Raw genomic sequence first — 55,025 nt, forward strand, 5'->3', positions numbered from 1 at the left:
CACCCCCGACCTCGACTCCCAGCTCGCCCTCGACCTCGACAAGCTCGTCGTCATGGGGCGGATGGCCAAACGCCGGCTCATCGAGTCGAACCTGCGGCTCGTCGTCTCCGTCGCCAAGCGGTACGTGGGCCGCGGACTCACCATGCTCGACCTCGTGCAGGAGGGGAACCTCGGGCTGATCCGCGCCGTCGAGAAGTTCGACTACGCCCGCGGGTACAAGTTCTCCACCTACGCCACCTGGTGGATCCGCCAGGCGATGTCACGGGCCCTCGCCGACCAGGCCCGGACCATCCGGGTGCCCGTCCACGTCGTCGAACTGATCAACCGGGTCGTCCGCGTACAGCGCCGGATGCTCCAGGAACGCGGGTACGAGCCCACGGCCGAAGAGGTGGCCGCCCACCTGGAGTTGACCCCCGAGCGGGTCCTGGAGGTGCTCCGCCTCGCCCAGGAACCGGTCTCCCTGCACGCCCCGGTGGGCGAGGAGGACGACGTCGCGCTCGGCGACCTCATCGAGGACGGGGACGCCGCCTCGCCCGTGGAATCGGCCGCCTTCTTCCTGCTGCGCGAGCACCTGGAAGCCGTCCTGTCGACGCTCGGCGAGCGCGAGCGCAAGGTCGTCCAGCTGCGGTACGGCCTCGCCGACGGGCGGCCCCGCACCCTGGAGGAGATCGGACGGATCTTCGGCGTGACGCGCGAGCGGATCCGGCAGATCGAGTCCAAGACCCTCAACAAGCTGCGCGACCACGCCTTCGCCGACCAGCTCCGCGGCTACCTGGACTGACGGACCAACGGAAAGGGGGGCGCCCCGCCAGGCGCCCCCACCCGTTGCCCCGGCTACGGCCGCGGCGCCGGCTCCAACTACGGCTACGCCTGCGCGGGCTCGTGGAGGTCGGACAGGCTCCGGCTCATCCAGACGTCGTCGACATAGGCCCCGTCCAGCAGGAACTCCTCGGGCAGGACACCGACGACCGCGAAGCCGCACCGCCGGTAGAGCTGCTGCGCCGGCCCGTTGTGGCCGAGGACGCGCAGGTTCATCCGGCGGGCACCACCGGCCCGCGCGGCGGCGCAGGCGGCCTCGACGAGGGCCTGCCCGACGCCGCTGCCGCGGGCGGATTCGAGGACCGCCAGTCCCTGGATGTGACGGACGTGCCCATTGGTTTCGAGGGGGCTCGCCGGGGCCTGGGCGACGTACCCGACGAGCCGCTGTCCGCGTTCCGCGACGAGGAAGCCCTCCACGGGATGCCGCTCGTCGAAGAGGGCCGCGTCGGCCGCGCGCTCGGGGCCGGGTTCGCTCACGCGCGACCACACCGAGCGGAGCAGCTCCAGTATCTCGCGTTCATCCTCCGCCCGAGCAGGGCGTATCACCACGTCCGATGCCATGCCGTCATGCTAACGACGGCGGAGGGGCACCCGAGTACGGCCCGTACCCGAGTGCCCCTCCACGCCGTCCCGCTCCGGCGGGCGCCTAGTCGACCTCGGCCACCGCCTGCGCGAACTGCGCCGCGTACAGCCGCGCGTACGCGCCGCCCGAGGCCAGCAGCTCCTCGTGCGTGCCCTGCTCCACGATCGATCCGCTCTCCATCACCAGGATCACGTCCGCGTCGCGGATCGTGGAGAGCCGGTGCGCGATCACGAAGGACGTACGGCCGCGCGCGAGGCGCGCCATCGCCTTCTGGATCAGCACCTCGGTACGGGTGTCCACCGAGCTCGTCGCCTCGTCGAGCACCAGGATCACCGGCTCCGACAGGAACGCCCGGGCGATGGTGATCAGCTGCTTCTCGCCCGCGCTGACGCCCGCGCCCTCGTCGTCCAGCACGGTGTCGTAGCCGTCCGGCAGGGTGCGGATGAACCGGTCCGCGTGGGCGGCCCGAGCCGCCTCCTCGATCTCGGCGCGCGTGACCTCGCGCGAAGCACCGTAGGCGATGTTCTGCGCGATGGTGCCGCCGAACAGCCAGGTGTCCTGCAGCACCATGCCGATGCCGTCGCGCAGTTCCTCGCGGGTCATCTTCGCGATGTCCACCCCGTCGAGGGCGATCTCCCCGCCCGTGACCTCGTAGAACCGCATCAACAGATTGACCAGCGTGGTCTTGCCGGCGCCGGTCGGGCCGACGATCGCGACCGTGTGGCCCGGCTCGACCGTGAGCGAGAGGTTCTCGATCAGCGGCTTGTCCGGCTCGTAGCGGAAGGCCACCTTGTCGAAGGTGACCTGACCGCGCAGCTCCTCCGGACGCTCCGGCACCACCGCGTCCGGCTCCTGCTCCGGCGCGTCCAGCAGCTCGTACACCCGCTCCGCCGAGGCGACGCCGGACTGCACGAGGTTCGCCATCGAGGCGACCTGCGTCAGCGGCATCGAGAACTGCCGCGAGTACTGGATGAAGGCCTGCACGTCACCGATCGACAGGGTGCCGGAGGCGACCCGGAGCCCGCCGACGACGGCTATCAGCACGTAGTTGATGTTCGAGATGAAGAACATCACCGGCTGCATGATGCCGCTGACCAGCTGCGACTTGAAGGAGGACCGGTACAGCGCCTCGTTCTGCTCGGCGAAGACGGCCGCGGACTCCCTCTGCCGGCCGAAGACCTTGACCAGGCTGTGGCCCGAGTACATCTCCTCGATGTGGGCGTTGAGCGCGCCGGTCGCCTTCCACTGCGCCACGAACTGCGGCTGCGACTTCTTGCCGATCTTCGCGGCGACGAAGACCGACAGCGGTACGGTCACCAGCGCGACCAGCGCCAGCAGCGGCGAGATCCAGAACATCATCACCAGCACGCCGACGATGGTCAGCAGCGAGTTCAGCAACTGGCCCATCGTCTGCTGGAGCGTCTGGCCGATGTTGTCTATGTCGTTCGTGGCCCGGCTCAGCACCTCGCCGCGCTTCTGCTGGTCGAAGTACGACAGCGGCAGCCGCGACAGCTTCGCCTGGAGCTCCTCGCGCATCCGGTAGACGGTGCCGTTCATGACGTGGTTCGACAGCCGCGTCGCGACCAGCATCAGCAGGCCGGCCAGGGTGAAGACCACCAGCGCCCAGATCGCGACGACCCCGACGGCGCCGAAGTCGATGCCCTGCCCCGGGGTGAAGTCGGTACCGGCGAGCATGTCCGCCATGCCGTCCTGGCCCCGGGCGCGCAGCCCCTCCAACGCCTGCTGCTTGGTGGCCCCGGCCGGCATCTCCCGGCCGACGATCCCCGCGAACACCAGGTCGGTGGCCTCACCGAGGATCTTCGGACCCACCACCGCGCAGCCGACGCTGCCGACGACGGCCGCGACCATGCCCCAGATCTTGGCCCGGTCGTACGCGAGCTGGCGCAGCAGCCGCTTGCCCGAACCCTTGAAGTCCATGGACCGCTGGGCCGGCCCCATCATCATCCGTCCTCCGGGCCCGCTCATGCGGCCTCCGCCTCCGTCAGCTGGGAGAGCACGATCTCCCGGTAGGTCTCGTTGCCGGCCATCAGCTCGTGGTGGCGTCCCTCGCCCACGACCTGTCCCTCGTCCAGGACGATGATCCGGTCGGCGTCGCGGATCGTGGAGACCCGCTGGGCGACGATGACCACGGTCGCGTCTTCGGTCTCGCGGGCGAGCGCCGCGCGCAGCGCCGCGTCCGTCGCGTAGTCCAGGGCCGAGAAGGAGTCGTCGAAGAGGTAGATCTCCGGGCGCTGCACGAGCGTGCGGGCGATGGCCAGACGCTGGCGCTGGCCGCCGGAGACATTGGTTCCGCCCTGACTGACGGGGGCCTCCAGGCCACCCTCCAGCGCGGAGACGAACTCCTTGGCCTGGGCCACCTCCAGCGCCTGCCAGAGCTCTTCGTCGCTCGCGTCCGGTCGCCCGTAGCGCAGGTTGGAGGCGATGGTCCCGGAGAACAGGTACGGCTTCTGCGGCACCATGCCGACCGTCTTGGCCAGCAGGTCCGGGTCGAGCACGCGGACGTCCTCCCCGTCGACGAGGACCTTGCCGCCGGTCGCGTCGAACAGGCGCGGGACCAGGCCCAGCAGTGTGGACTTGCCGCTTCCGGTGGAGCCGATGACCGCCGTGGTCTCGCCGGGGCGGGCCACCAGGTCCACGCCGCGCAGGACCGGGGCCTCGGCGCCCGGGTAGCGGAAGTCGGCGCCGCGCAGCTCCAGGCGGCCGCGGCGGGCGAGTTCGCGCACCGGGTCCTTGGGCGGGACCACGCTGGACTCGGTGTCCAGGACCTCCTGGATGCGCTCCCCGCAGACCTCGGCGCGCGGCACCATCATGAACATGAAGGTGGCCATCATCACGGCCATGACGATCTGCATCAGGTAGGCGAGGAAGGCCGTCAGCTGGCCGATCTCCATGCCGCCGCTGTCGACGCGCATCGCACCGAACCAGATGACGGCGACGCTGGAGATGTTCACGACCACGATGACCGTGGGGAACATGTAGGCCAGGAGCTTGCCGGCGGACAGCGAGACGCCGGTCAGGTCGGCGTTGGCCTCGCGGAAGCGGTCCTTCTCGTAGTCGTCGCGGACGAAGGCGCGGATCACCCGGTTGCCGGTGATCTGCTCGCGCAGGACCCGGTTCACGGTGTCCAGGCGCACCTGCATCTGGCGGAACAGCGGCCGCGTCTTGAAGACGATCGCGCCGACCGAGATCCCGAGCACCGGGACGACGGCGAGCAGGACGCCCGACAGCTTCACGTCGAGCGAGAGCGCCATGGCGATGCCGCCGACGCACATGATCGGGGCCGAGACCATCAGGGTGAAGGTCATCAGCACCAGCATCTGGACCTGCTGGACGTCGTTCGTCGTACGGGTGATCAGCGACGGGGCGCCGAACTGGCCCAGCTCCCGTGCCGAGAAGCTCTGCACGCGGTCGAAGACCGCGGTGCGGACGTCCCGGCCGAAGGCCGCGGCCGTACGGGCGCCGTAGTAGACGGCTCCGACGTTGCAGACGAGCTGGACGAGGGAGACACCGAGCATCAGTGCGCCGAAGCGCAGGATGTAGCCGGTGTCACCGTTGACGACACCGTTGTCGATGATGTCGGCGTTGAGTGTGGGCAGGTAGAGGCTGGCGCTGGTCTGCAGCAGTTGCAGCAGGACCAGCACCGCGATGGGTTTCCGGTACGTACCCAGATGGGTCCGCAGAAGTCGTATGAGCACGCGCAGGCTCCGGTCGGCAAGATCGAGGGGTTCAACCCATCTTGGGCCAACCGGCCCTGTGATCCCCACCGGATTTCGCAAAGGCCGGTCAAAAGGACCGGCCCGCCCCGACCCGCGTACTAGGACACCTCTAGGACGCCGCTAGAACGCCCCGGGGAACGCCCCGGGGTGGATCTGCTCCCGCGTCGCGATGTACTGCTGGCGCACCCCCTGCCACGCCGGGAACTCCTCGCCCGGTTCGAAGACCTGGGCCGCGGGGGCCGGCCAGACCGGCGGGGTGTGCGGGGCCAGGGTGCCCTGCGCCACACCGAGCGCCCAGGCCGCCTGGCGCGCCGCGCCCAGCGCCGCGTAGTCGGCCGGCGCCGGTACGACGACCTGCGTACCGAACAGTCCGGGGGCCGCGGCCTGCACGGCGGGCAGCTCGGCCGTTGCACCCAGCAGGAACACCCGGCGGATCTCGACCCCGCGCGAGCGCAGCACGTCCAGTGCGTCCACCAGCCCGCACAGCATGCCCTCGAAGGCGGCCCGGGCCAGGTGCTCCGGCTTCATCGAGTCCCGGCGCAGCCCGGACAGGGTGCCGGCGGCGTGCGGCAGGTTCGGGGTCCGCTCACCCTCCAGGTACGGCAGGAGTACGAGGCCGTGCGCGCCCGGCGTCGACTTCAGCGCGAGCTCGGACAGTCCCTCCAGATCGGTGCCGAGCAGTTCGGCGGTGCCGCGCAGCGCCCGTACGGCATTGGAGGTGTTCACCACGGGCAGGTGCATGCCGCTGGCGTCGGCCAGCGAGGTGACCAGCCCGCCCGGCTCCGACACCGCCTCGTGGTGCACCGCCATCACCGAACCGGAGGCGCCGAGGGAGACCACCGCGTCGCCGGGGCCCAGCCCCAGCCCGAGCGCGGCGGCCATCGTCTCGCCGGTGCCGGCGGAGATCAGCAGCCCCTCGGGCGTGGTCCCGGCGGCATCGGCGGGGCCGAGCACCTCGGGCAGCAGGGCCCGGTGCCCGAGCGCCAGCTCGACCAGGTCGGGGCGCCAGGTCCCGGTGGCCGCAGACCAGTACCCGGTACCGGAGGCGCCGCCGCGGTCGGTGGTCCGCCGGGCCGGGCGGCCCAGCAGCTGCCAGACGAGCCAGTCGTGCGGGGACATGAGCACGGCGATCCGGCGGGCGGCCTCGGGCTCGTTGCGGGCCAGCCAGGCCAGCTTCGCGACCGGCTGGGCGGAGTGCGGCACCGAGCCCACCGCCTCGACCCAGCCGTGCCGGCCGCCGTAGGCGTCGATGAGGTCGGCGGCGGCGACCTGGCCGCGCTTGTCGTTGCCGACGAGCGCGGGACGCACCAGAGCGCCCTGCGGGTCCAGCGGCAGCAGGCCGTGCTGCTGTGCGGAGACCCCTATGGCCTGGACCCCTTCGAGGAGCCCGCCGCCGGCGGCCTCGCCGAGCGAGAGCAGCCAGGCCTGCGGGTCGGTCTCGTGGGGATTCGCGCCGTCCGGTTCACCCGTGGGCTGTGGATGGGGTGCGTACCCCTGGCGCAGCACGGCGCCGGTCTCGGTGTCACAGACGACGATGCGTGTGAACGCGGAAGAGCTGTCCAGCCCGGCGACTATCCCCATGCGGTGAATTCTGCCGCACGCGGGGCCGGACTCGACCGGTCCGGAGCCCCCGGAACCTCATGGATCCCGTGGGCCCCAGCGTGCGGAACCGTGGTGCTCAGGTGTTGCTGGTGCCCCAGTCGTCCTCGCCGGCGCCGCCGGCCCGGCCGCGCAGCCCGCGCACCCGCCCGGAGAGCGAGTCCGGGACGGCGTCGCCGACCTTCTGGCTCACCGCGGTGAAGGCCTTCCCGGCGAACTCGCGCCCGGTCTGACCCGCGGTCTCGGCGGCGTTGCGCACCGCGGGGTTCTGCGCGAGCTGCCGCGCGGACTTGCGCAGCTGCTCGTAGCGCTCGCGTCCGGCCCGGGTTCCGAGCACGTACCCGAGGGCCAGTCCGACCACGAACGTGACCTTGTACCGCATGCCTGTCACCCTTCGTCGTGTGGTGCCCGGCCCGCTGTCGATACCGATTGGCGGAGCACCCCCCTGCTTGCGCTAATCTATGACTCGCAACGGGCACTCGCCCCCCGGCAACGCCGGAGGTGGGCTGTTCGATGCACCGCAGCAATCCCCTGTAGCTCAATTGGCAGAGCAGCCGGCTGTTAACCGGCAGGTTACTGGTTCGAGTCCAGTCGGGGGAGCGCGGTCCCCTGTAGCTCAATTGGCAGAGCATTCGGCTGTTAACCGGAGGGTTGCTGGTTCGAGTCCAGCCGGGGGAGCAAGGAAGAAGAAGAGGACCCCGAGGGGTCCTCTTCTTTTCTTTGTCGCCGCGTTCGGGAACCGGACAGCCCTCAGAGCGGTCTCCCTGAGCAGGCGAAGCCGATCATGCGAGGCATCCGAGGCAGGAGATCGTATGAGCGGCTATGCTGCGGCAGACGGCGCGCACACGTGTACGCGCCACGCCGTGAAGGGGCGGTAGCTCAGCCGGTTAGAGCAGCGGACTCATAATCCGTCGGCCGTGGGTTCGAGTCCCACCCGCCCCACCGCACACCAGGTGTGCAGAAACGATCTGACCAGCATCTTCGCTGGCGGAGCGAGTCACTACGGTGATCCTGGCGGCCCTCCGGGGCCGCCTTTCGCGTTCCCAAGCCGCTGCGGGGCCACAGCGGGGCCGCAGCGGGGCCCCGCGCGTGTCTGCCGTGTCGCATGTCGTGGGAGCGCCGTCTTGGCGGGAACGGCCCCGGCACGGCCGCCGGCAATGACGCAGGGCCGCTCGTGGGGCCGATGTGGGGCTGGAGCTGCGCGAACGGGCATCCACCCGCCGTGGACCGTTCTACGGGCGGGAAGGGGGCGACCGCACGGCGCGGCACCGATCCCCGTGGAGCCGACCGACATCCTCCACACCGGGTCACCTCGCCGCGCTGAGCTCCTCCAGCGGCACACCGGCCGGTCCCGATGGCAGACCCCGACGGCACGGTCGCCCACGTGGCCGAGATCCGGGCCGTCCGCCAGGCCGTCGCCGCGGGTCTCACCCCGCCGGCCCCCGGCGGCTCGGCGGCTCGTCGGTGCTCCCGCGCCCATGCGAACCGGCCGTGACGGGGGCCCCGGCGCGGCAACTGCTCGTCGCACGGCTGGATTCGGCGCGCCGGGAACTGGTGCCGCCGATCCCATCATGTGACGAGGAGCTGACCATCCAGTCGTTCATACGCTGACGCCGTGACGGAACAGCTGGTGGTTGACGGTCCCGGAGCGGGCTGGACATCTGTGGTCAGCGGGCATCTGCGGTGGATCGAGGGGCAGCTCGACGGTCTCGGTCTTCCGACCGAACGCTCCGACGAGCTGAGGGCCCGGCTCCTTGCGGTCCAGGTACGGGCAGCCGACCCGCGGTTGCGGGTGGCCGTCTTCGGTGAGGCGTCCAGTGGTAAGAGCACGCTGCTCAACGCCTTCCTGCGGCGCCGGTTGCTGCCCTCCTCCGCCCTCGTGACGACGCGTACGACCACGGTGCTGGAGTACCGCGACGGCGCCCAGGGGCTGATGGTGAGGACTGCGGACGGCCCCTCGCTGGAGTGGCCGTCCGTGCCGTTCGCCACGTGGGCGGGGCGGGGGAGGGAGGCCGGGCCGGACACGTTCGAGCGGGCGCTCCAGCAGGTGCTGACCACGGAACTGGCCGACGAGGTGGCCAGTTTGCGGGTGTTCTCGCCGGTCCGGCTGCTGGGCGGTGGAGTCACGGTGATCGACACCCCGGGGTTCAACGTGACCGAGCGGGGACACCGGGAGCTGGCCGAGGCCGCGGCGCGACAGGCGGACATGGCGCTCGTGGTGGTGCCCGCCGTCGCGGCGATGTCGCTGACCCTGGTGGACTTCCTCACCGGTCCGCTGCGTGACCACCACGATCGGTGCGTGTTCGTCCTCACCAAGCTCGACCTCCTCGACGAAGACGAGCGGTCCGAAGCCGTCGCGGTGGTCGAGCGCCGGCTCCGGGACCTGGGCTGTGCGGATCCACTGCTGCTGCCCTGCTCCCCGGGCAAGGCGTTGGCCGAGGTCGAGGCCGTCGGCGTCCGAGGGGCGGGCGGGGCGGGCGGGTCGGGCCATCTCGCGTCGTTCCTCGAGGTGGAGGCGAGGATCGCGCAGCTCGCCGCGGACAGCCGCCGGTCGGCCGTCGCCGCCACGACGCTCGGGCTGCTCTCGGAACTGCTGTCGGCGGTGGAGGAGACGGCCGAGGCCCGGCGCGCCGCGCTCGGCCGGGGAGAGCGCGAGCTGGCGGCCCTGACGCTGCCGGACTTTCCCGTCTTCCTCGACACCTGGGCCGCGCACACGCGGCACCGGGCCGCGACCGAGCTGAATCCCGGGCTGAACCGGGCGTCACCGCAGTCCCGTACGACGCTCGAGGTGAAAGTCGGCAACGCGGTGGCGGGCGAGAAGATCAACGACTTGGCCGGCGCCGCGGAAGAGGTGTCCCGGCTGGTACGGAACCACCTGCGGCAGGATGCCCAGCAAGCCGTCCGCAGGGCGGCCAAACGGGCCGGCGAGGTGCTGACCACCGCCGCCGCGGAACTCGCCCGTGACTTCGAGGCCCAGTACAGCGCGCTGGTCGACCTCGCCGGCGAGACCAGGACGGCTCCGCCGGTGCCACCCGTGGTGTGGCCGGAGCCGCCCGCCCCGGACATGTCCGGCATCGACCGGGCGCTCAGCACGATCGGCACCCAGCTGACCACCAGCGGCAAATGGCGTACCGGCGGCGGGGCGATGGCCGGTGCCCTGGCCGGCGGTTTGGTCGTCCCCGGCATCGGCGCCGTCGTCGGTGGCGTGCTCGGCGCGCTCATCGGGCGCCGCGGCCCCGATGCGACCCGGGAGCAGTTCCTCCAGCAGGTCAGTCCGGTCATCGCCGCCGCGCACGAGGAGATCGGCGCCCTCGCCGCCTGCCTGCCGCGCGTCGAGGAGAGCCTCACCGAGAGCGTCGCTGCGATCCGGCGGCAGTACGACGACGAGTGGAGCGAGGAGATCGCCCGGCTCACCGCGGCCCATGACGGGCGGCGGGCCGAACTGGCCGCCGGCATCGCTCACGCCGAGCAGACCGCGGCGGCCGCCCGACGACGGCGCGACGAAGTCGCTTCCCTGCGCCGGCACACCAGCCGGAGCGTCCCCAATCCGAGGAGCCGTGACCAGTGACCAGTACGCCCCCACCCACGGCGGACTCCCCGCCGGAGGACGAACCCACCACCCACGTGGCCGATGTCGCCAGCGCCGCCCCCGGCTGGCTGCGGCAGGCCCGTCAGCTCGCCGAGGACCACGGCCAGGACCGCATCCGGGAGGCGCTGGACCTGCTGGCCGCCGGGCGGGGCCGGCCCGCGTTCCGGATCGCGGTGGTGGGCGAGTTCAGCCGCGGCAAGTCCACGGTGATCAACCGGCTCCTGGACCGCGACCTGCTGCCTACGGGTCCCCTTCCAACCTCGCGGGCACCGGTGGTGATCCGGGCCTCCGACGAGGAGGGACTGACCCTCGGCTGGCCGGACGGCCGCCGTGAACTGCGCAAGCTCGACGACGACACCCGCTGGGACGGGCTGACCGGGCCCCCGGCGGAACGGGAGCCGGGCGCTCCCGCCGCGCCCCCGGAGCCTGCCGTGACCGTGGCGGTGGCCCATGACTGGCTCGCCGGTCTGGACGCCGAACTGGTGGACACGCCCGGGGTCAACTCCGGTACGGAGGAGCAGTTCGAGCAGGTGCGCCGGACCGCGGCCGGCAGCGACGCCGTGCTGTTCGTCGTCTCGGCCCTCTCCCCGGTGAGCATCACCGAGCGGCGCCTCCTCGAGGAGGAGGTCCTGTGCCGACACGTACCCTGCGTGGCCGTCGTCGTGACCATGCTGGACTTGGTGGACGTCGACGACCGCGAGGAGTCCGTACGCGTCCTCAAGGCACGGCTGCCCGGCCTACCCGTGCTGATCGCCCCGGCGCCCGGCGGCGGAGAGTCCGAGCTCGCCCCGCTGCGCTCGCTGGTGGAGGGGTTCGCGCGGGACGGCGAACGGGCCCTGTGGCGTGACCGGGCGATCGCCGCCCAGGTGGCGGACCACTGCGAGGTGATGGCCCAGATCGCCGCCGAGGCCGACGCGGTGGGTCGGCTGTCTAAGGAGGAGGCCGCGGAACGGGCCGAGCTGGCGCAGTCGCTGCGGGAGGGCGAAGACCGGCAGTGGGCCCAGCTTCGGACCGATTTGACGGCACGCCAGCTCCAGCTCGGCACCCGTCTGCGGGAACACGTCCAGAAGGGGCGCGACGGCATCATCGAACGGCTGCGCTGGGACCTGGAGCACGCCTCCGACCCGGGCACCTGGTGGGAACGCGACCTGCCGGTCCGACTGGGGCACGAACTGTCGCTGCTGGCCCGGAGCTCGGAGCGCACGGTCCTGCTGCCGGCCATGGCCGCGGACACCGACTGGCTGGACCGGGAAGTGGCGCACAGGCTGCCGGGTGCGGCGCGTAGCCCGCTGCCCGGGGCGTTGGAGCTGTCCGCCGAGCCGGAAGTCTCCGGCGAGGTCTCCAGCCTGTCCAAGACCCGCTTGGCCACCCGGTTGGGTGCCCAGGGCGGTTCGATCCTCGGTTTCCTGATCGCCTACGCCCGCCAGGGCCAGCGAGCGGACTCCGGCCGGTCCGGACCGCCGCCGATGCTCTACAGCGGCGTCCTGAGCCTGGTCGGCGGCCTGCTGGCCGAGGCGCACATTAGGAACGCCACTGAGGAGCGGCGCCGCCAGGTCGACGCCGTCCTCGTGCGGGCGGTCGACGAGAGTGCGGGGGCCTTCCAGCGGCGGGCCGTCGACGCACTCGGTGAGGTCTACGCGGACGTGTTCGCCCGACTCCGCGAGTCCCACGGGGCCTGGGCGGACGCCCGGCGGGCGGCGGCCGAAGCGTCATCGGCATCCGGTACGGACTGGCCGCGCCTGGCGAGCGCCGCGACGGAGCTGGCCGGCCGCATCCGGTCCGCACTCGCCGGCGGCGTACGGGTGGGGAAGGAACACGAATGAACCGAGAAGAGGACGGCCTGCCCATGACGACCGAAGAAGGCGGGTACGCTGCCGCCAATGCACAGCGGGAGCGGCTGGCCGACATGTGCCGCCGGGCGCAGAAGGCCGCCGAGCAGATCGGCAACAACGGCGCCGTCAACGACGTGACGGCGCTGCTCGAACGGATCGAGAACGAAGCCTTCCACGTGATGGTGGTCGGGGACTTCAACCGGGGGAAGTCCACCTTCGTCAACGCCCTGCTGGGAGACCGGGTGCTGCCGGTCAAGGCGGTCCCCGCCACCGCCGTGATCACCGAGGTCAGGTTCGGCGAATCGCCGGCCGCACTGCTGTGGACCGAGGACGCGGACGAGCCCGAGGCGGTCGACCCGGCCCGCCTCGTCGAACTCATCACGGTGAACAACGCGTCGGGCGCCGAGCGCAGCCCGTACGTCAAGGCCCAGGTGTCCTGGCCGCTGGAGCTGTGCCGCCACAACGTCGTACTGATCGACTCGCCCGGCCTCAACGCGTACGCGACCCACGACGACATCACCCTCACGCACCTCGGCCAGGCGGATGCGGTGATCTTCCTGCAGCACGCGATCGCCCCGATGAGCATCAGCGAGTCCGGTTTCCTGCAGACGTACCTGAGCGCGCACGACCCGTTCTTCGTGTTCACCTACTTCGACGCCATCGACGATCACGAGCGCGACGACGTCGTCCACTCGGCCCGGCGACGCATCACCACGCTGCGGGGCGAGGACAGGGACGAGGGCCGGTTCTTCTTCGTCGACGGCAAGTCGGCGCTGCGCGCCCGCATCGCCGAGGACGACGAGGCGTTCCGCGGCACCGGCGTGGACGCGGTGGAGAGGCAGCTGGAGCGCTACCTTGTGACCGAGCGCCACAAGGTCAAACTGCTCTCCCCGGCCCGCTCCCTGCGCGGGGTCGCCCAGGAACTGCGCCGCAACATCCCCTCCGAGGTGAAGATGCTCGAGTCGGAGAACGCTGACCTCGAGCAGCGCTGGACCGCTGCCCAGCAGCCCCTCAAGGAGCTGGAGGCGCAGGCCCACCAGATCTCCCTGGACATCCACAACCAGACCCGTGAGCTGCAGGACCGGGTGGAGACCCTGCTCGGGGGCTTCCTCACGGGCATCGCCGACGAGGCGCTCCCCGTCGCACAGAGCGTCGACATCACGACCAAGCTCGGCATGAACCCCCTGAAGGCCAAGGAGCGCGCCCGGCAGGTGGCGGACGAGATCGCCAGCGGCACGGCGAAGGCCATGGAGGAGAAGGTCGCCCTCTGGGTGACCGGGTCGCTGAAACCCGTGATCGAGCAGGACATGGGGCGGCTCGCCGAGCGGATGAACGCCGAACTCGTCGCTTTCGACGAGTCACTGGACAAGCTCCGGGTCGACCTGCACGGGGCGTCCGGCGCGGCCGTCGGGGGAGACCGGGAAGCCCAACCCCTGACCCGGTTCCTGGCGGGCGTGGGCGGGTGGGCGATCGGCGGGCCGGCGGGCGTCCTGGTCGGGTCGCAGTTCGGGGCGAAGGAGGCGCTGCGTACGATCCTGCCCACTCTCGCCGTCACCCTGGCCTGGTTGTGCACCCCGTTCGGGGCGCCGACGTTGGTTGCGGCCTGGATCGCGCAAGGCCTCTTCCAGGTCAACTTCGCCGGTGACCGCGTGGAGAAGAAGATGCGGGAGGAGATCGGCCGCGAGATGGCCACCCAGCTGCGGATTGCGGCACCCACGCAGGCGCGGGAGGCCGCACGGGCCTTCGCCGTGTACACCATGGAGCCCTTGGAGAGGCAGGTCAGCGAGGGCATGTCCGCCCGGATCGAGGAACTCACCCGCAGCGTGGCCTCCGCCCGGGCGGCCCTGGACCAGGGCGAGGAGGCGGTCGAACAGCGCCGCACCGAACTGAGCCGGCTGGACGAACTCCTGAGCCAGGTTGACGAAGAGACCGGTGACCTCGTCGCCGAGTTGACGAGGATGTGATGGCCCGGTACCGCAGGCGGCTGTGCCTGGCCGTCGACCTGCGCCAGTACAGCCGTCACGGCTATCGCGCGCAGGAGGACGCGCAGCACCGGCTCCGGCTCGTGGTCGAGCACGCGCTGCGCCGGTCCCGGGTGCTGCGCGTCCGCGCCCAGCAGCAGGTGCAGGGAGACGGCCAACTCGTCCTCTTCCCCGCCAGGATCGATGCCGTACGCGTGGTGCCGGCGCTGGTCCTCGGCCTGCGCGACGGCCTCTACCAAGCGAACCGCACGCCCGGCGCCTTCGGTCGGATGCGGATGCGGGCCGCCCTCGCGATGGGATCGGTCTCCCGGGCCGACCGCGGGTACCTGGGCGACTCCGTCGTCCTGGTCAACCGGCTGGTCGATTCCGACGGACTGCGCGGCGCCCTCGAGGACGAAGAGGGGAGCGACCTGGCGCTGGCCGTGCCGGACGACATGTACCGGGACGTGATCCTGCCCGACGGGCGGGGGCTGGCCGCCGAGTTCCGCCGGATCGAGGTGGCCGTCGAGAAGAAGGAATTCGCCAGCGGCGCCTGGCTCCACGTGCCGCCCTCGGCTCCCGTTCGGGACCCCCGGCCCGAGCCGGTGATCTGGGGGCATTCGCCGGCCCGTACGGCGATGCGCGAGTTCGTCGTCCCGGCGTTGGGCGCCGCCCACCTGGCGGCCACGGTGTTCTCGCACGGTCCGGCGCTGCGGGAGTGGGTGCTGGGGGGCTCCGGCACCGGCGTCTCGTACGGGGGCGGGGACCAGGACTTCGACGACACGGACGGCACGCACGGCACGGACGGCACGGACGTGCGCGATGACGGTCGGGCCGACGGCCACCACCCGGGGCGGCACCGGTCGGGCGCCCACCACGGGAGCGGGCATCACGCGAGCGGCCACGCCGGAGCCCCCCGGCCCCAGGGCCCGCACCACGCCCCCGCGCATCACGGAGATCCGCACCACCACGATCCCCATCACACCGATCCGCACCACCAGGACGGGCACCACACCGACCCGCACCACACCGACCCGCACCACCAGGACGGGCACCACCAGGACGGGCACCACACCGACCCGCACCACGCTGATCCGCATCACCAAGATCCGTACCACCAGGACGGGCATCACGGCGATCCGGGCCACCACGACCCCGGTCACCACGACATGGGTCACCACTTCCACCACGGCGGCCACTGACCGTCGGCCGAACTCGAGTCGGCTGGCCGAGAGTTGGGCTGAAGTACCTCTACACCGGCCGGGCCGTCGGGCGGGTGGGTGTGACGGCCGCCGCGGCGACGCCGTGGCTGATGCCCGCGGGGACGTTCCGTTGCGGAGCGTCCCCGTCGGCGACGATCGTGAGTACCGAAAGGTCCCTGACCAGGACCCGGCGGTAGCCGGTCTCGACGACGCCCCGCTCGCGCAGGGAACGCAGTTCCCGGTGCACGCTCGGTTCGGAGGCGCCGACCAGCTCCGCCAACTCGGGCTGCGTGAGCGAAACCCCGATCGAGACACCGGTCGCGCAGGGGTGCCCGTACGCCCGGGCCAACTCGAGCAGGACCCGGGCCACCCGTGTCCCCACCGGGCAACCGCCGAAGTCCTGCCGTCGCCGCGTCGCCCAGCGCAGCTTCCCGGCCACCGTGCACATCACGGCCTGCGCCGCCTCCTCGTACGTCGCGAGGAGGTCCAGGAACGGCTGCCGGGCTATCAGTTTCGCGCTGCCCGTACCGGCGGCCACGACCGTGGCGACCCGGGGCTGGGCATCGAAACAGGCCAGTTCGCCGACGAGGTCCCCACCGGCCCGGACCGCCAACAGCCCCTCGCGATCATCCTGTGTTCGGGCCAGCACCTTGTACCAGCCGCTGAGGAGGAGGAACACGTACGAGCCGTACTCGCCCTCCCGCAGTAATCGTTCGCCCCGCTCGAAACGCACCTCTCGCCCGAGCCGGACCAGCTGTTCGCGGGGTTCCTCGGAGAGTCGGCCGAGAAGACTCGCCGCTGGCCAGTGACCGTGCCCCGGCCGTTGAGCGGATCCGCCGCCCCCCATAGGTAACGTCATGTACGGGACCCCTCGAATCACTGTTCGTTTTCGGTGGAGATGCCTCCTGCTGGCCCATTGTGTGCCGACCCGATGGTTCGGGCCATGAGAATGACTGTTTTGTTGTTGCGTTCGGTGTTTTCGCCGTTGCACTCGGTCGGGAGCGGGTGGCGCTCGCGGTTCCGGACGTGCCGCGGTACGGCTCTTGACCCCGCGGGTCCGCGGACCCGTACCCCCGGCCGAGGGGTGCCGGGGGTACGGGAGCCGGAGCCGGGTGGGTCAGAAGTCCTCCGTCTCGTCCGTGAGGTGGCGCAGTACGTCCGTCAGGTCCTGCCGGCGGGCGAACACCACCCGCTGGCGGTGGGCGCCCGAGCCGTCGCGCAGGAGGCCCGCCAGGGTCTTGGCGGCGTGGTCGAGGTCGCCGGCGGCGGCCAGTTCCGGGGCGACCAGGTCCAGCAGGGCCTCCGCGAGGTCCGCCGCGGGGAGTTCCGTCCCCGTGTACGGGTCGAGGCCGAAGCCCTCCAGTCCGTCGTGGGCCGCCCGCCAGCGCGCGAGGCGCAGTACGTCGTCGCGCACGGCCGGTTCGGGCCGGCGCTCCGCGATCTCGCGCAGTGCCGTGGAGACCAGCGCGCGGGCCAGTTCGGCCTGCAGGACGGCCGAGTCGATGTCCGGTGACATGTCGGGCGCCCGGATCTCGAGCGTCGGCCAGTGTCCGGAGGGGCGCAGGTCCCAGTAGACCATCTTGGTGTCCAGGGCCGCCCCGGAGCCGAGCAGGGTCTGCACCGAGCGTCGGAAGTGCGCCGTGGACGTGAAGTGCGGGGGCAGGCCCGCCGAGGGCCAGCCGGACCAGGCCATCGCCCGCCAGCTGGCGTGACCGGTGTCACGGCCGCCCCAGAACGGCGAGTTGGCGGCCAGCGCGATCAGCGTGGGCAGCCAGGGTCTGATCCGGTTGGACACGGCCACCGCCGTGTCCACGTCGAGCGTGCCGATGTGGACGTGGCGGCCGCAGCTGACCAGCGTGTCGGTGAGCGCGCCGAAGCGGCGGTGCTGCTCGCGCTGGCGCGGCTCGTCGTCGGTCAGGTGCAGCGGCCCCTCCAGGGCGACGACCGGTGAGGGGGCGGCCAGCAGCCGGCAGCCGTGGGCGCGGGCGGCCCGGCCGACGGTGCGCCGCAGGGTGGCGAGCTCGGCGCGCAGCGAGGCCGCCGAGTGGGCTATCGGGGTCGATATCTCCACCTGGTAGCGGGTGCCCTCGGGGTGGAGTTCGCCGGGCAGCCCGCCGGCCGTCGCCAGGACCAGCGGGGCGGCGGGAACCACCCGCAAGCTGTGGGCGTCGACGAGCAGGAACTCCTCCTCGACGCCGAGGGTGAGGGGGACGGTGGGGTGCACCGCGTTCTGCGTCGTGCCGGTGCTCGTGGTGCTGTTGCCAGGTTCGATCACTACGCCTCCCTGGACATACGAGTCTTTTCATCATGAGCTGAACCCGAGGTGAGGAGCGCACGTCGATTCGGTCAAATGTCCGGTGATAGTGGCGAGTTACCGGTAATGCGCCGCCCGGTCCGGGAGTCCGGAGCAGGGTGTGGCGACTGTTGCCGGTGTGTGAAGGGGCCGAAATTCCAGGAGGGCGGCGGACGGCCGGTGGTTATCATCCGCTGTGACCCCGACGACCGCCCCACCTCAGCTCTGGCAGCGCATATTCGCCGACCTCACCCCGCTGAGCGCATCCGCGGACTACCGGCGGCTGTGGTTCGGCGGGACCATCTCGTGGGTCGGTCAGGCGATGACCACCCTCGCGATCTCGCTCCAGGTCTACGACATCACCCGGTCCAGCTTCTCCGTCGGGCTCGTCGGTCTCTTCTCGCTCGTCCCGCTCGTCGTCTTCGGCCTCTACGGCGGTGCGATCGCCGACACCGTGGACCGGCGCAAGCTCGGCCTCTACAGCTCGATGGGCGCCGCCGTCCTGTCGGTCGTGCTCGCCGCCGCCGCGCTGCTCGACTTCCACCGCGTCTGGTTCCTGTACGCCGTCGTCGCGCTCCAGTCGGTCTGCGGGGCGCTCACCGGACCGGCGCGGTCCGCCATGATCCCGAGGCTGCTCCCGGTCGAGCAGCTGCCCGCCGCCAACGCCCTGAACTCGATGACGATGACCTTCGGTTCGATGGTCGGCCCGGCTCTCGGCGGGGTCATCGTCACCGTCGCGGGCTACGGGACGGCCTATCTGATCGACGTCGTCACCTTCGGCGCCGCGCTCTACGCGATGTGGAAGCTGCCGCCGATGAAGCCCGACCGGGCCGAGGGCGCCCGGGGAAGGGCCTCCGTGCTCGACGGACTGCGCTTCCTCGGCACCCGGCCGAACATCCGGATGACCTTCTTCTCCGACCTGGCCGCCATGGTGCTCGCCCAGCCCAAGGCGCTGTTCCCGGCCATCGCCGTGCTCTGGTACGGCGGCGGCCCCGGTACGGTCGGCCTGCTGGTCGCCGCGCTGGCCGCCGGGGCGCTGCTCGGCGGGCTGTTCTCCGGCTGGCAGGGTCGCATCCGCCGGCACGGGCTGGCGATCCTGCTGGCCGTCGCCGGTTGGGGGCTGGCCGTCGCGGCGTTCGGGCTCACCCGGAACCTGTGGCTCGGCATGTTCTTCCTGGCCCTGGCCGGGTACGCGGACACCGCCTCGATGGTGTTCCGCACGACCATGCTCCAGGCCGCCACCCCCCGACGACATGCGGGGCCGCTTGCAGGGCGTCTTCATCATCGTCGTCGCGGGCGGGCCCCGGCTCGGCGACTTCCTCGCCGGGACCGCCGCCGACCTGATCTCCCCGGCCGTGGCCGTCACGGGCGGCGGGTTGGTCTGCGTACTGGTGCTGGGTCTGCTCGCGCTGCGGTGGCGCAACTTCGCCCGGTACGACGCCCGGTCCCCCCAGGCCTGACGCACGCCCCTACGCGTCCACCGGCTCCCGGGTGCGGTCGCCGCCCTCGGAACCGGTGTTGACGGTGCCGGTCGGTTCGAAGAGCAGGATCTGTGCCTCCTCCTCCGCTGCCGGGCAGTGTTCGACCCCGCGCGGGACCACGTACAGCTCGCCGGGGCCCAGGACCACGTCCCCGTCGCGCAGGCGGATCGTCAGGGTGCCCTCGACCACCAGGAAGAGCTCGTCGGTGTCCTCGTGGGCGTGCCAGACGAATTCCCCCTGGAGCCGGGCGGCCTTGACCTCGTAGTCGTTGATGCGGGCGATGCGCCGCGGGGCCCACTGCTCGGTGAAACCGGCCAGCTTCTCGGCGATGTTGACCTTGTGTGTCGTCATGCGGACAGCCTGTCGGCCCGCCCGCGGGCGGTCTTGTACGTTCCTGACATGGCTGCGATACGTCCGCCCAGCACCGTGTCCGCCTGGCAGCCGGCGGTGCCCGGCATCGCCGAGGTCTTCCACGCCCGCTTCACCGAGCACGCGTACCCGGCGCACGTGCACGACACCTGGGCGCTGATGATCCTCGACGGCGGACGGGTGGACTTCGCCCTCGACGGGGAACGGCACGGCCTCGGGGTGTCGCAGGCGGTGGTCCTGCTGCCGCCCGGGGTGAGCCACGACGGGCGGACCGTGACCGAGGCCGGTTTCCGCAAGCGCGTGCTGTACCTGGACACCTCGGTGCTCCCGGAGCGGCTGACGGGGGCCGCCGTCGACGCCCCGCTGCTGGCCGACCCCGTGCTCCGCGAGCGCGTGCACGGGCTGCACCTGGCGCTCGCGGAACGGGACCCCTTCGAGGCACAGTCGCGCCTGGCCTTCGTACGGGAGCGGCTGCACCGTCGGCTGGCGGGGCGCGCGGCCGAAGGGCCGGAGCCGGGTCCGGGTCCGGGGTCGGGCGCGCGGGTCGCCGTACGGTTGCGCGAGCTGCTCGACGCGCGGGTGGCCGAGGGGATCACCCTGGAGGAGGCCTCGGTCGAGCTCGGGCACCTGCACACCACGCACCTGATCCGGAGCTTCAAGGCGGCGTACGGGCTGCCGCCGCACGCGTACCTGACCGCGCGGCGGGTGGCGCTGGCGCGGCGGCTGCTGCTCGCGGGGGTGCGGCCGGCCGAGGCGGCGGTGGCGGCGGGGTTCTACGACCAGGCGCACCTGACCCGGCACTTCGGGCGGCACGTCGGGATCAGTCCGGCGAGGTTCGCTCGTTCCGGCCGGTCGTGAAGGGAAGTCGGCCGGTTCGTTGCCTTCCTGTTTCAAGGCCTTCCGCTTTCTTTCGATTCGACATATGACAGTTCGGCAGTCCGCGTGGTTCCGCACAGCCCGCACCCGCACCACCCCCACCTGCTGAACCAGGAGGAAGGCCGTCATGCGCCTTCGTACGCTCGCCGCCGCCGCGGCAGCCACCGCCGCACTCGCCGGAACGCTCGCCCCGCCCGCCGTGGCGGCCGGGGCCCCGAAGGGGAACCGGTCCTGCTCGCCCTACCTGTCCGTCGCGGGCTTCTCCGACGCGCTCGACAAGACCACGATCGACGGGCGCCCGGTCGGTGGCATCTCCGGTCTCGCCGTCGACCGGGACGGCACGATCGCCGCCGTCTCCGACAAGTCGGCGCTGTACTCGCTGAAGGTGGGGCGCGGGGACACCCCGAAGGCCACGGCCACCCAGCGGCTGCCGCTGACGGACGGCGCCGGGCAGCCGCTGGACTCCGAGGGGATAGTCGTCGACCGGGACGGCTCGTACCTGGTCACGGACGAGTTCGCGCCCGCGATCCGGCGCTACGGCCGGACCGGTGAGGTGCTGGGCACGCTGCCGGTCCCGGACGCCTTCCGGCTCGCGCCGCAGGGGCGGGCGACCGCGAACCAGACCTTCGAGTCGCTGACCCTGCTGCCCGGCGGACGCACCCTGGTGGCGGGCGTCGAGGGGGCGCTGGCCGGTGACGGCAAGGACGCGCAGGGCCGGACACTGCAGCGGATCCAGACCTGGGAGCGGCGCGGGACCGGCGAGTTCGTCCTCGGCCGGCAGTACGCCTACCCGGTGGATCCCGGGCACGGGCTGGTGGAGCTCGCGCCGACGCGAGACGGCCGGCTGATCGTGCTGGAGCGGGGCTTCACCCGGGAGTTCGCGATCACCGTACGGCTGTACGTTGCCGATCCCCTGGGCGCCACGGACACCTCCGGGGTGGAGGTGCTGACGGAGGGCGCGGGCCTGCGGGCCGCGCGCAAGACGGCGATCGGCGACTTCGACGACTGCCCGACGCTGGGGGCGCCGTCGAAGCTTCCGCAGAACCACCCGCTCGTGGACAACGTCGAAGGCATGGTGGTCACGGACCACGACGGGACCGGGCGCGTACGGCTGCTGCTGGCCAGCGACGACAACGAGCTCGCCCAGCAGGTGACGCGGCTGTACCGGGTGGACGTCCGGCTGTCGCAGCGCCGGGACGGGCGGCGTTAGACGGCCCGGGCCCGGTCGGCCGGGCCGACGATGCCGCGGGCGACCCCCAGGGCGACCAGGTCCTGGGGGCGGACGCGGAGTTGGTCCGCCGTGGCGGGCGCGGCCGTCGGGGGTCGCTTGAGGATGGCCGCCGCCAGTTCCGGGGCGATCACCGAGAAGTAGCTGTCCGGGGTGACCCAGGTGTTTCCCGGCGCGGCCAGCGCGAGGGCGCCGCCCGAGCCGCCCTCGCCGATCAGCAGGGTGGTCACGGGGACGGTGGCCGCGGCCACCGCCGCGAAGGTGTCCGCGATGGCCGCGCCCGCGCCCGCGTGTTCGGCGGCGGCGTCGTTGGCCGCGCCCGGGGTGTCCACCAGGGTGAGCACCGGGACGCCGAGCCGGTCCGCGAGGCGGATGACACGGGCGGCCGTACGGTAGCCCGCCGGGCGGGTGGCGGTGCCGCACTGGGCGGCGTAGGCGACGGCCCGGCCCTCGCGCAGCCCGAATCCGCACAGCATGCCGGGGTCTGTGCCGCCCGCCCGGTCCCCGGACAGGGACAGGCGGAGCTCGAAGTACGCGTCCAGGTACGCGGCGGCGTGCGGCCGGTCGGGGTGCCGGGCCTGTAGGACGGCGTCCCATCCGGTCCGCGGCGGGCTTGCGTCCGCCAGCGCGGCCGGCGGCTCGACCGGCCCCGCGGGGCGGGGCGCGGTCAGTACGCGGAGCCAGTCGGCGAGGGTTCCCGGCAGCTCGGCGGCGGGCACCACGGCGTCCACGTGGCCGGCGGCGTACTGCCCTTCGGCGCCGTAGGCCGCCGGATCCGCGTCCGCCGGACGCACCCGGGACCCGGCGAAGCCGACCTGGGCTCCGGGGAGCGCGAGGACCACATCGGCCCCGGCCCCCAGGGTGGCCCAGCCGCCGCCCGTGGTCGGATCGCGCAGGACGGCGAGCTGCGGGAGCCCCGCGGCCCGGGTCAGGACGCACTGGCGGGCCACGCGCTGGAGCTGGGTGAGGGCGAGCATGCCCTCCTGCATCCGGGAGCCGCCGGTGGCGATGAGCGAGACGAGGGGGAGCCGGTGCTCGCGGGCGTGGGCGTACGCGGCTTCGAGCCGGTCCCCGGTGCGCTGCCCCAGCGAGCCGCCGAGGAAGCCGAACTCGAAGGAGACGACGGTGGCTTCGCGGCCGCCGATCCGGGCGGTGCCGGTGACCACGGACTCCTGTTCGCCGGTGCGCTCGGCGGCGCGGGCGCGGGAGTCGTCGTAGCCGGTCCACTGCAGGGGGCCGTCGGCGGGCGACTCCCGGCGGGGCGGCGGGAGTTCGGTGAAGCTGCCGGGGTCGGTCACGGAGGCGATGGCCGCGCGGGCCGAGAGACGGGTCGTCACGGGTTCACCCCAGGTCGGGTCGTAGGTCGACGGTCGACGGTCATCGAAGTCGTCTACGGGCGACAGTACTTGGACGGGGTGGTGCCGTGGCGCCCGGATCGGCGGTGAGCCGGGCCGCTCCGCAGGCCCGTACCCGTCAGGGGGCGCCGGTCAGTGCTCGGGTCCGTGCCGCAGGTGGGTCTGTCGGGCCGGGCCCGTCTCGATGCTGTTCTCGTCGAGTCCGTTGGCGATGCGCAGGCGGCCGGCGTCGAAGACGAACTCCACCGCCAGGGTCCCCGCCGCCAGGTCACGGCCCGCCGGCCGCCATTCGATCAGCGCGAGGTCGCGCAGCTCACGGCCGACGAACGGTTCGAGGCGCGCGTCACGGTGCGACCACTCGGGCGTCGGCCCGGACCCGCCCCAGCCCGTGATCACCGCCGTGGTCCGGATGGTGTCCCAGCCGATCGAGAGTTCGTCGAACTTCGTGTGGCAGACCTCCACCCGGGTGCCGTCGAAGTCGAGTACCACCGGGCAGTCCGCGTACCAGTCCCCGTCCTCGGCGAACCGCACCAGGGCGAACCCCGTCAGCCGTCGGCCGACGAGCGCCGCCAACCGGGCGCCGTGCGCTTGCCGGACCGCCTCGATCCCGACCAGGAAGGACGGCTCGAAACCGGAGATCCCCATGTTCACGGGACCGAGTCTCGCCGCCGGAGGGCACGGGGGCCAAACCCTCGGCCGGCCGGTCACGGGAGCGGGAGGGCGATCTTCACCGCGTACGCGGCGACCAGGCCGTAGCCGAGGCGGAAGGTCCAGATGCGGGCGCCGTCCGGGACGCGGGTGCCGGCGAGGGAGCCGAGCGTCACGAGCGCCTGCTGCCAGAGGAGGGAGGCGGCGCCGACACCGAGGAGGAAGGCGGCGCCGGCCGCTCCGGTGCCCAGGGCGGCGCCCTGGGCGGTGGTGAGGGCGGCGAAGTAGAGGGCGGTCGTGGGGTTGAGCGCGGTGAGGCCGACGTACCGGGCGAAGGCCTTGACCGGCCGGGCCGGCGGCGGGGCGGACGCCGGAGCGGAGGCGGGGGTGGGGGCGGACGCCGGGGCCGGGTCCGAGGCTCGGGCGGGGGAGGCCCCGTAGAGGCCGCGCGCCGCGATGACCAGCAGGATCACCGCCGAGGCCAGCCGGACCCAGGCCTCGACCGGGGAGACGTGGGAGGCCACCCAGGGCCCCAGGGTGGTGGCGAGGGCCGCGTAGCCGAGGTCGACCGCCGCGATTCCCGCGGCCGCGGCCACGGCCGTGCGGCGGTCGCGCATCGCCTCCTGCAGCAGCAGTACGCTCATCGCCCCCATGGGCATCGCCACGCCCAGGCCCGCGGCCGCGCCCGCCAGCGTCGGCGTCATCAGTTCGTTCATGGGGCGAGCGTCGGGCCCGGCCTTCGGGGGACGAGCGCGCATACCGGGCCCGGCTGCGAGAATCGCGGTATGGACCGCCTCGACAGGGAAATCCTCGGCATCCTGCAGCAGGATGCGCGGATCTCGTACCGGGACCTGGGAGTCCGCGTCGGCCTCAGCGCCAACGCCACCGCCGACCGGGTCCGACGGATGCGCCGCGAAGGGGTGATCCGCGGGTTCACCACGATCGTGGACCCGGCGGCCGACACCGCCGGCGGGCTCGTCGTCTTCATCGACGTCACCCTGCGCCAGGACACCACCAACGAGGAGTTCGAGCGGCAGGTCGCCAAGCTCTCCGGGATCACCGAGGTCGTGCACGTGACCGGCGAGCACGACTACCTCGTACGCGCCCGGGCCGCCGACCCCGCCGCCCTCGACGGGCTGCTCCGCCGCATGAAACGGGAGGCGGGGGTGGCCCAGTCCAACACCCGGATCGCCCTGCGCGCGGCCACCCGACCGGGCCCGTACTAGGCCCTGTCGGGGAAGGGAGATCGGGTCACCCGGCCGCCGCGTAGCAGTGCACGGTCACCGTCCGCCCCGGGCTCCACCGCTGCTCGACCGTGGCCAGCAACTCCCAGCCCAGCCGCTCGTAGAGGGCCACCGCCGAGGCGTCGGAGGCCACGACGTCGAGCACGGGATGCAGATCGCGCTCCCGCGCCTCCCGGGTCACCCGGGCCATCAGGAGCGCACCGATCCCGTGGCCCCGGGCCGCCGGAGCGACGAACAGGCGGCCGACCACGGCGGTCGCCGCACGGCTCGCGCCCTCGCGGCTGCTCCACAGCGCGGGCGCCGCATCGTCCGCCGCGCTGCGGGACAGGGCGACGTGACCGACGATCCGCCCGTCCAGCTCCGCCACCCAGGCCGCGAGCAGCGCCGGCCCGGACAGCCAGCCGCCGGGGTGGTCCGGCCAGTTCACCGGGTAGCCGTCCTGCTCGTGGACCTCGGCGAGCACCTGGACGCACGCACCGAGGTCGGCGTCCGTCCGACGCCGGACGTCCCGGACGTGCCGGACCTCGGGTTCGCCGGCTGCGGGAGCACTCTCGTCGTTCACCGGATCATGGAAGCACGGCCGCGGAGCAGAGGGCCGTGACCAGCCCTTTCCGATGCACGCCCGCGGGCGCTACAGCGCCGACTCCCACGTCACCGTCGTACCCCGCGCGCCCGAATCCGTACGGCCGTCGTCCGCCACCGTCAGGCGGACCCGGGACGGGCCCGCCTCCACCTGCACGTCGATGGAGGTGATCTCGCCGCGCCGGTGCGCCGCGGCCAGGGCGCCGCGCAGGGCCCCGAGCAGGTCGCCCGCCACCGGATCCGGCAGCAGGGCGTCCACCGCGCCCACGAAGTGCACCGACGGTTGGAAGCCGAGCACGGCCGCCGCCCCGCCCGTCTCGCGCAGCACCCGCCCCCGGAAGGTCGTCGGGGCGTCGGTCGGCGGCTGCTGGAGGGCGAAGATGGCCGTCCGGACCTCCTGGATGGTGGAGTCGAGCTCGTCCACGGCCCGACTGAGCTCGTCGCCCACCGTGTCTCCCGACGGGGCGTTCGCCGCTCGCCGCCGGGTGCTCTCCAGCATCATCTCGGTGGCGAAGAGCCGCTGGACCACCAGGTCGTGCAGGTCCCGCGCGATCCGGTCGCGGTCCTCGTACACCGCCAGCTGCTCCCGGTCGTGCTGGGCGTCCGCGAGTACGAGGGCCAGCGCGGCCTGGGAGGCGAACTGCGAAGCGAGCAGCCGGTCCACCGCGTCGTACGCGGGGCCGCCCCGGGCGCGGGGCAGGGCCAGGGTGCCGATCAGCTGGCCGCCGCTCTGCAGCGGGAGCATCATGCTCGGCCCGAACCGCTCCCGCACGTGCGTGGTCATCCGGGGATCCGTCGCCGAGTCGTCGATGAAGACGGGCTCGCCGCCCAGGAGTTGTACCAGCACCGGCGAACCGGGGGCGATGGCCGTCCCCACCAGGTCCCCGGGGTCCCCCTGCGTGGAGGCGGCCACGATCTCCATGCCGCCCTCGGGCGTCGGCTGGAGCACCACCCCGGCCGCGGCGTCCGCCAGCAGCCGGGCCCGTTCGGCCACGCACCTCAGGGCGTCGGCCGCCGGGCGTCCGGCGAGCAGGGTCGTGGTCACGGCGGCGGCGCCGTCGATCCAGCGCTCCCGGCGGCGCGCGGTCTCGTAGAGCCGGGCGTTGCCGATCGCTATGCCCGCCTGCGAGGCCAGGACGCGCAGCAGGGCGAGGTCCTCGTCCGTGAAGGGGCCGCCGCCCCGCTTCTCGGCGAGGTAGAGGTTGCCGAAGACCTCCGTGTGCACCCGGATCGGGACGCCCAGGAGGCCGTGCATGGGCGGGTGGCCCGGCGGGAACCCGGCGGCCCGCGGGTCCCGGGTGACGTCGTCCAGGAGCAGCGGGCGCGGGTCGCTGACGAGGGCTCCGAGCACGCCGGAGCGCGCGTCCGGCAGGTGCGGGATCGCGGCCCGCTCCTCCTCGGTGAGCCCCGCCGTGAACAGATCGGTCAGCAGGACGCGCTCGGGGTCGACGACCCCGAGCGCTCCGTACCGGGCCGCGCACAGTTCGGTCGCGGAGTCCACGATGTGCTGGAGGGTGGTGTGCAGCTCCAGCTCGGACCCGACGTTGAGGACGGCTTCCAGCAGCACCGGAAGCCTGGCCGCTTCCGTGTCCGGCTCTTCGGGCTCGTAGGGCTCTTCGGGTTCCTCGGGCCGTTTCGGTTGTTGGGGCCTCATTCGGCCAGCGGGTTGAGGACCATGGGGGCGATCTTCCCTTCGAGCATCGCGCCGAGACCGAGTACGGCGCACACGTCCGGCCGTTCCGCGATGGCGACGGGCATTCCGGTGGCGTCCCGCAACATCTGGTCCAGGCCCGGCAGCAGGGCGCTGCCGCCCACCATCATGATCCCCCGGTCCGTCAGATCGGCCACCAGGTCCGGCGGGCAGTCCCGCAGCACCTTGCCGATGCCGTCGAGGACGGCGGTCAGCGGGGTGTAGATGGCGTCCCGTACGGCTGCGGTGTCCACTTGCACGGAGCGGGCGAGGCCGGTGGCCACGTCGCGGCCGTGGATCAGGGTGGAGGCCGGGCCGCCGACGGTGAGGCCGTTGCCGTGGAGGGCCAGTTGCAGCGGCCGGACGGCCTGGCTGGGCAGCATCAGCTCGTGCGCGTGGCGCAGGTGCTGGACGACCGCGTGGTCGATGGCCTCGCCGCCGACGGGGATCCGTTGGGCGGTGACGATGGATCCGAGGGAGAGGACGGCCACCTGGGTGGCCGCGGCCCCGCACACCATGATCATCGTCGCGGTCGGCTGCTCCACGGGGAGTCCGCAGCCGACGGCCGCCGCGATCAGGGTGTCGACCAGTTCGACGCGCCGGGCGCCGAGCCCGACGAGGGTTTCCACGGTGGCCCGCTGGGCGAGCGGGTCCGCGTCGTGCGGGGTGCAGGCGGCGGCCCGCAGTCGGGGCTTGCGGCGCAGGGCGCGCCGCAGCTTCTCGCCGAGGAGGTGGCGCAGCATCCGCTGGGCCATCTCGATGTCGACGACGGTGCCGCCGGAGACGGGGCGCACGACCCGGATGTAGTCGGGCGTGCGGCCGGTCATCCGTTCGGCGAAGGAGCCGACGGCGATGAGTGCGCCGGTGCGCGTGTTGACCGCGGCGACGCTGGGTTCGTCGACCACGAGGCCGGCGCCCTTGACGTACACGCGGGTCCTCGCCGCCCCCAGGTCGACGGCGACGTGGCAGCGGCGCAACTGCTCAAGACTGACGGTCACGGCAGATCCTCCCGAGAGCGCTGACGCAAGAGGACCGACGGAAATGTCGGTCACTTTTCATATCATCGCGGGCAATTCGCCCTCATGGCCCGTTGGGCTGCTCCGGCTGGGGGTGTGTCGCGGCTGCATGGGGGTGGATTTCTGTACCGACAGGCAGCACCATGCGCGCACAGCACGCGCTACTCGCGCGTAACAAGGTAAAGGGGAGCCGATGCTGACGGCCCGACAGGGACTGCGGGCGCTTCCGGTGCTCTTGGCGCTCCTCGCACTGTGCCTCGCGCTGCCGGTGGCCTCCCCGGCCCAGGCCTCCACCCGCCGCCCGGTGGTCCTCGTGCACGGCTACAACGCGGATCCGGGTGTCTGGGGAGCCCTGCGCGCGGCCCTGCGCGCCGCCGGGTACACCGATGCGGAGCTCTTCTCCTTCGGCTACGACACCCACCAGTCCGTCAACGAGGTCCTCGCCGGGCGGCTCGCCGCCTACGTCGACCAGGTCCGCCGGGAGACCGGCGCCGCCCAGGTCGACGTCGTCGCGCACTCCTTCGGCTCGCTGGTCAGCCGCTGGTACGTGAAGTTCGGCGGCGGCGGGTCCACCGTGGACCACTGGGTCTCGCTGGCCGGTCCCAACCGCGGCACCTCCACCGCTTGGGCCTGCGCGCTGTGGGACCAGGCGTGCCGGGACATGACCCCCGGGTCGTACGTGGTGAAGAAGCTGAACGGCGGGGACGAAACCCCGGGCGCGGTGAAGTACGCGACCTTCTGGTCGAACTGCGACGAGGTCGTCAACCCGGACGACAGCGTCCCGCTGACCGGAGCCGCCAACACCCCGGTCGGCTGCCTGGGGCACAACGACCTGCTCGGCGACGACGCCACCTCGGCCGGCGTCCGGGCCTTCCTCTCCTCCTAGGCGGTGCCTTCAGGAGGCGCCTTCCCCTCGTCCAGGGCGAACCGCTGGAGCAGGCCGTAGGTGAACTCCGCCACGCAGGGCCGCCCCCGCGCGGCGAAGGCCAGGCGCCAGCGGGTCGGCGCGGTGCCCTCCATCGGCCGGACCGGCGCGAAGGCCCGCGCGACCTCGTCCACCGTCGCCGACCAGGGCCGCAGGTCGTCCGCCGATTCCAGTACGGGCCCCCGCGCGCCCGGGGCCCGTACGAGCCACTCGTTCCACACGGCCCCGTCCGGCGCGGCCAGCACCTCGAAGCGCAGGTCCGGCCAGAGCGGCAGCGGCCACAGCAGGGCCTCGCACTCCAGGTCGCCGATCGTGCGGTGCTCGGCGGACTCCGGCGGACCGAGTACCGAGCGGTACCGGGTCAGGGCTCCGCGGGAGCGGGGCGACCGCACCATCGCCTGCCAGCGTTTGTTCGCCTCCCGCTGGTCCGCGAGCGAGGCGCCCAGCCGGCGGCGGGCCTCGTCGGCAAGGTCCGGCTGGAAGTCGGCCATCCGCCGCAAGAGCACCAACTGGAATCCGGTCGGCCCAAAAGATGTCATGGAAGGAACCATTCCACACAGGATCCTTACGTTCTCGGGATCCGGATGTTGCCGCAGACCACGTAGCCTGCGGGCGCCATGAACTATTGCCACGCCTGCCGGAGGCACCTCAACGGCGCACTGGCGTGCGCCGGATGCGGAACCCCCGCCGAGTACCTGATACCCGCCGCCTCGGCCGCCGTGCCGGCCGCCGCACCGGCTGCCGCGCCCGCCGCCGAGGCGCCCGTCCCCGGACCGCCGCCCGCACCGGCCGAGGCCTTCGCCGACTCGCTCGTCGTGCTGTCCGCCCCGAACGAGCGGCGCGCCGGAGCGCGTCGCCGGGTCACGCACCGGCGCCGCCGCCGGACCGTGCTGTCGCTCTCGCTCGGCCTGCTGATCGCGGTCGGGGGTTCCATGGCGGTGGCCCGCATGGCCACCGACGGGGAGCGCACCGACCGGGCCGAGACCGTGGTGCTGACGGACGACGGGCCGCAGGATCCCGCCCCGCTGCCCGACGCTCCGACGGCCGGTGCGCCCACGGGGCCCGGGAAGGCCACGACGAAGGCCGTCGTCGCGGGTACGAAGAAGGCTGGTACCGCGGCGCCTTCCGGGAGCATCGCGCAGCCGGGTCCGGCCTCGTCCGCCCCCGCGCCCGCGACGTCGGGCCCGGCCTCGCGCACTCCCGGTCCGGGACGGTCCGTAGGAGGAACCGCGTCGGGGAAGCCCTCGCCGAGCGGCTCCACGGGCACGCAGGCACCGTCACCCCCGCCGTCCCCGACACCGACGCCCTCGCCGACCAAGGACTGCTGGATCTTCTGCGGCTGGTTCTAGAGGGTCGTTAGATCCCTGCCGTCGCCGGGGCCCCTGCGCGTGCGGGCCGGACCGGGGCGTACGGGCCTTGGGCGGCCATGGTGTTCTGCATGGCCGTCAGCCTGCGGACGAAGAGGACGGCGAGTGCGGCCGCGGCGACGACGAGCAGGTCGGAGCAGATCCCCAGGGTGGCGGCCGCCGCCATCTCGCCGGGCATCTCGGCGCTCGAGAAGACCGCGCCGCTGATGCGCCCGACGATCGACGCGGCGACCCAGACCGCCCACCAGGCCGTGAGGGGGGCGCCGGAGACCCGGACGGGGGAGCCGTCGGGCCCCAGCTGGGTGCTGGCCCGCCAGATCTGCCGGGCGACGACGAACGGCTGGAACAGGTGGGCGACGGGGACGAACCACCAGCCGATGGCCCAGCCGCTGCCCTGGGTGAATTCGGTGGTCCGGAAGATCCCGCCGTTGACGCGCACGCGGTGGAACCACACGAGGAAGACGACCCCGGTGGCGATGTACATCAGCATCTGGAGGACTCCCGCGAGGCCGATCAGGATGTCCGAGAGGTCGGTCATGCTGCTGGTGACCCGGGCGGGGTCCGCGTCGAGATCGTTCATCAGCGACAGGGTGAAGACGTTGGCGCCGGCCGAGAGCAGGTTGATCCCGCCCGTCACGCACAGGAGCACGACCGTCGCGGTCGCGAGGCCCTGCGGCGATCTCAGGAGGTGGCCGGGCGGCGGCGGGCCGGGTGTGTTGAAGGACATGACGGTGTACCCCCCACGGGAACGCATGACATGGCGAAGGCGCCGGTCCGCTCGTTGGGTGCGGCCGGCGTGCAGGCGCTCGAACGTACTGCCGACTCCGGTGGCGCGTCCAGAAGATTCTTTCGGCTGGTCGGTCGCCCCCGGTCGCCCCGGGCCGGTCGGCGCCCGGGCCGGTCGGCGCCGTCAGGCCAGCATGCGCCTGAGGAGGTCCCGCAGGACCGTCCTTTCCTCCGCGGACAGTCCGGCCAGCGGTTCGCGGGCGAAGTCCAGGGATTCGCGCAGCCGCTCCGCGGTCAGCGTGCCCTCCTCGGTGGGGGCGGCCAGCTTCACCCGGCGGTCCGCCGGGTCCGGGCGGCGTTCGACCAGGCCGCGGGTCTCCAGGCGGTCGACGATGCCGGTCACGTTCGAGGGCTCGCACCGCAGCTTCAGCGCGATGCGCCGCATCGGTAGGGGCTCCAGGGAGAGCATGTTCAGCACCTTGGCCTGGGCGCCGGTGAGCTGGTGGCTGGCGGCCGCGTGCTCGTACTCCGTGTGATAGCGGGCCACGACGTCGGCGATGAGCTCGACGACTTCGATGGTCACTGGGTCTACGCGACGACTGGGCATGGAACCAGCGTACCCATTTACTTGACAACATGAAATATCTAGGCGCATGGTTGTTTCACCTAGTGAAGCAATTCGTTCTGACCAGGAGCGCCGCATGTCTCAGATCCCCGCCGTCAGCCGCGAGTGGCACCTCGTCCGTCGCCCGCAGGGCTGGCCCGTCGCCGAGGACTTCGCCCTGCGCGAGGTGCCCGTGTCCGCCGAGCCCGCCGCCGGCCGGATCCTCGTGCGCAACCTGCACATGTCCGTGGACCCCTACATGCGCGGCCGGATGAACGACGTGAAGTCGTACATCCCGCCGTTCCAGCTGGACGAGCCGATGCAGGGCGGCGCGGTCGGCGAGGTCGTCGCCTCCGCCGCCGAGGGCTTCGCCGTCGGCGACCACGTCCTGCACCACCTGGGCTGGCGTGAGTACGCGGACCTCGACGCCGCGTACGCCGTGAAGGTGGACGCCTCGCTCGCCCCGCTCTCCGCCTACCTCGGCGTCCTCGGCATGCCGGGCCTGACCGCCTACGCCGGACTCTTCGAGGTCGCCTCCTTCAAGGAGGGCGACTCCGTCTTCGTCTCCGGCGCCGCCGGTGCGGTCGGCAGCCTCGTCGGCCAGTTCGCCAAGATCAAGGGCGCGTCCCGGGTGATCGGCTCCGCCGGCTCGGACGAGAAGGTGACGCTGCTCACCGAGAAGTACGGCTTCGACGCCGCCTTCAACTACAAGAACGGCCCCGTCGCCGAGCAGCTGCCGGCCGCCGCTCCCGAGGGCATCGACGTCTACTTCGACAACGTCGGCGGCGACCACCTGGAGGCCGCCATCTCCTCGATGAAGGTGAACGGCCGAGCCACCCTGTGCGGCGCGATCGCCGGCTACAACGACACCGAGGCCGCCCCCGGTCCGCGCAACCTGATGCAGGTCATCGGCAAGCGCCTGCGCCTGCAGGGCATCCTCGTCAACGACCACAACGGACTGCAGCAGCAGTTCGTCCAGGACGTCGCCGGATGGCTGCGCTCCGGCGAGCTGCGGTACGACGAGACGGTCGTCGAGGGCGTCGAGAACGCCACCTCCGCCTTCCTCGGCATGCTCCGCGGCGAGAACACCGGAAAGATGATCGTTTCCTTCACCGGTTAGGCTCACTGCACACCGTCGTGATCGTGGGCGCGACTCACGGCGATTACCAGGAGGATCTTCCTTTATGTCCATCCAGCAGTCCGACGTCGCCTACACCGCTGTCGCCACCGCCGAGAACGGCCGTGACGGTCGCGTCGCCACCAACGACGGCCAGCTCGACGTCGTCGTGAACCCGCCGAAGGAGCTCGGTGGCAGCGGCGCCGGTACCAACCCGGAGCAGCTGTTCGCCGCCGGCTACAGCGCCTGCTTCCAGGGCGCCCTGGGCGTCGTCGCGAAGAACGTGAACGCCGACATCTCCGGCTCCACGGTCACCGCCGAGGTCGGCATCGGCAAGAACGACGAGGGCTTCGGCCTGATCGTCAAGATCTCCGCCGTGATCCCGAACGTGGACGCCGCCACCGCCAAGGACCTCATCGAGAAGGCCCACGAGGTCTGCCCGTACTCGAAGGCCACCCGCGGCAACATCACCGTCGAGCTCGCCGTCTGATCCGGCGCTCGTAGCACGAGGGCCGCACCCCGACCGGGGTGCGGCCTTCGCCGTAAACTGGCCCCATGCGTGATCTTGCGGGGGGTTTCCGGTATCTGCTGGCCGGACAACGATGGGTGTTCCGTCACGGCCGGTGGCTGGGCTTCGGGCTGCTGCCCGGGCTCGTGGCGCTCGTCCTCTACGCCGGCGCCCTGATCGGGCTCGGCTACGGCGCCGACGACCTGACCGCCTGGGCCACGCCCTTCGCCGACGACTGGTCCTCGCCCTGGCTCTCGCTCTTCCGCGGCTTCCTGACCGCCCTGTTCTTCGGCCTCGGGCTGTTCGTCGCGGTGATCACCTTCACCGCCGTGACCCTGTTGATCGGCCAGCCGTTCTACGAGTCCCTCTCGGAGCAGGTCGACCGCAGCGAGGGCGGCGAGGTGCCGCAGTCGGGGCTGCCGCTCTGGCTGGAGCTGTGGGTCTCGGCCCGGGACAGCGTGAAGGTGCTCGCGCGGGTGCTGCTGTACGGGATCCTGCTCTTCGCCCTCGGTTTCATCCCGGTGATCGGCCAGACGGTGGTCCCGGTGCTCGGTTTCTGCGTCTCCGGATACTTCCTGACCCAGGAGCTCACCGCCGTGGCCCTGCAGCGGCGCAAGGTGGAGCTGGCCGACCGGCTGGAGCTGATGCGCTCGCGGCGGATGCTGGTGCTGGGCTTCGGGGTGCCGCTGGTGCTGGCGTTCCTGGTGCCGCTGGTCGCGGTGTTCCTGATGCCGGGCGCCGTGGCCGGGGCCACGCTGATGGCCCGCGACCTCATGCGCAGCGACGAGGCTCCGGCCGCCGAATCCACCCCCGCGGGTTTCGGACCGCCGCCGCCCGCGTACTCCTAGCCGCAGGCCCGCGGCCGCCGCCCCTAGCGCTTCAGCAGCAGGACGGCCCCCGTGGTGTCCTCCCCGCCGTGCGCGGCCGGGTCCGCGGCCAGCCGGCGGCGCAGCAGGTCCACGTACGGGGTGACCAGCTCGGTGCTGACGCCCTGCTCCTCGGCGGTGCGCAGCATGGTGCCGCTGCCCGTGACCTGCATGGTCAGGTTGGACACCACGCCCGAGGTGAAGTCCCGCGAGGTCAGCCGCTCGGCGGCGTTGCCGACGAAGAAGCCCATCGCGCCGAGCCACTCGGACAGCAGCGGAGCGAGGTCCTTCGGGGCGATGTCCTCGCCCTCGATCAGCGCGTAGGCGTGCGAGATGCCGGCGAACATCCCCCACATCGCGCTGAGCAGCGCCACGTCGTGCAGGGCCGCGTGCCCGGGGTCCTCGCCGACGAAGCGGGACCCGGTCGGGACCTCCAGGGCCGCCCGGCGGCTGTCGAAGAGCGCGCGCGAGCCGCTGTAGAAGACGTACCCGCCGGCCTCGGGGACGCCGATCATCGTCGGCGTGGCCATGATCCCGCCGTCCAGGTAGCGGGCGCCGCGCTGCTGGGCCCAGGCGGCGCGGGCGCGCGCCTCGGCCGGGGTGCCGGTGGTGAGGTTGACGAGGTCCTTGCCGGTCAGGTCGATGCCGTCCAGGGTGGCGCCGACGCTGGCGTCGTCGAGCAGACAGACCACGACCAGCGCGCTCGCGGCGACCGCGTCGGCCGCGGTCGCGGCGACGGAGGCCCCTTCGGCGGCCAGCGCCCCGGCCTTGGCGGGGGTGCGGTTCCAGACGGTCAGGGAGTGCCCGGCGGCGAGCCAGGTGCGGGCGAGGGCGGTGCCCATGTCGCCGAGGCCGAGGAGGGTGAGGGAATGGTGCGCTGTGGTGTCGGTCATGACGTTTAGCCTGGTGGCAGGCGGCAGAGCGCTCAAGTACGCACTTCGGAGTGGGTGGTTACCCCGAAGTGAGTGAGCAGGTGGGGAGGGTGTGCGATGGCGGTGGCACGAAGGCCGGGTGCGGATGAATGCGGGATCGCCGCGGCGATGTCCGTGATCGACGGGAAGTGGAAGGTGTCGCTCCTGTGGGTGCTGGATCAGCGGCCCCATCGGTTCGGTGAACTGCGCAGGCTCGTCCCGGGTGTCTCCGAGAAGGTGCTCGCCGCCCAGCTGCGCGAGCTGGAGACCGACGGCATCGTGCACCGCGAGGTGTACGAGGAGGTCCCGCCGCGCGTCGAGTACTCCCTGACCCCGCTGGGCCAGGACCTGAACGCGGCCCTGAAACCCCTGGGGATGTGGGGCAGCAAGCATCTGCTGCCCGATTCCGCGTGAGCCCCTACCGGCGGGGCTCCACCCACAGCGCCTCGGCGACGGCGCAGAGTTCGCCGTCGGCCGTGGCCAGGGCCGTGCCCACGGTGTACTTGCGGCCCGAGGACGACAGCATCCAGGCGTACGAGATCAGTCCTTCGCCCACCGGCGCCGGCCGCAGCAGACGGGCGCCGAGCGCGGCGGTGACCGCACCGGCCGGGCGGCCGTCGAGCAGTCGCCCGGCCGCGTTCCCGGGGCAGTCCAGCGCTCCCCACACCAGCTCGGGCGGCAGCAGCCCGTCCGCGCCCCCGAGTTCGGGCGCGGGCGTCCAGGCCGCGGCGACCAGCTCGCGGCCCGGCACCGTACCGCAGTGCAGGCGCAGCCCGGTGGCGGGCGTCCGGTCCAGGCCGCAGCCGAAGCAGTCGGCCTGGCCGTCCGGCGGATCCGCCCGGAAGGCTTCGGCCGCAGCCACGGCCCGGTCCCAGGACGGGGCTTCGGGCCAGTGCGCGCCGGGCGCCACGACCGGGGTCGCCGCGGCCAGCAGCAGCTCGCCGTCCGTCAGTTCGCAGCCGCCGTCCGCGGTCGCGGCGAGCCGCACCGGCGCCCCGGTCGGCACGGGCCGCCTGAAGTCCACCCGTACGTCCTTGGCGGCGGCCCGGGCGGCCAGTACGCCCGCCACGTAGCCGCCGAAGGCCACTCCCGGATATCCGTGGAGGCGTTCCGGAACCGTGATCGTCTCGAAGTCGCTCATGGCGCCCACCCCATCACACCGCGGCCGTCGCGACCGAAGCCGTCACCACCGAGGGCGTACGGTCGTCCGCCTCGGCCAGCAGGGCGCCGCCCGGGGCCCACACGGCCGAGCGGCCGCAGCCGGTCCACGGGCCGGCCGGGCCGACGTGGTTGGCGAGGACCACGTACAGGTCGTGCTCGCGCGCGATCCCGGGGTGGACGGTGGCGCGCTCGTGGATCCCGTCGCCCGTCCCGTACAGGGAGCTCGCGAGGTGCACCCGGCAGCCGTCGGCGGCGCCCCGGCCGGGCAGTTCGGGGAAGTGGTTGTCGAAGCAGATGCCCAGGCAGAAGCGGATCCCGCCGAGTTCGAAGCGCCCGTCGCCCCGGCCTCGTTCGAAGACGTCCTGCTCGTGCCGGTAGAGGTGCTGTTTCGCGTACGTCGTCACGTGCGCGCCGTCCGCGTCGTGGACCAGCGTCGCGATCGCTGGGCGCGGGCCGCCGGTGGGCAGGGCGACGTTGATCGCGGTGGCGATCCCGGCGGAGCGCAGCGGATCCAGCCGGGGGTCGTCGGCGGCCGTCCACAGGCCCGGGTCGGCGGCCAGCGCGGCCAGCTCGTAGCCGGTGAGCGCGAGCTCGGGGAACACCACCAGCGCGGCACCCTGTTCGCGGGCCGCGGCGGCGAGGTCCGCGGCCTGCGCGACGTTGGCCCGGACGTCGGCGGGGATGCAGGTCAGTTGTGCTGCGGCGATCTTCACCCGGTCAGGATGCCAGCCCGGCCGCGACCTCCTTCAGCAGGGCCAGGAAGGCGAGGGCGGCGGGGGAGGGGGCGACCCCGCGCGGGGTGGCGGCGTAGATCCGGCGGCGCGGGGTGTCGTCCGGGTGCAGGGGGACGAGCGCGAGGTCGGCCCGTGCCGAGGAGGCGGCGAGCGCCGGGACCAGGGTGACGCCGAGTCCGGCCGCGACGAAGCCCTGCTTGGCGATCCAGTCGGCGGCGACGAAACCGGTGCGCGGGCGGAAGCCGCCGGCCAGCGCGGAGTGCATGAGGGTCTCCTCGGGCCGGGTGTCAGCCGCGATCCACTCCTCGTCGGCCAGTTCGGCCAGCCGTACGTCGGCGCGCCCGGCGAGCCGGTGGCCGGCGGGCAGGGCCACGTACATCCGCTCGTCGAGCAGGTGGTGCGCGGTGCAGCCGCGGGGCGGCTCCGCGGAGGTGTCGGCGACGACGGCGAGGTCGAGGTCCCCGGCGGCGAGCAGGGCCAGGTGCTTGGCGGAGGGGCCCTCGGTGCGGGCGACGGTCACGGCGGGGTGGCGGGCCCGGAAGGCGGCCAGCGCGCGGGGCAGCAGGGCGGCGTCGGCGGTGGAGAAGGCGCCGATCCGCAGCCGTCCGGCGCCGAGGGCGCGCAGCGCGTCGAGTTCGGCGCGGGCGGTGCGCAGCCGCTCGCCGACGGCCTCGGCGTGCGGAAGCAGGAGGTGCCCGGCCTCGGTCAGACGGACCCCGCGGGGGAGGCGGTCGAAGAGCGGGGTGCCCCACTCGTCCTCCAGGGTCTGGATCTGCCGGGACACCGCGGACTGGGTGTAGCCGAGGGAGCGGGCGGCGGCGGTGAAGGAGGCCAGGCGGGCCACGCTCAGGAAGACCTCGTACAAGCTGTGCGAAGTAGGCATGCCAGCCATGCTAGACATTCGCTTGTCGCATGGACGAGCCCCGCCTAGCGTCATGGGCATGGACACAGCACAGAAGATCGCGTTCCTCGGCCTCGGTCACATGGGCGCCCCGATGGCCCGTCACCTGCTGGCCCGGGGGTACGGGCTGACGGTGTGGAACCGCACGCCGGGCAAGGTGGACCCGCTGGTGGCGGCCGGCGCGACGGTCGCCGCGACGCCCGCCGCGGCCGTCCGCGACGCGGACCTCGTCATCACGATGCTGGCCGGTCCGGCGGCCCTGCGCGCCGTCGCCCAGGGCGTGCTGCCCGCCCTGCGGCCCGGCGTCCACTGGATCGACACCTCGACGGTCGGGCCGGAGGCGGTACGGGAGCTCGCCGGGCGACTGCCGGAAGGGGTGACGCTGACCGACGCCCCCGTGATGGGGAGCGTGGACCGGGCGGCGACGGGGGAGCTGTGGGTGCTGGCGGGCGGCGGCCCGCTGCCCGGCCCGGTCCGGGAGGTCCTCGACGCCCTCGGCGAGGTCACCGTGTGCGGCCCGGCGGGCTCCGGCGCGGCGCTGAAACTGGTACTGATCAACGCGGCGGTCGGCGGGGTGGCCCTGGTGGTCGAGGCGCTGAGGCTGGGCGGGGCCCTGGGCCTGCCGGAGGAACTGGTCCGCGCGCAGCTGGCCCGCGGACCGCTGGCGGGCGCGGTGGCCCGGGCGTACGCCGACGCCTCGCACTTCCCGGTCTCCCTGGCCGCGAAGGACGTGGCCCTGGCCACGGCCCACGCGCCGCTGCCGATCCTGGAGTCGGTCCACGCCACGCTGACGTCCCGCCCGGACCTCGCGGCCCGGGACCTCTCCGCCCTGCGCCCCTGACCCGGCCGGCGCCGGGGGAAGTTCGCCCGCGGTGTGGATCAACCTGCATAAAATGCCGGTGTGATCTTCATTGTGGTGAAATTCCCCGTCAAGCCCGAATACGTCGACGCGTGGCCCGACAAGGTCGCGCCGTTCACCCGCGCCACCCGCGCCGAACCAGGGAACCTGTGGTTCGAGTGGTCGCGCAGCCTGGAGGAGCCGAACACCTACGTGCTGGTCGAGGCGTTCCAGGACGACGCTGCCGAAGCGCACGTCACCTCCCAGCACTTCAGCGCCGCGCTGGAGACCATGCGGCCGATGGTGACCCGTACGCCCGAGATCGTCAGCACCACCATCGAGGGTGCGACCGGCTGGAGCCGGATGGGCGAGCTCCAGGTCGACTAGGCATCGCCTAGGCGGCGTCCGACCCCCGCAGGAGGGTCAGGAAGGCGCGGAAGGCGGCGGGCATGTCCACCGATTCGGGGGCCAGCAGCCACTGGTACTGGAGACCGTCCATGACCGCCGTCAGCAGCGGTGCCACCTGCTCCGGGGTGAGGCCCGAGGGCAGGCGGTCGCCGAACTCGGCGCGCAGCACCGCCGCCATCTCCGAGCGGACCTGGGCGTAGCGCTCGGTGAAGAACTCCCGGGCCGGGTGCCCGTCGGTGACGCTCTCGCCCAGCAGCGCCGAGAAGGTCTGCACGATGCCCGGGCGCATGGCGTTGTACTCGACCAGCGAGTCCAGCAGGTCCAGGCGCCAGGCGTCGGCGGCGGAGCGCGAGCCGCCGCCCGTGTCCCAGCGGTCGCGTTCCTCCAGCACCGCGACCAGCAGGGCCTCCTTGGTCGGGAAGTAGTGCAGCAGCCCCTGCTGGGTCAGGCCCACGCGTTCGGCGACGGCGGCCAGGGACGCGCCCCGGTAGCCGCGCTCCGCGATCACCTCGACGGCCGCGCGGACGATCTCCCCCCGGCGTTCCTCGCTCCTCGCCCTGACCATCGACCCGGCACCCCTTCCCGTTCATGCGCTGCGCCCTGCCCACAGGACCGTACGGCATCCAAATATCACGAACAGATTACGAACCCTACCGTTCAACAGGTATCAGGTCCACGATGGGGGCACCGCACCGAGCAACCGCACTCAACGAGGAGGCACGGCCGTGACCGATGCCGATCAGGTCCGCGATCAAGTCCGCGATCAGCTGCGCAACGACGCCGTCGAGGCGGCGCTGGGCAAACTGGACCTCGACACCAAGGCCCGGCTCCTGGCCGGCCGGGACATGTGGTCCCTGCCCGCCGTCCCCGCGATCGGGCTGGAGTCCCTGGTCTTCTCCGACGGGCCCATCGGGGTCCGCGGCGTGCGCTGGACCGCCGACGACCCGTCCATCGCCCTGCCGTCCCCGACCGCGCTCGCCGCCGCCTGGGACCCGGAGCTCGCCCGCCGCGCCGGCCGGCTCCTCGCCCAGGAGGCCCGCCGCAAGGGCGTGCACGTCCTCCTCGCGCCCACCGTCAACCTGCACCGGTCCCCGCTCGGCGGCCGGCACTTCGAGTGCTACTCCGAGGACCCGCACCTCACCGGCGCCGTCGGCGCCGGCTATGTGAACGGCGTCCAGGACGGCGGCGTCGGCACCACCGTCAAGCACTTCGTCGGCAACGACGCCGAAACCGACCGGTTCACCGTCAACAGCGTCATCGCGCCGCGCCCGCTGCGCGAGCTGTACCTGGCGCCGTTCGAGGCCATCGTCGAGGGCGCCCGCCCCTGGGGCATCATGACCGCCTACAACCAGGTCAACGGCACGACCATGACCGAGCACCAGTACCTCGTGAACGAGGTCCTGCGCGCCGAATGGGGCTTCGACGGCTGCAACGTCTCCGACTGGATGGCCGCCCGCTCCACCGCCGGCGACGTCCTGGGCGGCATGGACGTGGCCATGCCCGGCCCCACCACGGTCTACGGTCCGGCCCTCGCCGAGGCCGTCCGCGCCGGCGAGGTCCCCGAGTCCGCCGTGGACGACGCCGTGCGCAACGTCCTGCGCCTCGCCGCCCGCGTCGGCGTCCTGGAGGGCGCCCCCGCCGTGGTGAAGAGCGCCCCGGCCCCGATCGACGGCCAGGCGCTGGCCCGCGAGCTCGCCGCCCGCGGCTTCGTCCTGGTCCGCAACGAGGGGGTGCTACCGCTCGACGGGGCCGCCGCCCGCACCGTCGCCCTCTCCGGCGCCGCCGCCCGCGACGCCCGGGTCCTGGGCGGGGGCAGCGCCACCGTCTTCCCCGAGCGGATCGTCTCCCCGCTCGACGGCCTCACCGCCGCCCTGCCCGAGGGCGCCCTCACCTACAGCATCGGCGCCGACCCCTCCGACGAGCTCACCCCCGCCGGTCAGGGGTTCGAGCTCCGGGCCATCTGCCGCGACGCCTCCGGGACCGTCCTCGGCGAGGGCGCCCTGCCCTCCGGCCAGGTCCAGTGGATCGGCGACGACCTGCCCGCGGGGGCCGCGTACGAGACCATGGCGAGCATCGAGGTCCGCGGCACGTTCGTGCCGCGCGAGAGCGGCGAGCACGCCTTCGGCACCCGCGGACTCGGCGCCTTCGTCCTGGCCGTCGGCGGCGAGCGGCTGTGGAGCGGCATCCAGGAGATGGGCAACGAGGCCGACCCCTTCGAGGCCTTCTTCGGCGCTCCCAACGAGCGCGCCCGCGTCACCCTCACCGAGGGCGAGCCCGTCGAGGTGTCCCTGACCTTCCAGGTCCCCGACGTGTCCGCGCTGCCGCTGAGGGCGATCATGTTCTCGCTGCTCCACCTCGGCCCGCGGCGCGACGCCGACGAGCTGATCGCCGAGGCCGTGGCCGCCGCGCGCGGGGCCGACACCGCCGTCGTGGTCGTCGCCACCACCGAGCGCGTGGAGTCCGAGGGCTTCGACCGGCAGGACCTCACCCTCCCCGGCCGCCAGGACGACCTGGTGCGCGCCGTCGCCGCCGTCAACCCGAACACGGTGGTCGTCGTCAACGCCGGCTCCCCGGTGGAGCTCCCGTGGCGCGAGGACGTGGCCGCCATCCTGCTGACCTGGTTCCCCGGGCAGGAGGGCGGGGCCGCGCTGGCCGACGTACTCCTCGGCGACGCGGAGCCGGGCGGGCGGCTGCCCACCACCTGGCCCGCGCGGTTCGCGGACGCGCCCGTCACCGAGGTCGTCCCGACCGAGGGGCGCCTGGAGTACCGCGAGGGGCTCTTCATCGGCTACCGGGCCTACGAGAAGCACGCCGTGACCCCCGCCTACCCCTTCGGGCACGGACTCGGCTACACCGACTGGACGTACGACTCCCTGGAGGTCACCGCCGACGCGGTCCGGGTCCGCCTCACCAACACCGGCGCCCGCCCCGGCCACGAGGTCGTCCAGGTCTACCTCGCCCCCGTCACCACTGCGTCCGACGGCGCGCGGAGCACGACGGTGGAACGCCCGGCGAGCTGGCTGGCCGCCTTCGCGGGCGTCGCGGCGGGCCCCGGCGAGAGCGTCGAGACCGAGATCCCGCTGCCCGCCCGGGCCTTCGAGACCTGGGACGAGGAAGCCCGCGGCTGGCGGCGGATCGGCGGGACCTACGAGGTCCGCGCGAGCCACTCGTACGGCGACACCCGGCTGACCGCGACGCTCGACCTCGCGTGACACGCCGAATGGCCGGAAATCACCCCTGAGAACCGGTCCGGGGGCGGGACCTGACCCCCGCCCCCGGACCCCTTCCGCACCACGGCGTCAACGCGGCGGTTCGGCCGCCGTCACCTGGCGGTGCGCCAGTTCCGCGAGCCGCGCCTGCCCGTCCTTGCCCGGATGGAACCAGTCCCACCGGCTCAACTGATCCGCCGCGAAGGGGTACTGGAACACGGCGCCGCCGTCGTAGCGGCACAGCGCGTCCTTCGCGCAGACCTCGCGCAGCACCTCGTTGTACTCCACCACCCGCGCCCGCACCTGCTCGCGCCGGGCCGTCGCCCCCGAAGCCGCCGACAGCGGATCGGCGAGCATGGACTGACAGATCCCCAGCTTCCAAATCTGCCGCACCATCGGGAGGTCCTTGCCCTGCTCCCACAGCCGCTGCAGGTCCGGCACGCTGGAGACGTACACCTGGGAGGTGGGGGAGGCGGCCCGCAGGTCCGCGAGGGCCTTCTCGAATCCGGACCGGAACTCCGCCACCGGGGTCATCGACGAAGCCGTGGCCCGGCAGGCGTCGTTCGAGCCCACCATCACCGTGACCAGGTCGGGCTTGTGCGCGGCGGCCCCGGCCAGCTGGGCCGGCAGGTCCGCCATCCGCGAGCCCGTCACCGCATAGTTCCAGCTGCGCTCCGGTGCCGCGGCGTCCCCGAGCAGCCGGGCGGCCAGCGAGCGGACCGCGGGGTCGTTCCCGGTGGCCCAGGAGACCTCCGGGCAGTCGGCCAGCACCGAACAGGCGTCGAAACCACGCGTGATGGAGTCCCCCACGGCCGCGATCGATGCGGGCGCCGTGTTCCAGCGCGGTGCGGCCTGCGCCCCGCGCTCGCCGCCCTGCTCGCCCGACCCGCCCGAGCTGCACCCGGTGGCCGCCCCGGCCAGCAGGAGGAACGCCGCGCCCGCGCCCGCGAGGGTCCGGCGCGCGCGGCGGCGCGGAGCGGTGGTGCGCATGGGAAGGGGCCTCCCTGTCGTCCCCACGTCGTTCGGGGGGTCCTGCTGAGTGAAAGCTCTTTGTTTAAGGGTCTTGGAGCGACCGTACGTCACACCATGACCCCTGACGCACGGTAGCTTTTTCCCGTGGCGTTTCGGCCGCAGGTCTCGTAGCGCAATGTCAAAAAAATTCCGTTACATTACATCACGTCACATACTGTCCGTTTTCTGGAGTTTATTCCCGACCTCGTCCCATACTGGAGGTCCCGGTGACGACACGTGGAGTTCTGTACGTGCATTCCGCACCGCGCGCGCTCTGCCCGCACGTGGAATGGGCTGTTGCGGGCGTGCTCGGGGTGCGGGTGAACCTCGACTGGATCAGACAGCCCGCTTCCCCGGGCACCTGGAGAGCCGAGTTCTCCTGGCAGGCCGAAGCGGGCACCGCCTCGAAACTCGCCTCCGCGCTGCGCGGCTGGCGCCTGCTGCGCTTCGAAGTGACGGCGGAACCGTGCCCGAACGCCGAGGGCGAGCGCTACAGCTCCACCCCGGAGCTCGGCATCTTCCACGCCGTCACCGGTATGCACGGCGACATCCTGATCCCCGAGGACCGGCTGCGCGCCGCCCTGGCCCGGTCCGCGCACGGCGAGACCGACCTGGAGGCGGAGATCGCCAAACTGCTCGGCAAGCCGTGGGACGACGAACTGGAGCCGTTCCGCTACGCGGGCGAGGGCGCCCCGGTCCGCTGGCTCCACCAGGTGGTCTGAGCCCGCGACAGGAACGCAGAAGGCACGTAGAAGGCCCACCCAGGATCCTGGGTGGGCCTTCTACGCGTTGCCGCGGTGGTTGCGGTGTTCGAAACGACGAACACCGCAACCATCAATTGAGCAACCCCCGCGGCGGGCGACCACATCCGCGAGAGCGGCGCCGGCTCAGGCGCACTAAACGGTGCGGAACGCCAGGGTCACGTTGTGGCCGCCGAAGCCGAAGGAGTTGTTGATCGCGGAGATCGGGCCGTCGGCCGGCAGCTTGCGCGGCTCGCCGACGACGATGTCCGCGTCGATGTCCTCGTCGAGGTCGTCGATGTTGATCGTCGGCGGGGCCAGCCGGTGGTACAGCGCCAGCACGGTCGCGACGGTCTCGATACCGCCCGCGCCGCCCAGCAGGTGACCCGTCATCGACTTGGTCGCGGAGATCGCGATGTGGTCGAGGTCGTCGCCCAGCACCTTGCGCAGGGCCTTCAGCTCGGCCGTGTCACCCTGCGGGGTCGACGTGGCGTGCGCGTTCAGGTGGACCAGCTCGGCCGGGTCCAGACCGGTGTTGTCGAGCAGGTTCTGCACCGCGGCCGCGACGCCGCGGCCGGTCGGCTCCGGCTGCGCGATGTGGTGGCTGTCCGCGGACAGACCCTGGCCCAGCACCTCGCAGTAGACCCGGGCGCCGCGCGCAGCGGCGTGCTCGGCGGACTCCAGGACGATGACGCCCGCGCCCTCGCCCAGTACGAAGCCGTCACGGGCCTTGTCGTACGGACGGGAGGCCTGCTCGGGGTTCTCGTTGTTCTTGGACATCGCCATCATGTTGGCGAACGCGGCGATCGGCAGCGGGTGGATCGCCGCCTCGGTGCCGCCGGCGACGACCACGTCGGCACGGCCGGTGCGGATCATCTCGACGGCGTAGCCGATGGCCTCGGCGCCGGACGCGCAGGCGCTGACGGGAGTGTGCACGCCCGCCTGGGCGTTGACCTCGAGGCCGACGTTGGCCGACGGGCCGTTCGGCATGAGCATGGGGACGGTGTGCGGGGAGACCCGGCGCACGCCCTTTTCCTTCAGTACGTCGTACTGGTCGAGCAGGGTGGTGACACCGCCGATGCCGGAGGCGATCACGGTGCCCAGACGCTCGGGCGCGACGAAGGCGCCTTCTTCCGTCTCTTCGCCGGCCGGGGTGGTGTAACCGGCGTCGGCCCACGCTTCGCGGGCCGCGATGATGGCGAACTGCGCCGAGCGGTCCAGCTTGCGGGCCAGCGGCCGGGGCAGGACCTCGTTCGGGTCGACGGCGGCCCGAGCGGCGATGCGTACCGGGAGTTCGGCGAAGCGCTCGCCCTCCAGGGGCTTGACGCCGGAACGGCCGGCAAGCAGACCTTCCCAGGTCGAAGCGCTGTCGCCACCCAGCGGAGTGGTTGCGCCGATACCGGTGACGACCACGGTGCGATTGGTCGGGCTCACAGGAATTCTTTCTCCACGTCTCAGGGGGTGCTGAATTGTCACGGCGCCACCGCCAGGTGGCGACAAACGCTCGTCAGGCTCAGGCCTGGTGCTTCAGGATGTAGTCAGCGGCGTCGCCGACCGTCTTGAGGTTCTTGACGTCCTCGTCCGGGATCTTGACGTCGAAGCGCTCTTCGGCGGCGACGACGACCTCGACCATGGAGAGCGAGTCGACGTCCAGGTCGTCGGTGAAGGACTTCTCGATCGCGACGTCCTCGGTGGGGATGCCGGCGATCTCGTTGACGATCTCCGCGAGACCCTCGACGATCTCTTCCTGCGTGGCGGCCATGTGGCGCTCCTTCTCTAGCTAACTGAGGTGAAACAGGGCGGGATGTGGATCCCAGCCCTAGGGGAGGGTAACGACCGTCGCGGCGTAGACGAGTCCCGCCCCGAAGCCGATGACGAGCGCGGTGTCGCCGCTCTTCGCCGCTCCGGTCGCCAGGAGCCGCTCCATAGCGAGCGGAATCGAGGCGGCCGAGGTGTTGCCGGTGGTCTCCACGTCACGGGCGACCGTGACGTGCTCCGGCAGCTTCAGAGTCTTCACCATCGAATCGATGATCCGCATGTTCGCCTGGTGCGGAATGAAGACGTCCAGGTCGTCCGCGGTGATCCCGGCCGCGTCGAGCGCCTGCTGGGCCACCTTGGCCATCTCGAAGACGGCCCAGCGGAAGACCGCCTGACCCTCCTGGGTGATGGCCGGAAACTTTTCGCCGCCGTCCTTGCCGAGGTACTCGTCCCACGGCACGGTCTGCTTGATCGTCTCGGACTTGTCGCCCTCCGAACCCCACACCGTGGGGCCGATGGCCGGCTCGTCCGAGGGACCGACGACCACGGCGCCGGCGCCGTCACCGAACAGGAAGGCCGTCGCGCGGTCCTCCAGGTCGGTCAGGTCCGAGAGCCGCTCCACGCCGATGACGAGGACGTACTCCGCGGAACCTTCCACCACCAGACCCTTGGCCAGGGTCAGGCCGTAGCCGAATCCGGCACAGCCGGCGGAGATGTCGAAGGCGGCGGGCTTGCCCGCGCCGATCCGGTGCGCGATCTCGGTCGCGACGGCCGGGGTCTGCTTGAAGTGCGAGACCGTCGAGACGATCACGGCACCGATCTGCTCCGGGGCGACACCGGCATCGGCCAGCGCCTTCCCCGAGGCCTCCACCGACATCGCGGAGACGGTCTCCTGGGGCGAGGCCCAGTGCCGGGTCGCGATGCCCGAGCGGGAGCGGATCCACTCGTCGGACGAATCGATGGTCTCGAGGATGACCTCGTTGGGCACCACACGGGTCGGGCGGTAGCCGCCGACACCGAGGATGCGGGCGTAAGGGGAGCCCTTGGCCGGCTTGATCTTGGACATGCTGTGTGGGCTCCTTCTCTCAGACCGTCAGTTCGGCGACGAGCGCCGCGGCCTTGTCGAGATCGTCCGGGGTCTTCAGAGCCACGGTCGGTACGCCCTTGAGCGCGCGCTTGGCCAGACCCGTCAGGGTGCCACCGGGGCAGAGCTCGATGATCCCCGTGACGCCCAGCTCGGCGAACGTCTCCATGCACAGGTCCCAGCGGACCGGGTTGGCGACCTGACCGACCAGGCGGGCGACGACGTCGGCGCCCGTGGCGACGACGAGGCCGTCCTTGTTCGAGACGTACTTCAGCGCCGGGTCCGCCGGGGTGAGGGCCTCGGCGGCCTTCTCCAGCGTGGCGACCGCAGGGGCCATGTGGTGCGTGTGGAACGCGCCCGCGACCTTGAGGGCGACGACCTTCATGGAGCCTTCGGGCTTGTCGGCCTCCAGAGCGGCGATCTGCTCCATCGTGCCGGCGGCCACGATCTGACCCGCGCCGTTGATGTTGGCGGGCGTCAGGCCCAGCTTCTCCAGGTGTGCGACGACCACGTCACGGTCACCGCCGAGGACCGCGGCCATGCCGGTCTCGGTGACGGCGGCGGCCTCGGCCATCCCCAGACCGCGGGTCCGGACGAACGACAGCGCGTCGGCCTCGGACAGCACGCCGGCGTAGGCGGCGGCGGTGATCTCACCGACGCTGTGGCCTGCGACGGCGCCGAAGGCGGCCGGGGAAGCGAGCGCGGACGCGGACAGCAGGCCCGCGGCGACGAGCAGGGGCTGGGCCACGGCCGTGTCGCGGATCGCGTCTGCGTCTGCGTCCGTGCCGTAGTGGGCAAGGTCCAGCTCGATGGCGTCCGACCACGCGGCGACGCGGTCAGCGGCACCGGGAAGTTCGAGCCAGGGAGTCAAGAAGCCGGGCGTCTGAGCGCCTTGGCCGGGAGCGACGAGTACGAGCACCCTCACACTCTCTCTTGTGGATGGTCCCTGCCGCCCGTGGGGACAGGGACCAAGAACGGTCGGGGTAATTGTCGATGTTCGACAAAAGTCTAGGACTGGGCGTCGCCGTCAGCCAGACGCCCGAGAATCAGGGCGATTCGCAGAGTGAACGCCGAGCGGACATCAGAAGGAGACCATCCGGTGACGTCGGTCACACGTCGTAGCCGGTAGCGCACCGTGTTGGGGTGCACGAACAGCATCCGCGCCGCCCCTTCCAGGCTGCTCGCCTGCTCCAGGTAGACGCTCAGGGTCTCCAGCAGTGCGGACCCCGCCTCCTCCAGTGGTCTGTAGATCTCCTCCACCAGCTGATCCCTGGCGGCGGGATCGGAGGCGATGGCGCGTTCCGGCAGGAGATCGTCCGCCAGGACCGGCCGAGGGGCATCCTGCCAGGCCGTGCACGCTTTCAGCCCGGCCGCCGCGGCCTGCGCCGACTTCGTTGCGTTCAGCAGGTCGGACACCACCGGTCCGGCGACCACCGGACCCGCCGCGAACGGTCCGATCAACGACTTGGCCACCTGGATCGGGTTGTCGCTACCACCCGCGATGACGACCAGCCGGTCCCCGAGCACACCGGTGAGGACCTGGAGCTTGTGGTGACGGGCCGCGCGCCGGATCGCCTCGACCGTCAGCTCGCTGTCGCCCTCCGGCGCGGTGCCGAGCACCACGCACACGTGCTCCGGGGAGTTCCAGCCCAGCGCCGCCGCCCGGGACAGCGCACCCTCGTCCGCCTCGCCGGACAGCACCGCGTTGACGACCAGGGACTCCAGCCGGGCGTCCCAGGCCCCGCGCGCCTCGGCGGCCTGCGCGTACACCTGGGCGGTCGCGAAGGCGATCTCCCGGGCGTACACCAGCAGCGCCTCGCGCAGGATCGACTCGTCGCCCGGGGCCGCGACCTCCTCGATCGCGGCCTCCATGACCTCGATCGTCGTGCGGACCATCTCGACGGTCTGGCGCAGGGTGATCGCCCGGGTCAGCTCGCGCGGAGCCGTCCCGAAGACATCGGTGGAGATGGCCTGCGGGGTCTCCGGGTGCCTGAACCACTCCGTGAACGCGGCGATGCCGGCCTGGGCGACCAGGCCGATCCAGGACCGGTTCTCGGGCGGCATGGCCCGGTACCACGGCAGGGTCTCGTCCATGCGCGCGATCGCGTTGGCGGCCAGCCGACCCGCGGACTTCTCCAGTCGGCGGAGCGTCGCGGTGTGCGGATGGGCGGGCACGGGATGCGCGGCATGTGGGGCGGGCGAATGCTCACGTTCGGGTTGGGGCACGTGACAAGACTGCCTTATCGGGACGGGTGCGCGGAGTCCGGTCCCGCCCGTGGCCCGCGCCCCGGCCGGCGGCGGGGTCTACCGTGGCGTCCATGATTGATGTTCGCCCAGGCGCCGACCGGTACGAGGGCGGGGACCCGGCCACCGGGATCACCACCCGGCACGCCTTCTCCTTCGGCACCTTCTACGACCCGGACAATCTGCGCTTCGGCCCGGTGCTCGCCTGCAACGAGGAGACCCTCGCGCCGGGCGCCGGCTTCGACGAGCACCCGCACAGCCACACCGAGATCGTGACCTGGGTGATCGAGGGCGAACTCACCCACCACGACAGCACCGGCGAGAAGAGCGTGGTGCGCCCCGGCGACGTACAGCGGCTCAGCGCCGGATCCGGGGCGCGGCACGTGGAGCGCAACGACGGCACCGGGCGACTGCGGTTCGTGCAGACGTGGCTCGCGCCCCTCACCGCGGGCGGCGAGCCCTCGTACGGGGTCGTCCGGGGGATCGCCGACGCCGCGCCCTACGAGGTCCCCGCGGCCGGCGCGGTGCTGCACGTCCGGCGGCCCGGCGCGGGCGAGCGCGTCGCCGTACCCGCGGCGGACCGGGTGTACCTGCACGTGGTGCGCGGGGACCTGCGCCTGGACGGGGCGGAGCTGGGCCCCGGGGACTCGGTGCGGATCACCGCCGAGCGGGACCTGGAAGTCGTTGCGGGCTCCCCGGGGGAGCTGCTGATCTGGGAGTTCCCCGACCCGGCCTGATCGACGAGGCAGCCCTAGCGGGAGCGGAGCTCGGCCAGCACCGCGTCGGTGAACGGGGTCCAGGCCTCGGCCGCCCACGGGCCGAAGGGGCGGTCGGTCAGGGCCACGCACGCGGCACGTGCGTCCGGGTCCACCCACAGGAAGGTACCGGCCTGACCGAAGTGCCCGAAGGTGCGCGGCGAGGAGGAAGCGCCCGTCCAGTGCGGGGACTTGTGGTCGCGGATCTCCAGGCCGAGGCCCCAGTCGTTGGGGGACTGGTGCCCGTAGCCCGGCAGGACGCCCTTGAGCCCGGGGTGGACGACGGAGGTGGCCTCGGCGACCGTACGGACGTCCAGCAGCCGCGGCGCCTGCAGCTCGGCGGCGAACCGCAGCAGGTCGGTGACGGTCGAGACGCCGTCCTTGGCGGGCGAGCCCTCCAGGGTGGTCCGCTCCATGCCCAGCGGCTCGAAGACCGCCTGGTGCAGGTACTCCGCGAAGGGGATGCCGGTGGCCTTGGCGATGTGGTCGCCGAGCTCCTCGAAACCGGCGTTCGAGTACAGCCGGCGCTGCCCGGGCGGGGCCGACACCCGGTGCTCGTCGAAGGCCAGGCCGCTGGTGTGCGCGAGCAGGTGACGGACCGTCGACCCCTCGGGCCCGGCCGGCTCGTCCAGCTCGATCGCCCCCTCCTCGTACGCGACGAGGGCGGCGTACGCGGCGAGCGGCTTGGTGACCGAGGCCAGGGCGAACCGGTGGTCGACGGGCCCGTGGGAGCCCGCCAGGCTCCCGTCGGCCCGTACGACGGCCGCCGCGGCGGTCGGCACCGGCCAGGTCTCGATGATCCGCAGGCTTTCCATGCCGTTCCCGTCCTCCACGCTGTCCATGCCGCCGAGCCTACTTGCTTGGAGTGCACTCAAGGGTTTTAGCGTGGAGCCATGAGCCAGAGCCTGACGCAGACGCGGTACACGATCAGCGAGGTCGAGGCCCGGACCGGTCTGACCCAGCACACCCTGCGCTGGTACGAGCGGATCGGCCTGATGCCGCACGTGGACCGCTCCCACTCGGGCCAGCGGCGCTTCACCGACAAGGACCTCGACTGGCTGGCCTTCGTGGGCAAGCTGCGCGCCACGGGGATGTCGGTGGCGGACATGGTGCGGTACGCCGAACTGGTCCGCGAGGGCGAGCACACGGTGGGGGAACGCCGGGAGCTGCTGGAACGCACGCGCCGCGAGGTGCGCTCGCGGATCACGGAACTCACGGACGCGCTCGCCGTACTGGACTACAAGATCGATATGTACGCCATGAAAACGGTATCGGGGAAGGCACAGCAATGACGGAGCACGGAACCACCCTCGAACAGGTCGAGCTCGGCAAGGGCGGCCCGCTGGTCGGCGTCCAGGGGCTCGGTTGCATGGGCATGAGCGAGTTCTACGGGGACACCGACGAGGCGGCGGCCCGGGAGACCCTGGACGCGGCGCTGGCCGCCGGGGTCACCCTCTTCGACACCGCGGACGTCTACGGGCGGGGGCGCAACGAGGAGTTCCTGGCGCCCTTCGTGGCCGCGCACCGGGACGAGATCACGCTGGCGACGAAGTTCGCCATGGAGCGCACCGACGACCCGCACTACCGGGGCGTCCGCAACGACCGCGCCTACGTCCGCGCGGCCGTGGAGGCCAGCCTGCGCCGGCTCGGCGTGGACGTCATCGACCTGTACTACATGCACCGGCGCGACCCGGCCGTGCCGTTCGCCGAGTCGGTCGGCGCCATGGCGGAGCTGGTCCGCGAGGGCAAGGTGCGCCACCTCGGCCTCAGCGAGGTCACCGGCGCGGAGCTGCGGGAGGCGCACGCCGTGCACCCGATCGCGGCGCTCCAGTCGGAGTGGTCGCTGTTCAGCCGGGACGTGGAGCGCAGCGCGGTGGGCGCGGCCGCGGAACTGGGCGTGGCCGTCGCGGCGTACTCCCCGCTCGGCCGGGGCTTCTTGACGGGGTCCTTCGCGGACGCGTCCGCGGAGCTGTCGCAGGGCGACTTCCGCCGCTACCAGCCGCGTTTCAACGGCGACAACGCGAAGGCCAACGCGGCGCTGCTGGTCCCGGTCCGGGAGATCGCCGCGCAGCGCGGTGCGACCCCGGCGCAGATCGCCCTGGCCTGGGTGCAGCAGCGGGCGCAGGTGCACGGGCTGACCGTGGTCCCGATCCCGGGCACCCGCAAGCCGGGACGGCTGCGCGAGAACACCGGGGCGACCCGGATCACCCTCACGCAGGCCGAACTGGACCTGCTGGAGCCGATCGCCGCGCAGGTCGCCGGGGACCGCTACCCGGACATGAGCTCCACCTCGGCGGCGCGGGAGGTCTGAGCCGCCGAGCCCCGCTCGGGGGCCCCGCTCAGAGCGACTCGGCGGCGAACCGGTCCCGCAGCGCCGCGTACTCCGCGTCCGTGAGCAGCCCCGCCGCGTGCAGCTCGCTCAGGTGGCGCAGCCGGTCGTCGCCGGAGCGGGCCCGCGGCACGGAGGCGACCGGGGTGCGGGCGCGCAGGGCGGCCAGGACGGCCGCGGCGAACGGCAGCGACTCGTGCACCGCCCCGTAGCCCGTGCCGAAGACGGCCGCCGCCAGGTCGTGGTCGGGGCGGGGGTCGCCGGTGGTGTCCCGCAGCAGCAGTCGCAGGTGCCCGCCGGGGCCCTCCGGGGAGCACCACTCGACGCCGGTGAGCGCGGCTAGCGGGAAGCGCTGGTCGCCCGCCTTCCACTTGGTGCTGGAGGCGCCCGTACGGGACCACTGGAAGGTGATCGCCGAGCCGTCGAAGCCCACCCGGGCGTCGTACGCCTTCAGCTGCAGCGGCGGCTGCGGCACGTCGACGAGGAAGCGCTCGGACGGCTCGTCGGCGTCCGGCCCGAGCCGGGACCGCAGCGCGTCGGCGAACGCGACGGCGGCCGGCGCCCGGTCGCCCGGCAGCACCAGCCGGTACGGGTCGCAGGCTTCCTTGAGCTGTCCGGCGGCGGCCTCCATCAGCGGATCCGCGCCCGGCCGCGGGACGACACGCAAGATCACCGTGTCCCGCTTGCCGCCGGTCACGGTCACTGTCACGGCGGACACCGCTTCGAGGGGGATCCGGCGCGAGCCCAGGGCATGCCAGAGTCGTGGCAGCCTCGGCGTTCTGATCCCCCGTGCGAAGCGGATGAGCACCGAGTCCGATTCGAACTCCCAGACGGCATGATTTCCGGCCAGTACGTCACCCATGTGGCACATCGTAAACGGCGGCGCCCCCGCGCGTCCCCCCGGTTGCGGGGACCGGTTTCCGCGCCTCTACGCGCGTCAGTCCTGCTCTGTCCCGGAAATCCCGCGTCGGCACGCGTCGTTCCCGGTCGCGCAGACAACGGAAGCGAACGCGCCGGTTCCGATCTTGGCGAAGTTGTCCATCGAGTCCGTACCTGGCGCGAAATAGCCGGTGTGGCTCTTGGCCCGGGCCGAGGACAGCAGCCGCGCGCCGAACGCCGGAGAGACCGGATCGGCGCCGTGACCGAGGCCACCGACCTCCAGGTGCGGTACGTCCGCGATCCAGTCGCCCTCGTCGCGCGTCGCCCAGACCCGCGCCGAGGTGTGCAGCCCGGCGACGTTCTCCGTGCGCATCCCGGGGCTGCCCGCCACCACCACGTCGGTCACCCGGCGCGGCAGCTCGTGCGCCGCGACCCCGCAGACCACCGATCCGTAGCTGTGGCAGAACAGCGCCACGCTCGCGTCCCCGGGCAGGGCCGCGGTCAGGGACTTGAGCAGGGCGGCGCCGTCGACGGCCATGCGGCCCGTGGCGGCGTCCACGCCGATGCCGGTGGGAGCGGTGTAGCCGGCCCAGGCGATGACCGCCGTCCGGCCGTCCGGATCGGCCGCCCGCTGGGCCTGGTACAAGGACTCGGCCATGCCGACCGGGGAGGTCAGGCGGCGCTGGGTGCGCTCGAAGGTGAGCACGTCGGTGTCGACGCCGGGGACGATCACCGAGACCCGCTCGGCCCCGGCGAGGTCACCGAAGACCTCGGCCACGCGGCCGTTGCCGGTCGGGTCGAAGGCGAAGATCTGCCGGTTCGGCTGGGCGAGCGAGGCGAAGCGGTGGGAGCGCCGGGTGGCCGTGGACCGGTCGGCCGGGGTCAGCGCGACGTCGCGGCTGCGGGCCTCCTCGACCCGGCGGGCCTGCTCCAGGCCCTGCAGGTTGGCCCGGTACCGGGTGGCCGCGGGCGTCCCGTCGAGGTTGCCCACGACGAGCGGGTAGCCGTCGGCGAGCCGGGCGCGCTGGGCACCGTCGAGGCCGGCGAAGAAACGGGCCACCGTTCGCGCCGGGGCGTCCGCCGCGGGCACCGGGCGGCCGTCGATCCGCGCCTTGGACCAGGCGCCGAGGGCGGCGACCCGCAGCGGGGAGACCTCCTCCGGCCGGTGCACGGCCGTCCAGCCGGTGGTCGCCAGCATGATGAAGACCACCGCCAGCGCGAGCAGGGCGCGCAGGGCAGCAGGGCGCGGGTCGGCGCCGAGAGCGGTGGGGTGGGCAAAGCCGGGCACGTTCACTGTGACCAGCCTATGAGACGTCTTACGCCACAGGCGTGCCGGGTGACAGGACTCACGGCCGACCGTGGGACCCCGTGAGGCCCGGGCGGAGGACCCGCCGGCGCGTCGGCGGACCCGACGGAGCGGGCCGCCGGGCTACGCGGACCCGCGCCAACTGGAGGTCAGCGCCGGGCCGATCCGATCGAGGTAGCTCTCCGTCAGCACTCGGATCGATTCCACACTGGTGTCCTCGCCCCGCCCCCAGAGCCGCCCCGTGACGCGCATCACGCCGCAGAACGCCGCGACGGCGACCCGTGGCCTCGGATCGGCGTCCACGTCCAGCCCCTCGCGGGCGCCGATCAGTCGGGAGATCCTCTCCTCCAGTTCCGTGGAGCGCCGCAAGTGCACCGCGAGCAGGGCCGGGGTGGACTCGATCAGCCGGTAACTGCGCATGTAGAGATCGACCGGGACCACCTCGGACAGGGCCACCTCCACGCTGTCCCAGGCGGCGAGCGCCGCTCCCCGCAGGGCCTCGAACGGTCCCTCGGCGGCCGGCCGGGCGTGCAGTTCGGC

At 72.6% G+C, this 55,025-nt stretch carries 54 protein-coding genes, 3 tRNA genes and 1 pseudogene (2 of these 58 running past the window's edge); 26 read left to right on the forward strand and 32 right to left on the reverse strand.

The annotated features are described in order from the left end of the window. Nucleotides 1-781 carry the 3' portion of an RNA polymerase sigma factor gene (locus OG386_RS28975; RefSeq protein WP_405787143.1) on the forward strand. It extends 332 nt beyond the left edge of the window, so 781 of the gene's 1,113 nt are visible here — the last part of the coding sequence; the start codon falls outside the window, past its left edge; its stop codon occupies nucleotides 779-781. A gap of 83 nt (nucleotides 782-864) precedes the next feature. On the opposite strand, the gene OG386_RS28980 is transcribed toward OG386_RS28975, so the two are convergent. The 5 genes from OG386_RS28980 to OG386_RS29000 all read right to left on the reverse strand — a co-directional run bounded on the left by OG386_RS28980 (nucleotide 865) and on the right by OG386_RS29000 (nucleotide 7,120). Then, nucleotides 865-1,380: a GNAT family N-acetyltransferase gene (locus OG386_RS28980; RefSeq protein ID WP_328790539.1), complete on the reverse strand. Its 516-nt coding sequence runs from the start codon at nucleotides 1,378-1,380 to the stop codon at nucleotides 865-867. Nucleotides 1,381-1,465: 85 nt separating this feature from the next. Then, entirely contained in the window at nucleotides 1,466-3,388 is a 1,923-nt protein-coding gene (locus tag OG386_RS28985; protein ID WP_328790540.1) for an ABC transporter ATP-binding protein, read from the reverse strand. Beyond that, nucleotides 3,385-5,118: an ABC transporter ATP-binding protein gene (locus tag OG386_RS28990; protein ID WP_328790541.1), complete on the reverse strand. Its 1,734-nt coding sequence runs from the start codon at nucleotides 5,116-5,118 to the stop codon at nucleotides 3,385-3,387. The genes OG386_RS28985 and OG386_RS28990 overlap by 4 nt, the downstream gene beginning before the upstream one ends. A 141-nt stretch (nucleotides 5,119-5,259) precedes the next feature. Then, entirely contained in the window at nucleotides 5,260-6,720 is a 1,461-nt protein-coding gene (locus OG386_RS28995) for an FGGY family carbohydrate kinase (RefSeq protein WP_328790542.1), read from the reverse strand. Between the two features lie 97 nt (nucleotides 6,721-6,817). Further along, entirely contained in the window at nucleotides 6,818-7,120 is a 303-nt protein-coding gene (locus tag OG386_RS29000; protein ID WP_030012123.1) for a hypothetical protein, read from the reverse strand. Nucleotides 7,121-7,265: 145 nt separating this feature from the next. Here OG386_RS29000 and OG386_RS29005 point away from each other — a divergent pair. The 8 genes from OG386_RS29005 to OG386_RS29040 all read left to right on the forward strand — a co-directional run bounded on the left by OG386_RS29005 (nucleotide 7,266) and on the right by OG386_RS29040 (nucleotide 15,322). Continuing rightward, a tRNA-Asn gene (locus OG386_RS29005) sits at nucleotides 7,266-7,338 on the forward strand. Nucleotides 7,339-7,343: 5 nt separating this feature from the next. After that, nucleotides 7,344-7,416, forward strand: a tRNA-Asn gene (locus OG386_RS29010). 190 nt (nucleotides 7,417-7,606) lie between these two features. Then, a tRNA-Ile gene (locus tag OG386_RS29015) sits at nucleotides 7,607-7,680 on the forward strand. 412 nt (nucleotides 7,681-8,092) lie between these two features. After that, nucleotides 8,093-8,233 (forward strand): hypothetical protein, encoded by a 141-nt coding sequence (locus OG386_RS29020; protein ID WP_328790543.1) that lies wholly within the window; start codon nucleotides 8,093-8,095, stop codon nucleotides 8,231-8,233. Between the two features lie 120 nt (nucleotides 8,234-8,353). Continuing rightward, a complete protein-coding gene (locus OG386_RS29025) occupies nucleotides 8,354-10,306 on the forward strand; it encodes a dynamin family protein (RefSeq protein ID WP_328790544.1) in 1,953 nt (650 codons plus the stop codon). Then, nucleotides 10,303-12,150, forward strand: a complete 1,848-nt coding sequence (locus tag OG386_RS29030) for a dynamin family protein (protein ID WP_328790545.1) — start codon at nucleotides 10,303-10,305, stop codon at nucleotides 12,148-12,150. The genes OG386_RS29025 and OG386_RS29030 overlap by 4 nt, the downstream gene beginning before the upstream one ends. Then, entirely contained in the window at nucleotides 12,147-14,123 is a 1,977-nt protein-coding gene (locus OG386_RS29035; RefSeq protein ID WP_328790546.1) for a dynamin family protein, read from the forward strand. Before OG386_RS29030 ends, OG386_RS29035 begins: the two co-directional genes overlap by 4 nt. Next, the gene (locus OG386_RS29040; protein WP_328790547.1) at nucleotides 14,123-15,322 is read left to right on the forward strand and encodes a hypothetical protein; all 1,200 of its coding nucleotides are present in this window, start codon (nucleotides 14,123-14,125) and stop codon (nucleotides 15,320-15,322) included. Before OG386_RS29035 ends, OG386_RS29040 begins: the two co-directional genes overlap by 1 nt. 49 nt (nucleotides 15,323-15,371) lie before the next feature. Here OG386_RS29040 and OG386_RS29045 read toward each other — a convergent pair whose 3' ends face one another. Together OG386_RS29045 and OG386_RS29050 are read right to left on the reverse strand one after the other, a co-directional pair. Then, entirely contained in the window at nucleotides 15,372-16,055 is a 684-nt protein-coding gene (locus OG386_RS29045; RefSeq protein WP_328790548.1) for a Crp/Fnr family transcriptional regulator, read from the reverse strand. A gap of 384 nt (nucleotides 16,056-16,439) precedes the next feature. Beyond that, the gene (locus tag OG386_RS29050) at nucleotides 16,440-17,597 is read right to left on the reverse strand and encodes a carboxylate-amine ligase (protein WP_328790549.1); all 1,158 of its coding nucleotides are present in this window, start codon (nucleotides 17,595-17,597) and stop codon (nucleotides 16,440-16,442) included. Between the two features lie 214 nt (nucleotides 17,598-17,811). Between OG386_RS29050 and OG386_RS29055 the strand changes: the two are divergent. After that, nucleotides 17,812-19,075: pseudogene (locus OG386_RS29055) on the forward strand (MFS transporter). Between the two features lie 9 nt (nucleotides 19,076-19,084). Here the strand turns inward: OG386_RS29055 and OG386_RS29060 are convergent. Continuing rightward, nucleotides 19,085-19,447: a cupin domain-containing protein gene (locus OG386_RS29060; RefSeq protein ID WP_328790550.1), complete on the reverse strand. Its 363-nt coding sequence runs from the start codon at nucleotides 19,445-19,447 to the stop codon at nucleotides 19,085-19,087. Between the two features lie 48 nt (nucleotides 19,448-19,495). Here OG386_RS29060 and OG386_RS29065 point away from each other — a divergent pair, with 48 nt between their 5' ends. Then, nucleotides 19,496-20,323: a helix-turn-helix domain-containing protein gene (locus OG386_RS29065; protein WP_328790551.1), complete on the forward strand. Its 828-nt coding sequence runs from the start codon at nucleotides 19,496-19,498 to the stop codon at nucleotides 20,321-20,323. Nucleotides 20,324-20,468: 145 nt separating this feature from the next. Continuing rightward, nucleotides 20,469-21,551, forward strand: a complete 1,083-nt coding sequence (locus tag OG386_RS29070; protein ID WP_328790552.1) for an esterase-like activity of phytase family protein — start codon at nucleotides 20,469-20,471, stop codon at nucleotides 21,549-21,551. Here the strand turns inward: OG386_RS29070 and OG386_RS29075 are convergent. The 3 genes from OG386_RS29075 to OG386_RS29085 form a co-directional block, all read right to left on the reverse strand. Continuing rightward, nucleotides 21,548-22,906: a carboxyl transferase domain-containing protein gene (locus tag OG386_RS29075; protein WP_328790553.1), complete on the reverse strand. Its 1,359-nt coding sequence runs from the start codon at nucleotides 22,904-22,906 to the stop codon at nucleotides 21,548-21,550. The two genes, OG386_RS29070 and OG386_RS29075, sit on opposite strands and share 4 nt — an antisense overlap. A 150-nt stretch (nucleotides 22,907-23,056) precedes the next feature. Then, the gene (locus OG386_RS29080) at nucleotides 23,057-23,569 is read right to left on the reverse strand and encodes a hypothetical protein (RefSeq protein WP_328793396.1); all 513 of its coding nucleotides are present in this window, start codon (nucleotides 23,567-23,569) and stop codon (nucleotides 23,057-23,059) included. 59 nt (nucleotides 23,570-23,628) lie between these two features. Beyond that, the gene (locus tag OG386_RS29085) at nucleotides 23,629-24,288 is read right to left on the reverse strand and encodes a LysE family transporter (RefSeq protein ID WP_328790554.1); all 660 of its coding nucleotides are present in this window, start codon (nucleotides 24,286-24,288) and stop codon (nucleotides 23,629-23,631) included. 69 nt (nucleotides 24,289-24,357) lie between these two features. On the opposite strand from OG386_RS29085, the gene OG386_RS29090 reads away from it, so the two are divergent. Next, nucleotides 24,358-24,798: an Lrp/AsnC family transcriptional regulator gene (locus OG386_RS29090; RefSeq protein WP_328790555.1), complete on the forward strand. Its 441-nt coding sequence runs from the start codon at nucleotides 24,358-24,360 to the stop codon at nucleotides 24,796-24,798. A gap of 25 nt (nucleotides 24,799-24,823) precedes the next feature. Here the strand turns inward: OG386_RS29090 and OG386_RS29095 are convergent, their stop codons facing one another. The 3 genes from OG386_RS29095 to OG386_RS29105 form a co-directional block, all read right to left on the reverse strand. Then, the gene (locus OG386_RS29095) at nucleotides 24,824-25,378 is read right to left on the reverse strand and encodes a GNAT family N-acetyltransferase (protein WP_328790556.1); all 555 of its coding nucleotides are present in this window, start codon (nucleotides 25,376-25,378) and stop codon (nucleotides 24,824-24,826) included. Nucleotides 25,379-25,447: 69 nt separating this feature from the next. Continuing rightward, nucleotides 25,448-27,052, reverse strand: coding sequence for a GAF domain-containing sensor histidine kinase (locus OG386_RS29100; protein WP_328790557.1), 1,605 nt, complete (start codon nucleotides 27,050-27,052; stop codon nucleotides 25,448-25,450). Further along, nucleotides 27,049-28,086: a rod shape-determining protein gene (locus tag OG386_RS29105; RefSeq protein ID WP_030757608.1), complete on the reverse strand. Its 1,038-nt coding sequence runs from the start codon at nucleotides 28,084-28,086 to the stop codon at nucleotides 27,049-27,051. Before OG386_RS29105 ends, OG386_RS29100 begins: the two co-directional genes overlap by 4 nt. Nucleotides 28,087-28,297: 211 nt before the next feature. On the opposite strand from OG386_RS29105, the gene OG386_RS29110 reads away from it, so the two are divergent. After that, on the forward strand, nucleotides 28,298-28,990 hold the full coding sequence (locus OG386_RS29110) for an esterase/lipase family protein (protein WP_328790558.1): 693 nt from the start codon (nucleotides 28,298-28,300) through the stop codon (nucleotides 28,988-28,990). On the opposite strand, the gene OG386_RS29115 is transcribed toward OG386_RS29110, so the two are convergent. Continuing rightward, nucleotides 28,987-29,568, reverse strand: coding sequence for a hypothetical protein (locus OG386_RS29115; protein ID WP_328790559.1), 582 nt, complete (start codon nucleotides 29,566-29,568; stop codon nucleotides 28,987-28,989). The two genes, OG386_RS29110 and OG386_RS29115, sit on opposite strands and share 4 nt — an antisense overlap. Before the next feature lie 78 nt (nucleotides 29,569-29,646). On the opposite strand from OG386_RS29115, the gene OG386_RS29120 reads away from it, so the two are divergent. After that, nucleotides 29,647-30,378 (forward strand): SCO2400 family protein, encoded by a 732-nt coding sequence (locus OG386_RS29120; RefSeq protein ID WP_328790560.1) that lies wholly within the window; start codon nucleotides 29,647-29,649, stop codon nucleotides 30,376-30,378. Between the two features lie 7 nt (nucleotides 30,379-30,385). Here OG386_RS29120 and OG386_RS29125 read toward each other — a convergent pair whose 3' ends face one another. Together OG386_RS29125 and OG386_RS29130 are read right to left on the reverse strand one after the other, a co-directional pair. Beyond that, on the reverse strand, nucleotides 30,386-31,123 hold the full coding sequence (locus tag OG386_RS29125) for a DUF4328 domain-containing protein (protein ID WP_328790561.1): 738 nt from the start codon (nucleotides 31,121-31,123) through the stop codon (nucleotides 30,386-30,388). 183 nt (nucleotides 31,124-31,306) lie between these two features. Then, nucleotides 31,307-31,729, reverse strand: a complete 423-nt coding sequence (locus OG386_RS29130; RefSeq protein ID WP_266596746.1) for a MarR family winged helix-turn-helix transcriptional regulator — start codon at nucleotides 31,727-31,729, stop codon at nucleotides 31,307-31,309. Nucleotides 31,730-31,823: 94 nt separating this feature from the next. Between OG386_RS29130 and OG386_RS29135 the strand changes: the two genes are divergently transcribed. The 3 genes from OG386_RS29135 (at nucleotide 31,824) to OG386_RS29145 (ending at nucleotide 34,199) form a co-directional block, all read left to right on the forward strand. After that, complete coding sequence (locus tag OG386_RS29135) at nucleotides 31,824-32,846, forward strand: NADP-dependent oxidoreductase (protein WP_328790562.1); 1,023 nt, start codon at nucleotides 31,824-31,826, stop codon at nucleotides 32,844-32,846. A 64-nt stretch (nucleotides 32,847-32,910) separates the two neighbouring features. Next, complete coding sequence (locus OG386_RS29140; protein WP_030011104.1) at nucleotides 32,911-33,333, forward strand: organic hydroperoxide resistance protein; 423 nt, start codon at nucleotides 32,911-32,913, stop codon at nucleotides 33,331-33,333. Between the two features lie 65 nt (nucleotides 33,334-33,398). After that, nucleotides 33,399-34,199, forward strand: coding sequence for an EI24 domain-containing protein (locus OG386_RS29145; RefSeq protein ID WP_328790563.1), 801 nt, complete (start codon nucleotides 33,399-33,401; stop codon nucleotides 34,197-34,199). Nucleotides 34,200-34,222: 23 nt separating this feature from the next. Here OG386_RS29145 and OG386_RS29150 read toward each other — a convergent pair whose 3' ends face one another. Continuing rightward, complete coding sequence (locus tag OG386_RS29150; RefSeq protein WP_328790564.1) at nucleotides 34,223-35,110, reverse strand: NAD(P)-dependent oxidoreductase; 888 nt, start codon at nucleotides 35,108-35,110, stop codon at nucleotides 34,223-34,225. A gap of 96 nt (nucleotides 35,111-35,206) precedes the next feature. Here OG386_RS29150 and OG386_RS29155 point away from each other — a divergent pair, with 96 nt between their 5' ends. Next, nucleotides 35,207-35,542 carry a winged helix-turn-helix transcriptional regulator gene (locus OG386_RS29155; RefSeq protein ID WP_328790565.1) on the forward strand — a complete coding sequence of 112 codons (336 nt, stop codon included), beginning with the start codon at nucleotides 35,207-35,209 and terminating at the stop codon, nucleotides 35,540-35,542. 4 nt (nucleotides 35,543-35,546) lie between these two features. Here OG386_RS29155 and OG386_RS29160 read toward each other — a convergent pair whose 3' ends face one another. Genes OG386_RS29160 through OG386_RS29170 form a run of 3 tightly spaced genes read right to left on the reverse strand, consistent with a single transcriptional unit; the run spans nucleotide 35,547 to nucleotide 37,906 of the window. Continuing rightward, entirely contained in the window at nucleotides 35,547-36,269 is a 723-nt protein-coding gene (locus tag OG386_RS29160) for a PaaI family thioesterase (protein WP_328790566.1), read from the reverse strand. A 13-nt stretch (nucleotides 36,270-36,282) separates the two neighbouring features. Further along, the gene (locus OG386_RS29165) at nucleotides 36,283-37,002 is read right to left on the reverse strand and encodes a carbon-nitrogen hydrolase family protein (RefSeq protein ID WP_328790567.1); all 720 of its coding nucleotides are present in this window, start codon (nucleotides 37,000-37,002) and stop codon (nucleotides 36,283-36,285) included. Nucleotides 37,003-37,006: 4 nt separating this feature from the next. After that, nucleotides 37,007-37,906, reverse strand: coding sequence for a LysR family transcriptional regulator (locus OG386_RS29170; RefSeq protein WP_328790568.1), 900 nt, complete (start codon nucleotides 37,904-37,906; stop codon nucleotides 37,007-37,009). A 58-nt stretch (nucleotides 37,907-37,964) separates the two neighbouring features. On the opposite strand from OG386_RS29170, the gene OG386_RS29175 reads away from it, so the two are divergent. Both OG386_RS29175 and OG386_RS29180 read left to right on the forward strand, forming a co-directional pair. Beyond that, entirely contained in the window at nucleotides 37,965-38,765 is an 801-nt protein-coding gene (locus OG386_RS29175) for an NAD(P)-dependent oxidoreductase (RefSeq protein WP_328790569.1), read from the forward strand. Between the two features lie 60 nt (nucleotides 38,766-38,825). Continuing rightward, complete coding sequence (locus OG386_RS29180; RefSeq protein WP_328790570.1) at nucleotides 38,826-39,149, forward strand: putative quinol monooxygenase; 324 nt, start codon at nucleotides 38,826-38,828, stop codon at nucleotides 39,147-39,149. A 7-nt stretch (nucleotides 39,150-39,156) separates the two neighbouring features. Here the strand turns inward: OG386_RS29180 and OG386_RS29185 are convergent, their stop codons facing one another. Then, nucleotides 39,157-39,735: a TetR/AcrR family transcriptional regulator gene (locus OG386_RS29185; protein ID WP_328790571.1), complete on the reverse strand. Its 579-nt coding sequence runs from the start codon at nucleotides 39,733-39,735 to the stop codon at nucleotides 39,157-39,159. Nucleotides 39,736-39,895: 160 nt separating this feature from the next. On the opposite strand from OG386_RS29185, the gene OG386_RS29190 reads away from it, so the two are divergent. After that, nucleotides 39,896-42,382 carry a beta-glucosidase family protein gene (locus OG386_RS29190; protein ID WP_328790572.1) on the forward strand — a complete coding sequence of 829 codons (2,487 nt, stop codon included), beginning with the start codon at nucleotides 39,896-39,898 and terminating at the stop codon, nucleotides 42,380-42,382. A gap of 87 nt (nucleotides 42,383-42,469) precedes the next feature. On the opposite strand, the gene OG386_RS29195 is transcribed toward OG386_RS29190, so the two are convergent. Next, nucleotides 42,470-43,369, reverse strand: coding sequence for an SGNH/GDSL hydrolase family protein (locus OG386_RS29195; protein WP_328790573.1), 900 nt, complete (start codon nucleotides 43,367-43,369; stop codon nucleotides 42,470-42,472). 248 nt (nucleotides 43,370-43,617) lie between these two features. Here OG386_RS29195 and OG386_RS29200 point away from each other — a divergent pair, with 248 nt between their 5' ends. Next, nucleotides 43,618-44,112, forward strand: a complete 495-nt coding sequence (locus OG386_RS29200) for a DUF3145 domain-containing protein (protein WP_328790574.1) — start codon at nucleotides 43,618-43,620, stop codon at nucleotides 44,110-44,112. A 174-nt stretch (nucleotides 44,113-44,286) separates the two neighbouring features. On the opposite strand, the gene OG386_RS29205 is transcribed toward OG386_RS29200, so the two are convergent. The 5 genes from OG386_RS29205 to OG386_RS29225 all read right to left on the reverse strand — a co-directional run bounded on the left by OG386_RS29205 (nucleotide 44,287) and on the right by OG386_RS29225 (nucleotide 49,198). Then, the gene (locus OG386_RS29205; protein ID WP_327385630.1) at nucleotides 44,287-45,564 is read right to left on the reverse strand and encodes a beta-ketoacyl-[acyl-carrier-protein] synthase family protein; all 1,278 of its coding nucleotides are present in this window, start codon (nucleotides 45,562-45,564) and stop codon (nucleotides 44,287-44,289) included. 79 nt (nucleotides 45,565-45,643) lie between these two features. Further along, entirely contained in the window at nucleotides 45,644-45,892 is a 249-nt protein-coding gene (locus OG386_RS29210; RefSeq protein ID WP_030009997.1) for an acyl carrier protein, read from the reverse strand. A 57-nt stretch (nucleotides 45,893-45,949) separates the two neighbouring features. Then, entirely contained in the window at nucleotides 45,950-46,954 is a 1,005-nt protein-coding gene (locus OG386_RS29215; RefSeq protein WP_030009996.1) for a ketoacyl-ACP synthase III, read from the reverse strand. A 19-nt stretch (nucleotides 46,955-46,973) separates the two neighbouring features. Beyond that, a complete protein-coding gene (locus tag OG386_RS29220; RefSeq protein ID WP_328790575.1) occupies nucleotides 46,974-47,897 on the reverse strand; it encodes an ACP S-malonyltransferase in 924 nt (307 codons plus the stop codon). Between the two features lie 83 nt (nucleotides 47,898-47,980). Beyond that, nucleotides 47,981-49,198, reverse strand: a complete 1,218-nt coding sequence (locus OG386_RS29225; RefSeq protein ID WP_328790576.1) for a PucR family transcriptional regulator — start codon at nucleotides 49,196-49,198, stop codon at nucleotides 47,981-47,983. A gap of 92 nt (nucleotides 49,199-49,290) precedes the next feature. Here OG386_RS29225 and OG386_RS29230 point away from each other — a divergent pair, with 92 nt between their 5' ends. Next, a complete protein-coding gene (locus tag OG386_RS29230) occupies nucleotides 49,291-49,953 on the forward strand; it encodes a pirin family protein (protein WP_328790577.1) in 663 nt (220 codons plus the stop codon). Nucleotides 49,954-49,967: 14 nt separating this feature from the next. On the opposite strand, the gene OG386_RS29235 is transcribed toward OG386_RS29230, so the two are convergent. Continuing rightward, on the reverse strand, nucleotides 49,968-50,786 hold the full coding sequence (locus OG386_RS29235) for a serine hydrolase domain-containing protein (protein WP_328793397.1): 819 nt from the start codon (nucleotides 50,784-50,786) through the stop codon (nucleotides 49,968-49,970). 78 nt (nucleotides 50,787-50,864) lie between these two features. On the opposite strand from OG386_RS29235, the gene OG386_RS29240 reads away from it, so the two are divergent. Then, nucleotides 50,865-51,263, forward strand: coding sequence for a MerR family transcriptional regulator (locus OG386_RS29240; RefSeq protein ID WP_202201697.1), 399 nt, complete (start codon nucleotides 50,865-50,867; stop codon nucleotides 51,261-51,263). After that, the gene (locus tag OG386_RS29245; protein ID WP_328790578.1) at nucleotides 51,260-52,282 is read left to right on the forward strand and encodes an aldo/keto reductase; all 1,023 of its coding nucleotides are present in this window, start codon (nucleotides 51,260-51,262) and stop codon (nucleotides 52,280-52,282) included. Before OG386_RS29240 ends, OG386_RS29245 begins: the two co-directional genes overlap by 4 nt. A gap of 28 nt (nucleotides 52,283-52,310) precedes the next feature. On the opposite strand, the gene OG386_RS29250 is transcribed toward OG386_RS29245, so the two are convergent. The 3 genes from OG386_RS29250 to OG386_RS29260 form a co-directional block, all read right to left on the reverse strand. After that, on the reverse strand, nucleotides 52,311-53,171 hold the full coding sequence (locus OG386_RS29250) for a DUF4429 domain-containing protein (protein WP_328790579.1): 861 nt from the start codon (nucleotides 53,169-53,171) through the stop codon (nucleotides 52,311-52,313). A gap of 66 nt (nucleotides 53,172-53,237) precedes the next feature. Continuing rightward, nucleotides 53,238-54,389 (reverse strand): alpha/beta hydrolase, encoded by a 1,152-nt coding sequence (locus OG386_RS29255; RefSeq protein ID WP_405790707.1) that lies wholly within the window; start codon nucleotides 54,387-54,389, stop codon nucleotides 53,238-53,240. Nucleotides 54,390-54,608: 219 nt separating this feature from the next. Then, nucleotides 54,609-55,025 carry the 3' portion of a TetR/AcrR family transcriptional regulator gene (locus tag OG386_RS29260; RefSeq protein WP_405787112.1) on the reverse strand. Its footprint extends 249 nt past the window's final position, so only the last 417 of its 666 coding nucleotides appear in the window; its start codon lies off the right edge, out of view; the stop codon is at nucleotides 54,609-54,611.

Origin of the sequence: Streptomyces sp. NBC_00273 (assembly GCF_036178145.1) — a bacterium.
Taxonomy (GTDB): Bacteria; Actinomycetota; Actinomycetes; order Streptomycetales; family Streptomycetaceae; genus Streptomyces.

Excerpts from the sequence above, each read along its gene's own strand:
- OG386_RS29145 (WP_328790563.1), top strand. The coding sequence starts at position 33,399 with ATGCGTGATCTTGCGGGGGGTTTCCGGTATCTGCTGGCCGGACAACGA.
- OG386_RS29065 (WP_328790551.1), top strand. The coding sequence starts at position 19,496 with ATGGCTGCGATACGTCCGCCCAGCACCGTGTCCGCCTGGCAGCCGGCG.
- OG386_RS29000 (WP_030012123.1), bottom strand. The coding sequence starts at position 7,120 with ATGCGGTACAAGGTCACGTTCGTGGTCGGACTGGCCCTCGGGTACGTG.
- OG386_RS29230 (WP_328790577.1), top strand. The coding sequence starts at position 49,291 with ATGATTGATGTTCGCCCAGGCGCCGACCGGTACGAGGGCGGGGACCCG.
- OG386_RS29215 (WP_030009996.1), bottom strand. The coding sequence starts at position 46,954 with ATGTCCAAGATCAAGCCGGCCAAGGGCTCCCCTTACGCCCGCATCCTC.
- OG386_RS29060 (WP_328790550.1), bottom strand. The coding sequence starts at position 19,447 with ATGACGACACACAAGGTCAACATCGCCGAGAAGCTGGCCGGTTTCACC.
- OG386_RS29085 (WP_328790554.1), bottom strand. The coding sequence starts at position 24,288 with ATGAACGAACTGATGACGCCGACGCTGGCGGGCGCGGCCGCGGGCCTG.
- OG386_RS29080 (WP_328793396.1), bottom strand. The coding sequence starts at position 23,569 with ATGGGGATCTCCGGTTTCGAGCCGTCCTTCCTGGTCGGGATCGAGGCG.
- OG386_RS29150 (WP_328790564.1), bottom strand. The coding sequence starts at position 35,110 with ATGACCGACACCACAGCGCACCATTCCCTCACCCTCCTCGGCCTCGGC.
- OG386_RS29175 (WP_328790569.1), top strand. The coding sequence starts at position 37,965 with ATGGACACAGCACAGAAGATCGCGTTCCTCGGCCTCGGTCACATGGGC.
- OG386_RS29035 (WP_328790546.1), top strand. The coding sequence starts at position 12,147 with ATGAACCGAGAAGAGGACGGCCTGCCCATGACGACCGAAGAAGGCGGG.
- OG386_RS29090 (WP_328790555.1), top strand. The coding sequence starts at position 24,358 with ATGGACCGCCTCGACAGGGAAATCCTCGGCATCCTGCAGCAGGATGCG.
- OG386_RS29140 (WP_030011104.1), top strand. The coding sequence starts at position 32,911 with ATGTCCATCCAGCAGTCCGACGTCGCCTACACCGCTGTCGCCACCGCC.
- OG386_RS29245 (WP_328790578.1), top strand. The coding sequence starts at position 51,260 with ATGACGGAGCACGGAACCACCCTCGAACAGGTCGAGCTCGGCAAGGGC.
- OG386_RS28985 (WP_328790540.1), bottom strand. The coding sequence starts at position 3,388 with ATGAGCGGGCCCGGAGGACGGATGATGATGGGGCCGGCCCAGCGGTCC.
- OG386_RS29210 (WP_030009997.1), bottom strand. The coding sequence starts at position 45,892 with ATGGCCGCCACGCAGGAAGAGATCGTCGAGGGTCTCGCGGAGATCGTC.
- OG386_RS29020 (WP_328790543.1), top strand. The coding sequence starts at position 8,093 with ATGGCAGACCCCGACGGCACGGTCGCCCACGTGGCCGAGATCCGGGCC.
- OG386_RS29115 (WP_328790559.1), bottom strand. The coding sequence starts at position 29,568 with ATGACATCTTTTGGGCCGACCGGATTCCAGTTGGTGCTCTTGCGGCGG.
- OG386_RS29155 (WP_328790565.1), top strand. The coding sequence starts at position 35,207 with ATGGCGGTGGCACGAAGGCCGGGTGCGGATGAATGCGGGATCGCCGCG.
- OG386_RS28980 (WP_328790539.1), bottom strand. The coding sequence starts at position 1,380 with ATGGCATCGGACGTGGTGATACGCCCTGCTCGGGCGGAGGATGAACGC.
- OG386_RS29195 (WP_328790573.1), bottom strand. The coding sequence starts at position 43,369 with ATGCGCACCACCGCTCCGCGCCGCCGCGCGCGCCGGACCCTCGCGGGC.
- OG386_RS29170 (WP_328790568.1), bottom strand. The coding sequence starts at position 37,906 with ATGCCTACTTCGCACAGCTTGTACGAGGTCTTCCTGAGCGTGGCCCGC.
- OG386_RS29185 (WP_328790571.1), bottom strand. The coding sequence starts at position 39,735 with ATGGTCAGGGCGAGGAGCGAGGAACGCCGGGGGGAGATCGTCCGCGCG.
- OG386_RS29235 (WP_328793397.1), bottom strand. The coding sequence starts at position 50,786 with ATGGAAAGCCTGCGGATCATCGAGACCTGGCCGGTGCCGACCGCCGCG.
- OG386_RS29130 (WP_266596746.1), bottom strand. The coding sequence starts at position 31,729 with ATGCCCAGTCGTCGCGTAGACCCAGTGACCATCGAAGTCGTCGAGCTC.
- OG386_RS29160 (WP_328790566.1), bottom strand. The coding sequence starts at position 36,269 with ATGAGCGACTTCGAGACGATCACGGTTCCGGAACGCCTCCACGGATAT.
- OG386_RS29070 (WP_328790552.1), top strand. The coding sequence starts at position 20,469 with ATGCGCCTTCGTACGCTCGCCGCCGCCGCGGCAGCCACCGCCGCACTC.
- OG386_RS28995 (WP_328790542.1), bottom strand. The coding sequence starts at position 6,720 with ATGGGGATAGTCGCCGGGCTGGACAGCTCTTCCGCGTTCACACGCATC.
- OG386_RS29120 (WP_328790560.1), top strand. The coding sequence starts at position 29,647 with ATGAACTATTGCCACGCCTGCCGGAGGCACCTCAACGGCGCACTGGCG.
- OG386_RS29125 (WP_328790561.1), bottom strand. The coding sequence starts at position 31,123 with ATGTCCTTCAACACACCCGGCCCGCCGCCGCCCGGCCACCTCCTGAGA.
- OG386_RS29135 (WP_328790562.1), top strand. The coding sequence starts at position 31,824 with ATGTCTCAGATCCCCGCCGTCAGCCGCGAGTGGCACCTCGTCCGTCGC.
- OG386_RS29250 (WP_328790579.1), bottom strand. The coding sequence starts at position 53,171 with ATGTGCCACATGGGTGACGTACTGGCCGGAAATCATGCCGTCTGGGAG.
- OG386_RS29100 (WP_328790557.1), bottom strand. The coding sequence starts at position 27,052 with ATGAGGCCCCAACAACCGAAACGGCCCGAGGAACCCGAAGAGCCCTAC.
- OG386_RS29040 (WP_328790547.1), top strand. The coding sequence starts at position 14,123 with ATGGCCCGGTACCGCAGGCGGCTGTGCCTGGCCGTCGACCTGCGCCAG.
- OG386_RS29110 (WP_328790558.1), top strand. The coding sequence starts at position 28,298 with ATGCTGACGGCCCGACAGGGACTGCGGGCGCTTCCGGTGCTCTTGGCG.
- OG386_RS29240 (WP_202201697.1), top strand. The coding sequence starts at position 50,865 with ATGAGCCAGAGCCTGACGCAGACGCGGTACACGATCAGCGAGGTCGAG.